Origin of the sequence: Enterococcus sp. DA9 (assembly GCF_008000875.1) — a bacterium.
GTDB classification, from domain to species: domain Bacteria; phylum Bacillota; class Bacilli; order Lactobacillales; family Enterococcaceae; genus Enterococcus_B; species Enterococcus_B lactis.
The window spans coordinates 802672-860342 of the sequence record NZ_CP042839.1 but is presented as its reverse complement, the minus strand read 5'-3'; the positions used below and the strand labels follow the sequence as shown (position 1 = coordinate 860342).

Sequence of the window (57671 nt, the reverse complement as noted above, 5' to 3'; positions counted from 1 at the left end):
TACCTTCGACTTCAATCATATCTTCTTTTGCCACGCACAGTACCTCCTTGTACTTGTTTCGCATTTTCACACGATAAAATGGCGGAAACTGCAGTTCCCACCTCAAAATTCTCAAAATGGATCATCTAGAGGATTCTCTAGAAGTCGGACTGACATATTCTATCATAATTTATTGAACTTGACAAGAGTAACTGCATAATGCAAGTCGGCTACGGGCAATCGTGCTATTTTTCAATGATTTTTTGTACATCTGCAAATACAGCATCGATTTCACGAGCACCATCAATAGTGTTTAGCAAACCTTGTTCTTTATAATAAGCCAAGATTGGTTCACTATTTTTGATGTTGATAGCCAGACGATTTTTAACCGTCTCAGGTTTATCATCTTCTCTTTGATAGAATTCATGCCCACCGCAACGATCACATGTGTCTTCAACTTTTGTAGGGTTGAAAATTTTATGGTAAGTTGCTCCACAATTGCTGCAGATAAATCGGCCGGCTAGACGTTCGACCAAGATTTCTTCACCAACATGGATATCGATGACAGCATCAATTTTTTTATTCAAATCTTTTAGCATTGCGTCCAGAGCTTTTGCTTGATCTAGTGTACGTGGAAAGCCGTCTAATAAGAAGCCTTTCTCTGTATCTGATTCAGCTAGTCGCTCTTTCACGATTCCATTTGTTACTTCATCAGGAACTAATGCACCTTTATCCATATAAGACTTTGCTTCCAGGCCAAGAGCTGTTTCGTTTTGCATCGCTGCGCGGAACATATCTCCTGTTGAGATGTGCGGAATACCATAAGCGTCAATGATTTTTTCAGCTTGTGTTCCTTTACCTGCGCCTGGCAGCCCCATTAAAATGAGGTTCATTGTTTTCCCTCCTAATAAATGTGTGAGAACGTGTGTTGAGGAAGAACCTCAACACGCTTTCTTACTCAATGAATCCAACATATTTACGTTTCAGCATTAAGCCTTCTAACTGTTTCGCAGTTTCTAAAGCTACACCGATAACGATCAGTAAGCTTGTACCGCCTAATCCGATTGATTGTGGAAGATCCCAAACCATTTGAGCAATGATTGGAAGCAATGCCACTAAACCAAGGAAGACTGCACCAACTGTACTTAAGCGCATCAGTAATCTTGAGACATACTCTTCAGTCCCCTTACCAGGGCGTACGCTTGGTATATAACTTCCTTGCTTTTGCAAGTTTTCCGCTAATTTCTCAGGGTTTACTTGTACAAAGGCGTAGAAGAAAGTGAAGGCAACGATCAGAATCGTATAAATCGTAGCACCAGGTGCTGTATTATAGTTAAAGATCTCCATCATCACTTTATACCAGTTTTCAGAACCGAATCTACCACTCAATGCTTGTAAAACAGCATTTGGCGTAGCAATAAACGAACTAGCAAAGATAACTGGAATAACTCCAGCTGCATTTACTTTCAACGGCAGATAGCTGCTTGTAGGCGCGCCAGCGACGCGTTTCGTATATTGAATCGGGATCTTGCGTTCAGCTTGTTGGAAAAATGTTACGAATGTCACGATCAATAAGACCGCTACTAATAAAATGGCCACAAAAATAGCAGATTTCCATATGTCTGAAGGATCGATATTTATAAAGTAATCTTCATAAATTTCTCTGATACTTTCAGGCAATCTAGAAATGATCCCTGCAAAAATGATCATTGATACGCCATTTCCGATACCTTTTTCTGTGATCTGTTCTCCTAGCCAAGTAACAAACATCGTACCGGCTGTTAGAATCAAACCGATCGTTACGTAAGTTGCTACGTTAGGATTATTCACGAAACCTAATTGAGCGTATTGATTGAATCCAGCAGTGATACCGACAGATTGGATAAATGCCAATACTAATGTCAGATATCGAGTGGCTTGATTCAATTTTTTACGACCAACTTCCCCTTGTTTCGACCATTCAACAAATCGAGGCACGATGTCCATTTGAAGAAGCTGAATGACGATAGAAGCAGTAATGTATGGTGAAACCCCCATTGAGAAAATGGAGAAGTTTTGCATCGCACTACCACTTACCAAGTTCAACATGTTGAAAAATGGCAAAGAAGAAAGGTTTTGCAATGAAGCAGCATTTACGCCTGGTACAGTGATATGTGCACCTAGGCGAAATACAAACAACACAAATACAGTAAATAGGATTTTCGATCTAATGTCTTTTACTTTAAAAGCATCTTTTAATAGTCTAAACATTAGATCACCTCGATTGATCCACCAGCCGCTTCAATTGCTTCTTGAGCTGCTTTAGAGAATTTTGCTGCTTTCACAGTTAATTTCTTGTTTAGTTCCCCGTTAGCTAATACTTTGATTCCAGCTTTTTCGTTTTTCACGATTCCAGCTTCAACTAAAGCAACAGGAGTTACTTCAGCTCCGTCTTCAAAGCGGTTCAATACATCAAGATTGATGACTGCATAGTCTTTACGGTTCACGTTTGTGAATCCTCGTTTTGGTAAACGACGGAACAATGGTGTTTGTCCCCCTTCAAATCCTAAACGCACACCACCGCCTGAACGGGCTTTTTGTCCTTTTTGTCCGCGTCCGGCAGTTTTTCCGTTACCAGATGAAGTACCACGACCAACACGGTTACGTACTTGGCGTGAACCTTCAGCAGGTTTTAATTCATGAAGTTTCATAGGTTTGGCACCTCCTTAATATTCTAGTTCTGATTTTTTTAATTAAACTTCTTCAACGTCCACTAGGTGAGAAACAGTATTGATCATGCCTTTAATTGCTTCATTAGAAGGCTTAACCACTGAACTGTTAATCTTTGTAAGACCTAACGCTTTAACTGTATCGCGTTGGTTTTGAGGACGTCCGATAATACTGCGTTTTAAAGTAACTTTTAATTCAGCCATTATTGTTGTCCTCCTTATCCGATTAATTCTTCAACTGATTTGCCGCGAAGTTCTGCAACTTCTTCTGCACGTTTCAATTGTTTCAAACCTTCAACTGTTGCGCGAACAACGTTGATTGGTGTATTTGAGCCTAAAGATTTAGAAGTGATATCTGCTACCCCAGCTAATTCTAATACGGCACGAACTGGTCCGCCAGCAGCAACCCCAGAACCTTCTACAGCAGGTTTCATTAGGATTCTACCACCACTAAAAGCACCGATTACTTCGTGTGGGATTGTTGAACCAACCATAGGTACTTCAACTAAGTTTTTCTTCGCATCTTCAATTGCTTTACGGATTGCTTCAGGAACTTCTTGAGCTTTACCTGTACCAAATCCTACGTGTCCGTTTTTGTCACCGACAACAACTAAAGCAGCAAAACGTAGACGACGTCCACCTTTAACAACTTTTGTCACACGGTTAATTGCAACAACGCGGTCTTCTAATTCCAAATGTTTTGGATCGATATAAACCATGAATGGTATTCCTCCTTCTTCTAAAATTCTAGTCCATTTTCGCGAGCAGCTTCAGCTAAAGCTTGCACACGGCCATGGTAAAGGTATCCACCACGGTCAAAGACTACTACTTTAATGCCTTTTTCAGCTGCACGTTCAGCAACTAGTTTACCGACAGCTTGTGCTGCTTCTGTTTTTGTTCCACCTGAAATTTCTTTATCCAAGGTAGAGGCACTTGCTAGCGTTACACCCGCTACGTCATCAATAATTTGAGCGTAGATGTTTTTGTTAGAACGAAAAACGTTCAAGCGTGGGCGCTCAGCAGTACCAGAGATATTGTTACGTACACGACGATGTCTCTTTTGACGTGTTTTGTTCTTATCTGGTTTTGTAATCACAATTGTCACCTCTTTATTTTTATTGTACTACTATTTCAAGCAGTAAATACGTTTCGAAAAATAGAAGCTGCGGCACAAGTAAAAATTTATTTTTTTGAAGGTAAACTTCAGCCAAATGCCTTTTTCCTGCTGCTGGCTTCTATGCAATTTTTCTAAACGATTATTTACCAGTTTTACCTTCTTTACGGCGTACATATTCGCCAACATAACGAATACCTTTACCTTTATAAGGTTCTGGAGGACGAGTTCCACGAATATTTGCAGCTAATTCGCCAACTTCTTCTTTGTTCGCACCTTTAACAATTACTTGTGTGTTAGCTGGTACTTCAACAGTTACTCCAGCTGGTGGTGTGATTTCTACTGGATGTGAGTAACCAACGTTCAATACAAGTTTTGATCCTTGTAATTGTGCACGGTACCCAACCCCGATTAGTTCTAACGCTTTTTGGAAACCTTCGCTGACACCTACAACCATGTTGTTGAAGTTCGCACGAGTTGTTCCATGAATTGTTTTCATTTCTTTACTGTCGTTTGGACGAGTGAAAGTCACTTCGTTTCCTTCGATATTCATTTTGATATCTGCTGAGAAAGTACGAGTCAATTCACCTTTTGGTCCTTTAACTGTAACGTTGTTTCCTTCTTGAGTAACTGTTACTCCTTCAGGGATAACAACGACTTTATTTCCGATACGGCTCACTTAAAGACACCTCCTTGTAGATTCTACTTGATTACCATACGTAAGCGATAACTTCGCCGCCGATATTTTTTTCACGAGCTTCTTTATCAGTGACAACACCTTCAGAAGTCGAAATGATTGCGATACCTAAACCGTTCAATACTTTTGGTACTTCGTCAGCTTTGACATAAGCACGCAAACCTGGTTTAGAGATACGTTTTAAGTTTGTGATAACACGTTCGCCGTTTTTACCAAATTTTAGGAAAACACGGATCACGCCTTGTTTGTCATCTTCGATGTATTCAACATCACGAACGAAACCTTCACGTTTCAAGATTTCAGCGATGTCACGTTTAATTTTTGATGCAGGTACTTCTAAAGACTCATGTTTAACCATGTTTGCGTTACGGATACGAGTTAGAAAATCTGCAATTGGATCTGTCATGACCATTGATCTTTTACCTCCTTCTTATGCGAATTTACTTTTTACCAGCTAGCTTTCTTCACGCCGGGAATTTGACCTTTATAGGCAAGTTCGCGGAAGCAAATACGGCAAAGATGGAACTTACGATAAACTGAATGTGGACGTCCGCAACGTTCGCAACGAGTATAAGCTTGTGTTGAAAATTTTGCAGGACGTTTGTTTTTAGCAATCATTGATTTTTTAGCCACGTAGTTCGCCTCCTTTAATTATTTTTGGAATGGCATGCCTAATTGTGTCAACAACTCACGAGATTCTTCATCAGAGTTTGCTGTTGTTACAATAACGATGTCCATACCACGTACTTTATCTACTAAATCATAATCTACTTCTGGGAAGATCAATTGTTCTTTAATACCTAAAGTATAGTTTCCACGACCGTCAAAGGCTTTTTTACTTACACCATGGAAGTCACGTACACGTGGTAGTGAAACTGAAACCAATTTGTCTAAGAATTCGTACATTCTTTCTCCGCGCAATGTAACTTTTGCACCAATTGGCATTCCTTCACGTAAACGGAATCCAGCGATTGATTTTTTAGCTTTTGTAATCATTGGTTTTTGACCAGTGATCAAAGTTAATTCTTCAACTGCTTTATCTAAGTTTTTAGCGTTTGATACCGCATCACCAACACCCATGTTGATGACGATTTTTTCAACTTTAGGTGTTTGCATAACAGAGCTATAGTTAAATTTTTCCATCAATGATGGAGTTACTTCTTTAAGATATTTTTCTTTTAGGCGGTTCATTCAGTAAGACCCTCCTTCCTTAAACTTTTATTTATCTAAAACTTCACCGGTTTTTTTAGAAACACGGACTTTTTTGCCGTCTACTTCTTTGTAGCCAACTCGGCCAGCTACACCAGTAGAGTCAACCACCATCACGTTAGAAACATGAATTGGCGCTTCCATCTCAACAATTCCACCTTGAGGAGCAGCTTGAGAAGGTTTTTGGTGTTTTTTAACGACATTTACACCTTCGACAATAACTTTATCTTTTTTCGGGAACGCTGCTAGTACAACGCCTTCTTTGTTTTTGTCTTTTCCAGTGATAACTTTAACTTTATCGCCTTTTTTAACAAACATAACTGTTTCGCACCTCCTTTGATAAGTGTCTCAAGATTATAAAACTTCTGGTGCTAGTGAAACGATCTTCATGAAGTTGTTTTCACGTAGTTCACGTGCAACTGGCCCAAAGATACGTGTTCCACGAGGGCTTTTATCATCACGAATAATCACTGCAGCATTTTCATCAAATTTAATATATGAACCGTCTGTACGACGAGCTCCTGATTTTGTTCGAACGATAACGGCTTTAACGACGTCACCTTTTTTGACAACCCCACCTGGCGTTGCTTGTTTAACCGTAGCAACGATCACATCACCGATGTTAGCAGTTTTACGACCAGATCCACCAAGGACTTTGATCGTCAAAATTTCACGTGCGCCTGAGTTATCAGCGACTTTTAAACGACTTTCTGCTTGGATCACGTTGTGTATCCTCCTTTCAGATTTTGCATTCAATCTATATAGGAAAATCTCGTGTTATTAGATAATAACTGCTTCTTCGACTACTTCCAACAAACGGAAACGTTTTGTAGCTGATAATGGACGAGTTTCCATAATTCTCACGATGTCGCCAACTTTTGCTGTGTTGTTTTCATCATGCACTTTGTATTTCTTAGAATAGTTCATGCGTTTGCCATAGATAGGGTGGTTTTTCTTTGTTTCGACAGCAACGGTAATTGTTTTATCCATTTTGTCTGAAACCACGCGACCTTGATAAACTTTGCGTTGATTTCTTCCTTCAGTCATACGCTTAATGGCCTCCTTCCATAATTACTTAGCTTGTTCACGCAACACAGTTTTGATGCGTGCAATCGATTTACGTACTTCTTTAATACGTGCAGTGTTTTCTAATTGACCTGTTGCTAATTGGAATCTAAGATTAAACAATTCTTCTTTTAATTGTTTTTCTTGATCAAGCATTTCGGCAGTGGTTAATTCTCTGATTTCTTTAACCTTCATTCGATTCACCACCCATTTCCTCACGTTTTACGATCTTAGTTTTCATTGGTAATTTGTGAGAAGCTAGACGTAACGCTTCACGAGCTACTTCTTCAGGAACGCCTGCGATTTCAAACATGATTTTACCACGTTTTACTGGTGCAACCCATCCTTCAGGTGCCCCTTTACCAGAACCCATACGTACCCCAATTGCTTTGGCAGTATAAGATTTGTGAGGGAAAATTTTAATCCATACTTTCCCACCACGTTTCATGTAACGAGTCATTGCGATACGAGCAGCTTCGATTTGGCGGTTTGTGATCCAATGTGAATCAACAGCTTGCAAACCGTATTCACCGAATGCTACTTCTTTTCCGCCTTTAGCTTCCCCGCGCATTTTTCCGCGGAATTCACGACGGTGTTTTACACGTTTAGGTACTAACATGATTATTTCCCTCCTTTCTCAGTGTTTTTTTTAGTTGGAAGAATTTCTCCACGATAGATCCACACTTTAACTCCTAGTTTTCCGTATGTTGTATCTGCTTCTTCCCATGCGTAATCAATGTCCGCACGTAAAGTATGAAGAGGAACAGTTCCCTCTGAGTATCCTTCTGAACGAGCGATATCTGCTCCGTTTAGACGACCAGATACTTGAGTTTTGATACCTTGAGCGCCAGCACGCATTGAGCGTTGGATCGCTTGTTTTTGAGCGCGACGGAAAGCAACACGGTTTTCTAATTGACGTGCGATTCCTTCACCTACTAATTTTGCATCTAGATCTGGTTTTTTGATTTCCACGATGTTGATGTGGATTCTTTTACCAGTTAATTTGTTTAATTCTTTTCTTAGGCTTTCGACTTCAGAACCGCCTTTACCAATAACCATACCTGGTTTAGCTGTGTGAATTGAAATGTTTACGCGACCTGTTGCACGTTCGATTTCAACTGTTGATACAGCAGCATCAGCAAGTTTAGTTGAAATAAATTTACGGATTCTTAAATCTTCGTGTAAGAACTCAGCATACTCTTTTTCAGCATACCATTTAGCATCCCAGTCGCGGATGATGCCTACACGCATTCCAATTGGATGTACTTTTTGACCCACTGATTATCCCTCCTTATTTTTCTGATACGACTACCGTGATATGACTTGTACGTTTGTTGATTGGAGAAGCTGATCCTTTTGCACGAGGACGGAAACGTTTCATTGTAGGTCCTTCGTTAACAAAAGCTTCGGTTACTACCAAGTTTTCAACATCTAAGTCAAAGTTATTTTCTGCATTCGCAACTGCTGACATCAATACTTTTTCAATGATTCCAGCAGATTTGTTTGGTGTGAATTTCAAGATTGAAATTGCATCTGCGACACTTTTACCTCTGATAAGGTCAATTACTAAACGGGCTTTTCGAGGTGAAGTGCGAACTGTTTTTGCAGTTGCTTTAGCTGATGTGATTTGTTCTGCCATTTGGATTTATCCTCCCCTCAAATTAGCGTTTCGTTTTCTTATCGTCAGCAGCATGTCCACGATAAGTTCTTGTAGGTGCAAATTCACCTAATTTGTGTCCTACCATGTCTTCTTGGATGTAAACTGGTACATGTTTACGTCCATCATAAACTGCGATGGTATATCCAACAAAACTTGGGAAAACTGTTGAACGGCGTGACCAAGTTTTGATAACTTTTTTCTTTTCAACCCCTGCTTGAGCTTCAACTTTTTTCATTAAATGCTCATCGACAAAAGGTCCTTTCTTTAAACTACGACCCATGGTGAACCTCCTCTCAAAATGTGCGACACATGGTCAAAGTAATTATTTATTTTTGCGACGACGAACAATAAGTTTGTCTGATTTAGCTTTTTTGTTACGAGTTTTGTAACCAAGAGCTGGTTGACCCCAAGGAGAAACTGGTGCTTTACGTCCAATAGGAGCTTTACCTTCACCACCACCGTGTGGGTGATCATTAGGGTTCATTACGCTACCACGTACAGTTGGGCGTTTACGCATCCAACGAGAGCGTCCAGCTTTACCGATGTTGATTAATTCGTGTTGTTCGTTACCTACAGAACCGATTGTTGCGCGGCATGCAGCTAAGATCATACGAACTTCACCAGAGTTCAAGCGGATCAATACGTATTTGCCTTCTTTACCAAGTACTTGAGCACTTGTACCAGCAGAACGGATCAATTGTCCACCTTTACCAGGTTTCATTTCAATGTTGTGGATAACAGTACCAACTGGAATGTTTTCTAATGGAAGAGCATTTCCGACTTTGATATCTGCTTCTGGACCTGAAACAAGTTTCATACCCACTTCTAGTCCTTTAGGTGCTAAGATGTAAGCTTTCACTCCATCTTCATAGTGTACTAACGCGATGTTAGCTGAACGGTTTGGATCATATTCGATCGTTTGAACAGTTGCAACAACGTTGTCTTTGTTACGTTTGAAGTCGATCACGCGATATTGGCGTTTGTGTCCGCCACCTTGATGACGTACAGTGATGCGGCCGTTGTTGTTACGTCCAGCATGGTTTTTCAATGGTTGTAACAATGATTTTTCAGGTGTTGATGTTGTGATTTCAGCAAAATCAGAACCTGTCATGTTACGACGACCATTTGAGGTAGGTTTGTACTTTTTAATCGCCACGTTTTTCCCTCCTAATTTAATGAGTTATCTATTAGCGCTTATTCAGCAGCTTCGAATAATTGGATTTCTTTTGAATCTTCAGTCAATGTAACGATCGCTTTGCGACGTTTTTTTGTATATCCTGCATATTTGCCCATACGTTTGAATTTCGCACGTACGTTCACGATGTTCACGTTTTTGACTTTAACGTCAAAAGCAGCTTCTACCGCTTGTTTTACTAAAGTTTTGTTTGCGCGAGTGTCCACTTCAAAAGTGTATTTCTTGTCGTCCATGGCAAGCATTGATTTTTCAGTGATCACTGGGCGTTTGATTACGTCTAGTAAGTTCATTATGCAAGCACCTCCTCAATTTGAGTAAGAGCAGTTTGTGTTGCTAACACTTTTGTATTTGATACAACGTCTAGCACACTCACATTATCAGAAGTTACTACAGAAACGTTTGGTAAGTTACGTGCTGATAAAGCAGCAAAGTCGTTACCTTTTTCTAGAACAACCAATACTTTAGAGTCGATAGATAAGTTAGCAAGAACTTGTTTGAATTCTTTTGTTTTTGGTGCGTCGAAGTTCAAGCCTTCGATTGCTACCAAGTTGTTTTCAGCAACTTTTTCTGACAATACAGATTTCATTGCTAAACGACGAACTTTTTTAGGAAGTTTGTAGCTGTAAGAACGTGGTGTTGGTCCAAAGACTACGCCACCTCCACGCCATTGTGGTGAGCGGATAGATCCTTGACGTGCACGACCTGTTCCTTTTTGACGCCATGGTTTACGTCCACCGCCACGAACAGCGCTACGGTTTTTAACCGCGTGTGTTCCTTGTCTTAATGACGCACGTTGCATTACGATTGCATCGTAAACAACACTTTCATTAGGTTCAATTCCGAAGATTTCTTCGTTAAGTGTGATTTCATCGTTTTGGCTTCCATCTTGTTTGAATAATGCTACATTCGGCATTCCTTAGTTCCTCCTTTCTTCCTACAATTATTTAGCTTTCACAGCTGATTTGATAGTGATTAAAGATTTTTTCGCTCCAGGAACATTACCTTTGATCAAGATAACATTTCTTTCTGCATCTACACGTACAACTTCCAAGTTTTGGATAGTTACGCGGTTGCCACCCATACGGCCAGCAAGACGTTTGTTTTTGAATACACGGTTAGGTGCAACTGGACCCATTGACCCAGGACGACGATGGTAACGAGAACCGTGAGCCATTGGTCCGCGGCTTTGTCCATGGCGTTTGATAACCCCTTGGAATCCTTTACCTTTCGTAGTACCTGTTACATCAATAATGTCTCCTGCTTGGAAAACATCTACTGTAATTTCTTTTCCTACTTCATATTCTCCTAGCTCAACATTTTTGAATTCACGAATGAAGCGCTTAGGAGCCGTGTTTGCTTTTGCAACATGACCTTTCGCAGGTTTGTTTGATAAAACTTCACGCATATCTTGGTAACCAACTTGAATAGCTTCGTAGCCATCCGTTTCCATTGTTTTCACTTGTAGTACTACGTTTGGCGTAGCTTCTACAACAGTAACTGGAATTAATTCACCAGATTCAGTGAAGATTTGTGTCATTCCCACTTTTTTCCCTAAGATTCCTTTGGTCATGAGTACACCTCCATTATTTTTGTTTTAGTTTTATAATTTGATTTCGATGTTTACACCAGATGGTAAGTCTAGCTTCATCAAAGCATCAACAGTTTTTGGTGTTGGGTTCACAATGTCGATAAGACGTTTGTGTGTACGCATTTCGAATTGTTCGCGTGAATCTTTGTATTTATGAGTCGCACGAATGATTGTGTAAAGACTGCGTTCAGTTGGTAATGGAATTGGACCAGACACGCTAGCTCCAGTTCTTTTTGCAGTTTCCACGATTTTATCCGCTGATTGATCTAAAATACGGTGTTCATACGCTTTTAAACGGATACGAATTTTTTGTTTTGCCATCTTGTTCCCTCCTTCGCCTATTTTGAAAAGTAGACATAGCTCCACGAAAATTTCCGTCACGCTCGTTCGTGGCAAAGCGTCCGGGCGTGTCGCAACCTCTCGTTTCTTAGCCGACGAAATCAATCTGATTACGTCTGTGCAATTCACTAAAGTAAACGCACCTTTGTCATTATAATATATATAAACTCACAACGCAAGGCTTTTTCTTGTAAAAAACATTTTGTTTTCATAAAGTTTCATTTAGAAAATACTGACTCTTTTATTTCGTGTTTCTTCTATTATAATGCTCCTGTCTTTTTCCCTGATCCTACAATAAATAAAAAAGCTCGGAACAAAGATCCTGAGATCTTCATTCCAAGCGATTACGTCCGAATAAATGTTGCTTAGTTTTGCTTAAATCAATTAAGCTTTGATTTCTGTAACGACACCGGCACCAACTGTACGTCCGCCTTCACGGATTGAGAATTTAGTACCGTTTTCGATAGCGATTGGGTGGATTAATTCAACTTCCATTGTTACGTTGTCGCCAGGCATAACCATTTCAGTTCCTTCTGGTAATTCAACAACACCTGTTACGTCAGTTGTACGGAAGTAGAATTGTGGACGGTAGTTAGTGAAGAATGGAGTGTGACGTCCACCTTCTTCTTTTGTCAACACGTATACTTCTGCAGAGAATTTTGTATGAGGTGTGATTGTACCTGGTTTAGCTAAAACTTGTCCACGTTGGATGTCTTCACGTGCAACACCACGTAGTAAAGCACCAATGTTGTCTCCAGCTTCAGCGTAGTCTAACAATTTACGGAACATTTCAACACCAGTAACTGTTGTTTTTGAAGTTTCTTCAGCAATACCGACAACTTCAACTTCGTCACCAACGCGAACTTGTCCACGTTCCACACGACCTGTAGCAACAGTACCACGTCCAGTGATTGAGAACACGTCTTCAACTGGCATCATGAATGGTTTGTCGTTGTCACGTTCTGGAGTTGGGATGTATTCGTCAACTGCAGCCATCAATTCAAGAATTTTTTCTTCGTATGAAGCGTCGCCTTCTAGAGCTTTCAAAGCTGAACCAGCAACTACAGGAACATCGTCACCAGGGAATTCGTATTCTGTTAATAGGTCACGAACTTCCATTTCAACTAATTCTAGTAATTCTTCGTCATCAACCATGTCTACTTTGTTCAAGAATACAACGATGTAAGGAACACCAACTTGACGAGACAATAGGATGTGTTCACGAGTTTGAGGCATTGGGCCGTCAGCAGCAGAAACTACCAAGATAGCTCCGTCCATTTGAGCAGCACCAGTGATCATGTTTTTAACGTAGTCCGCGTGTCCTGGGCAGTCAACGTGAGCGTAGTGGCGTGTATCTGTTTCATACTCAACGTGAGCTGTTGAGATTGTGATTCCGCGTTCGCGTTCTTCTGGAGCACCATCGATTTGATCGTAAGCCATAGCTTGGCCGCCGTTTTTCTTAGATAGTACAGTTGTGATTGCAGCTGTTAATGTAGTTTTACCATGGTCAACGTGTCCGATAGTACCAATGTTAACGTGTGGTTTAGAACGGTCAAATTTTTCTTTTGCCATTTTAAAATGTCCTCCTAAAAATACAATATATTTTTTATTTGTCTGATAGGTATATGATGTACACTAGGTACATCACATGCCCATATCATCGATAATTATTTTACACGAAACTATATTAAAAATATAGTCTCTTTGGATAATCTCTTTGCAGGACTATCCGGTTTTAAGAAATTATTCAGCTTTTCCGCCGTTTTTCTTAATGATTTCTTCTTGTACTGATTTTGGTACATCTTCGTAGTGGTCAAATGTCATTGTAAATGTACCACGACCTTGAGTAGCAGAACGAAGAGTTGTAGCATAACCAAACATTTCAGCAAGTGGAACCATCGCACGAACAACTTGTTGGCCGCCAGCGCGAGCTTCCATACCTTCAACACGTCCACGACGAGCAGTTACGTGACCCATAACATCACCTAAGTAATCTTCAGGGATAACAACTTCTACAGCCATGATTGGTTCAAGGATTACTGGATTAGCTTTCTTAGCTGCTGCACGTAATGCCATAGAAGCAGCAACACGGAAGGCAGTTTCATTTGAATCGACATCATGGTATGAACCATCGTAAAGTTTAGCTTTGATATCTACTAATGGATAGCCAGCTAAGACACCATTTTCCATAGCATCTTTCAAACCAGTTTCAACAGCTGGAATGTATTCACGAGGAACAACCCCACCGACGATCGCATTTTCAAATTCGAAACCAGCACCTTCTTCGTTTGGTGTAAATTCGATCCATACGTGACCGTATTGACCTTTACCACCAGACTGACGTACAAACTTACCTTCGGCTTGAGTGCCGGCACGGAAAGTTTCACGGTAAGATACTTGAGGCGCACCTACGTTAGCTTCAACTTTGAATTCACGACGCATACGGTCAACGATGATATCTAAGTGAAGTTCACCCATACCAGCGATGATTGTTTCGCCTGTTTCCACGTTTGTTTCAGCACGGAAAGTAGGATCTTCTTCAGATAGTTTTTGTAAAGCCACACCCATTTTATCTTGGTCAGCTTTTGATTTAGGTTCAATAGCGACTTGGATAACTGGTTCTGGGAATTCCATTGATTCAAGAATAACTAGATTCTTTTCATCACACAGTGTGTCCCCAGTAGTTGTGTCTTTCAAACCAACAGCAGCAGCGATATCTCCAGCGTAAACTTCAGAGATTTCTGAACGAGAGTTGGCATGCATCTGTAGGATACGACCAACACGTTCGCGTTTGCCTTTTGTTGCGTTTTGTACGTATGAACCTGATTTTAAAACACCAGAGTACACACGGAAGAAAGTTAAACGACCTACGAATGGGTCAGTCATAACTTTAAATGCTAAAGCTGAGAAAGGAGCGCTGTCGTCTGCAGGACGTTCTACTTCTTCATCAGTTTTAGGGTCAATCCCTTTGATTGCTGGGATATCTAACGGTGATGGCAAGTAATCAAGAACAGCGTCCAATAGTAATTGAACCCCTTTGTTCTTAAATGCTGAGCCACATAGTACTGGGTAGAATTCTACGTTAACTGTTGCGCGGCGGATACCTTCTTTTAACTCAGCTTCAGTGATTTCTTCACCTTCTAAGTATTTCAAAGTAAGTTCTTCATCAGTTTCAGCTACAGCTTCAACCAATTTTTCGCGCCATTCTTCAGCTAATTCGCGGTATTCTTCAGGAATTTCTGTTTCTTCAATCTCTGTTCCAAGATCGTTTGTATACATTTCAGCCTTCATTGTTACAAGGTCGATAATTCCTGTGAAGTCGTCTTCCGCACCAATTGGTAATTGGATTGGGTGAGCGTTTGCTTGCAAACGGTCATGTAAAGTTGATACTGAATATAAGAAGTCAGCACCAATCTTGTCCATTTTGTTTGCAAATACGATACGAGGTACACCGTAAGTTGTTGCTTGACGCCAAACTGTTTCAGTTTGAGGTTCAACACCTGATTGTGCATCAAGAACAGTTACAGCACCATCAAGTACACGCAATGAACGTTCAACTTCAACTGTGAAGTCTACGTGTCCTGGTGTGTCGATGATGTTGATTCGATGACCCTTCCATTGTGCTGTAGTAGCAGCAGAAGTGATCGTAATACCACGTTCTTGTTCTTGTTCCATCCAGTCCATTTGTGAAGCTCCTTCATGAGTTTCACCAATTTTATGGATTTTACCAGTATAGTACAAGATACGTTCAGTAGCAGTCGTTTTACCAGCATCAATGTGGGCCATGATACCGATATTACGAGTGTTTTGTAAAGAAAATTCTCTGGTCATTCTCCTTGTTTCTCCTCTCTTTACTATCTAGTTGCTAAAAATAAGGACACTATCTGAGGTCGACTTATAAAAGCCGACCAAACAGAGAGAATCTTACCAGCGATAGTGAGCAAACGCGCGGTTGGCATCAGCCATTTTATGAGTGTCTTCACGTTTTTTAACAGAAGCACCTGTGTTGTTTGCAGCATCCATGATTTCTTTTGCTAAGCGTTCTTCCATTGTGTGTTCACCGCGCAAGCGAGCGTAGTTTACTACCCAACGAAGACCTAGAGTAACGCGGCGTTCAGGGCGAACTTCAACTGGTACTTGGTAGTTTGAACCCCCAACACGACGTGCTTTAACTTCAAGAACAGGTTGAACGTTTTTCATTGCTTGTTCAAACACTTCTAATGGATCGTTACCTGTAGATTCTTTGATCAAATCAAAGGCATTATAGATAATGTTAGCTGCAATCCCGCGTTTTCCGTCAACCATTACACGGTTGATCAAGCGAGTTACTAATTTTGAGTTATAAATAGGATCTGGTAAAACATCACGTTTTGCAACAGGACCTTTACGTGGCATCCGTAACTCCTCCTTCCGAAATATTGTTCATAGTAATTACTTCTATATAATAGAAGCAAGTTTCATTTGTTTAATAATTAAAATTAAGCTTTAGGTTTTTTAGTTCCGTATTTAGAACGGCTTTGTTTACGGTCGTTAACACCAGCAGTATCTAAAGCACCGCGAACGATATGGTAACGTACCCCTGGTAAGTCTTTTACCCGACCACCGCGTAATAATACAACACTGTGTTCTTGTAAGTTATGACCAATCCCTGGGATATAAGCAGTAACTTCAATTAAGTTTGACAAACGAACACGTGCATATTTACGTAAAGCTGAGTTCGGTTTTTTAGGTGTCATTGTACCCACACGAGTTGCTACCCCACGTTTTTGAGGTGAGTTTACGTTAGTTTGAGTTTTCTTAAAGCTGTTATATCCTTTGTTCAAAGCAGGTGAATTAGATTTTTCCACCTTTGATTTACGAGGTTTACGTACTAATTGGTTAATTGTAGGCATTCCTTGTTTCCTCCTTCCCACGATTTGCGTCTAGTTCCACACATCCAGGTGGTTCTTTTTTTGCGATAAAAAATAAATGCAATGTCTGCATCCTTATCAAATATGCTTTGATAAACAGTCAGCACGTTTCTTCACAGAAACCTGTAGATAAAGCACCTTTGTTAGAATATCATGAATGAAAAAGCATGTCAACAAGAGACGGAAATTTTTTTGAAAAAGCTTTATTGGAATAAAAAAGAATGGTATCTTTTTGCCGTAAATCACGCTAAAATAGTGAGGAAAGCACGAAGCTCAAACTAAAAAAAGGTGGATGCAAAGATGAATTTAAAACAATTAGCTGGCATTGAAGCCGCGAAATTCGTAAAGGACGGGATGATCGTTGGTCTCGGGACCGGTTCAACTGCCTATTATATGGTAGAAGAGATTGGTCGCCGCATGCGTGAAGAAGGATTACGTATCACAGGAGTCACTACTTCAAATGCGACAAAAGAACAAGCGGAAAAATTAGGAATACCGCTAAAGAGTATCGACGAAGTTCCAGTAGTCGATCTGACGATAGATGGTGCTGATGAAATCAGTGCTGATTTTCAAGGAATAAAAGGCGGCGGTGCTGCTTTGCTTTTCGAGAAAATAGTCGCTACGTACTCAAAAGAAACGATTTGGATCGTTGATTCTTCTAAATTAGTCCATAAACTCGGGAAGTTCCCACTCCCAGTTGAAGTCATCCCTTATGGCTCCCAACAGCTACTTCATATTTTTGACGAAAAAGGATTCCAACCTGTTTTGCGTACAGACGAAAACGGCGAAGTCCTAACCACAGATGGTGGTCATCATATCATTGATCTGCATCTAGAAGTTATTGAACAACCAGAAAGCTTAGCTACCTATTTAGATGAACTTGTTGGGGTAGTCGAACATGGACTTTTCCTAAATATGGTTTCAAAAGTTGTTGTTGGCTCAGAAAAAGGTGTTGAGATTCTTGATGCCATCCGCCATAAATAAAGAAAAACTGCTTGATCATCCAATAAAAAAAGACAGCGGAAAATTTGCGAAAAAACTATCTTTTTGACGTACTTTATGCTACATTTTTACTGTTATATCCAGTTAGAAAATCACTGCTAGAAAGGAATCACCATGAAAATTATTGGTTATGCACGCACAACCATAAATGATGTTGATTTAACAACTCAGGTTGAACAATTATCTGACTTTGGTTGTCAAGAAATTTTCCATGAGACATATGAAGTGGAACAAAACGATGCTACTGCTATTCATTTGGAGTCAGTGATTGCTGACATGCAGCAAGGCGATGCACTAGTCGTCTGCCAACTTCATCGATTGGGCAAATCTACACGGCAATTAACAGAACTTACGCAATTATTCAAAGACCGCGGGCTGCACTTGATTAGCATTGATGAAGGAATCGATACGCGCGAAATGGGAAAAATCTATTTCCAATTGATGGAAAACCTAGCAAACATGGAGTGCGCATTGATCAAAGAACGTACATTAGTTGGATTAGATGAAGCTCGTAAAAAAGGAAAAATCGGCGGAAGACCAAAAATTGATGCAAAAACGATCAAAAAAATCCGGCGTCTCTATTATGAAAAAAAAGAAACAATCCAATTTATTTCTTCAAAATGCGGTGTTTCAGTTGGAACATGTTATAAATATATCAATTTGCCTGAAAAAGAAATCGAGCAATTATGCATCTAATGCCTAAAAACGAACAGTGCTTTCGCAGCTGTTCGTTTTTTTATCTTCTCTACTCGTTTTCTCATAGAATCTTATCCAATTTTTCGATGGAAATCTCTTCCAAAAAATTGTACAATAAAACAGAACTGAAATTTTCAGAAATATAAACCTATCTTAAAGGAGAGCTAAACATGCCAAAATTAGTTTTTTCTCGTCACGGTCTTAGTGAATGGAATGCATTGAACCAATTTACTGGTTGGGCTGATGTAAATCTAGCACCAGAAGGAATCGAAGAAGCAAAAGAAGGCGGACGCAAAATCAAAGAAGCTGGAATCGAATTTGATGTTGCCTATACTTCTGTTTTAACTCGTGCAATCAAAACATGTAACTTGATTTTAGAATATTCAGATCAACTTTGGGTACCACAAATCAAATCATGGCGCTTGAACGAACGTCACTATGGTAAATTACAAGGTTTGAACAAAAAAGAAACAGCTGAAAAATACGGCGACGAACAAGTACACATCTGGCGTCGTTCTTACGATACTCTTCCTCCATTAATGGAAGAAACTGACGAAGGTTCTGCAGCAAACGACCGTCGTTACGCAATGTTAGACAAACGCGATATTCCTGGTGGCGAAAACTTGAAAGTAACATTAGAACGTGCTTTGCCATTCTGGCAAGATGAAATTGCTCCAGCATTACTAGACAACAAAACTGTTTTAGTAGCTGCACACGGTAACTCATTACGCGCTCTAGCTAAACATATCGAAGGTATCTCTGACGAAGACATCATGGATCTTGAAATCCCAACAGGTCAACCACTTGTTTATGAATTAAATGATGACTTAACAGTAGCTAAAAAATACTACCTATAATAGATACTCTATTGTAAGTAAGACAGCCCTCTCACCTCCTATTATTGTAAGAGATGAAGGGGCTGTTTTTTTAGATATTGGAAGACGGTAGTCTTGGCTATCTAATACGAATGACATCAATTTACATAATAACTATATGATTATAATAGTAAGTACTGTTTGAATAAATAAAAAATTAAGAGAGAAGGCGTAGCATTGAGAGAAAAAAGAATGTCTGACAAACATTCAGATGTGGAGCGAACATTTTTTGTAGAAACTTATTTAAATTTCATTCTTTTATCCTGTTTCTAAGAGGAAGTTTCATTTGTATGAGCTATCACCACAACTCTCCATCTTTTTTTATGTTGCTAATAAATGAAATTTAGATAGAAGTCAACCTCATAAAACTATTTTTTTATCATTTTTTTCTAATAATAAATGTTACATAGAAAAAAGCGTTTACACGACCGTTATTTTCTCGGTTATGATTAATTTGTGAGATACAGACAGATTACACGGCTGCATCTTACAAACAAAATCAAAAAATAAAAATAGAGAGCGAGGAGATACAAGATGATCAAAAATAATTTAAAAACAGTGATGGCAGCAGGTATGGTATTTTTAAGTTTAGGAGGATCCGTTTCGACATTCGCAACAAGTCTATCAACAACTGACTTCGTTAGTACAAGTAAGCAGGCCATTGAGCAACAATTGTATATCCATAATGGTGACTTTAATGACGGGTTTGATCATTGGATCACTAGTGGCCAAGAGCCAAATAATCCCACACTGCAAACCGTTAATGGAAATAACTTTGCTTTAGCAAGAGATGGTGAAAATGTTCATCAATACGTGACATTAAAACCAAGTACCACGTATACATTTAGTTATGATGTTGCAGCAAGCGAATCAGCACCAGGACGTGTTGAATTAGGGATCATGAATCATGATGTCGGTTTTGATGTATTAGAGCGCAGTGAACATAATAATGAGAACTGGGAACGTGGTAAACTTACTTTTACGACTCCAGACGATGAAAATACATACCTTATACGATTTGCTTCTACATGGAATGGTTGGGCGAAATATGACAATATCCAAGTGGAAACAGGCGTAACAGAAACAAACTTGTTGTCTGCAGGGCGAGAAGGCTCTCGAGCATTTGCTTATTTAACATTGACACCTGAACGTTTTTACAGTCAAGAAAGATTGGTCGTTTACATTGATGGAAGATATCATTTTGAAACATTTGACGGCAGAACATTCTATAGCTTTACAAGAATAGTTGATGGTAACATTCAAATACGTCGAGCATTTCCTGGAAAAGCAGGACAGCGAGTAGAAGTATATCGCCTACCAGGACGTCCTGGATCAATCACCTCACTTGAGCACGCTGTATTATTCGAAACACTTATTATTGATGCAGACTTGATTTAAGTTGAATTTTTCATTCTTCAAGCATCATCACATGAGCAATTGAATGATTAAGGTATTCATTTAGACGAAGCCACCAACAGGAGATGACCCATTTGTCATCTCCTGTTGGTGGCCTAGTTCGGAACAGAAAGAGCGTAACTCGCTTCTTTCTGTTCTTTTTTATTTGATTAAGATTGTGCCATTCGTCTGCAATTTAAAAGGAATGTCGATTCACATTTTAGACATTCAAATGGTTGACTTTAGGAGGACTCTCGAAGTAACTGAAGCAACGGTTGTCATTGTTTTCAGGTTATGTGAGACAGTTTCTGCAAAAAATGTGACTGCCTAATTTCTATTAATAGAAGTTTAGGCAGTCACACTTTCTTGCTATTTAGCTATTACTTTACCCTTGAATCGCCGTTTCCAATCCTACTTCGATCATTTCATTGAACGTCGATTGACGTTCTGCAGCTGTTGTTTCTTCCCCAGTAATCAAATGGTCGCTAACGGTCATCAAACTTAATGTCTGCACATGGTATTTCGCGCCTAAGTAATAAAGAGCCGCTGCTTCCATTTCCACTCCTAAGACGCCAAGTTCAGCTAATTGGAATGTCTCTGTCAGATCATCTTTGTAGAAAGAATCTTCCGAAAGGACATTTCCTACATGAACCGTATAGCCCTTTTCTTTCGCTATCTCATATGCTTTCAGTAATAGATTGAAATCACTGATTGGTGGAAAGTGAAAGGCTTGGAAATTTTTTTCGATCATCGAAGAGCTGGTTGCTGCGCCTTGCGCTAGTACCAAATCACGAACATGGACATCTTTTGACAATGCCCCGCATGTACCTACTCGGATCAATTTCTTTACGCCATATGACTGGATCAATTCATGGGCATAGATGGTGGCTGATGGCATCCCCATCCCTGTTCCTTGAACAGAAATACGTTCTCCTTTATATTTGCCGGTAAAGCCTAGCATACCACGGACCTGATTGTAGCAAACTGGTTCTTCAAAAAAAGTCTCCGCAATATATTTAGCTCGTAAAGGATCGCCTGGAAGTAAAATCTTATCGGCAATCTCGCCTTCTTTCGCTTCGATATGCACACTCATTTTGTTGCTCCTCCTATTACAATAATGTCAATGTTTCTTTAACCAATGCTTTAAAAGATTGTTTGACTCTCTGAGTTGTTTCTACAACTTCTTCATGGCTCAGATTCGCTTGCATACCTGCTGCTAAGTTGGTAATGCAAGAAATTCCTAACACTTTTAATCCGCTGTGAGCTGCTACGATGACTTCTGGAACAGTCGACATCCCTACTGCATCGGCCCCTATTGTTCGAGACATCCGAATCTCAGCAGGCGTTTCATAAGTTGGTCCAGAGTAGCCCATATATACGCCTTCTTTAAGATCCAAACCTAGTTTTTCTGCTGCTGCTTTTGCTGTGGCTTGATATTCAGGCGTATATGCTTGACTCATATCTGGAAATCTAGGGCCCATTTCATCTTCATTCGGACCGATCAAAGGATTTTCACCAGTAAAATTGATGTGATCGGTAATCAGCATCAAATCTCCTGGTACAAAGGATTCGTTGACACCGCCACATGCGTTGGTCACAATGACTGAATGGGCACCTAGTCCGGCCATCACACGTACTGGATAGGTCACTGTTTGCATGGAATGACCTTCATAGTAGTGGAATCTTCCTTGCATGGCTAACACTTTCTTACCTGCTAGAGATCCGTAAACCAGCTGTCCTGCATGTCCAACTACTGTCGAAACAGGAAAGAACGGGATCTCATCATAAGAAATCATTACAGCATCTTCGATTTCATCTGCTAATTCACCTAATCCTGAACCTAGGATCAAACCAAAATCAATTTCTTTTACTCCTTTGTCAAGGATAAACTGGGTCGTTTCTTGTAACATCTCGCTTAACTTGGTCATTTGCTTTCTCCTATTTTAAAAAGATTATTTTAATAATTTTAAGAAGCTTTCGCCATTTTCAGTCGAAGAAACACTAAAGTTCTCAGCAATCGTTGCGGAGATATCGGAATAATATCCTTGAGGCAACGCCCCTTGTTCTTTCATTTTTTTACTGTAAGCCAATAACGGTACATATTCTCGTGTATGATCGGTACCAGTAAATGTCGGATCGTTTCCGTGATCGGCTGTAATCATTAGCAAGTCGTCTTCTTCCATCGCTTCAAGCAATTCTGGGATCCGCAAGTCAAATTCTTCAATCGCATGCGCATAACCGACTACATCCCGGCGATGACCGTATAATGCATCAAAATCTACTAAATTGGTAAAGCTGATACCTGTAAACTCTTTTTTCATAACGTTCAGCAACTGGTCGACGCCATCCATATTACTTTTCGTGCGGACAGATTCAGTGATTCCTTGTCCATTGAAAATATCGTTGATCTTTCCTACAGCAATCACATCTTTTCCTGCTTCTTTCAAAGAATCAAGGACGGTGTGTCCGAATGGATTCAACGCATAATCATGACGATTGCTTGTTCGTGTGAAGTCTCCTGGTTCTCCCACATATGGACGTGCAATGATTCGACCAATCATGTACGGGTCATCTTTTGTTATATCACGAACGAATTGGCAAATCCGGTATAGTTCTTCTAAAGGAATGATTTCTTCATGTGCCGCGATCTGAAGGACAGGATCGGCAGAAGTATATACGATTAAATCACCTGTCTTCATTTGGTGTTCACCGTAATCGTCAATAACAGCCGTTCCGCTATATGGTTTGTTGCATACGACTTTACGGCCAGAAAACTCTTCGATTTGTTTGATCAGATCATCAGGGAATCCGTTCGGAAACACACGAAACGGCGTCTTGATATTCAATCCCATGATTTCCCAATGGCCTGTCATCGTATCTTTCCCTACAGAAACTTCTTCTAATTTCGTCGCATAGCCTTGATGATCTTTCACTGATTCCACACCTTCAAGAGGCCGAATCGTTCCCAAACCAAGCTGCTCTAAATGCGGAATATTCAATCCTGCTTCTTTTGCAATGTGTCCTAATGTATCAGAACCAACGTCACCGAACTTCTCGGCATCTGGTGCTTCTCCAATTCCTACTGAATCCATGACGATCAGATGTACGCGTTTAAACATGATTATTCCTTCTTTCTTTTTCTTTTTATTACCTTTAAAACAAAAAGGGCGAGACGAAAAACACTTCCCGTAACCCACCCTTTTTATTCGCTAAAAGATTATTTTGATTTGATATAGTTCTTCCCGTTTGCTTTTGGTCCAGAAGCTTTCCCTAAGAAAACAACCAACACAATGATTGTCAGCAGATATGGAGCAATTTGCAGCAATACTGGTGGAATCGAAGAAATAACTGGTAATTGTGCACCGATGATACTCAAGCTTTGTGCAAAACCAAAGAACAGTGAGGCACCCATTGCGCCTAAAGGATTCCATTTACCAAAGATCATAGCAGCCATGGAGATGAACCCTTGTCCAACGATCGTACCAGCTGAAAAGTTACCGGAAATCGACTGAGCAAAAACAGCACCGCCCATACCGCCTAACAAGCCTGAAATCAGCACGCCTGAATAACGCATAGCATATACATTGATACCTAATGTATCGGCAGCTTGAGGGTTTTCACCAACTGAACGGAGGCGTAAGCCGAATTTCGTCTTAAAGATGATCACCCAAGCAATGACAGCAATCAAAATTGCACAATAAGCAGGCAAGAATGTATTTTTGAAGAAAATTGGTCCAATGACCGGAATATCTGCTAAACCTGGGAAAGAGAAATATCCCAGATTCTGCGTGATGTTATCTGTTTGACCTTTCCCATACCATGCTTTGATCAAGAAAACACCTAAAGCTGGTGCCATCAGATTGATCACTGTACCGCTGATAATATGGTCAGCACGCAAGCTGACTGTTGCTACTGCGTGGATCAAAGAAAATAGGATACCTACGACGCCACCCACTAAAATAGCGATCCATGGCGTCATGGAACCAAGTGAGGGGCTCATCGTCAAGTTGAAAACGATGGAACTAAAAGCACCCATGACCATGATTCCTTCTAACCCTACATTTACAATCCCGCTGCGTTCAGAAAACGTTCCGCCTAGTGATGTTAGAATTAACGGTGTTGAATAAACCAGTGTTGAAGTAAGAATCAAGGCAATTAATTCGATAGTCGACATTATAGTTCGCCTCCTTCATGGTTTTGATTCGTTGGCTTCGCTTCGATTGTCGCAACGATTTCTTCTTGTTTTTTTCCTTGGAAGAACTTAGCCATGACGAAACGAATCAAGAAATTGATCCCAACAAAGAAGATAATCAGAGCAATCGATACATTGACGATCTCAAACGGAACACCAGCTCCTGTCTGCATGCCAAGTCCGCCGATCTTCAAAATACTGAACAAAATCGCTGATAAAAGAATACCGATTGCTGATCCAGATCCAAGTAAGGAAACAGCCATCCCATCAAATCCAATAGATAGTGAAGTCGTTTGAACGAAGAAGTTTTGATACGTTCCTAATCCTTCAACCACACCGCCAAGCCCTGCCAAAGCGCCAGAAATGACCATCGACAAAACGATCGTACGTTTACTACTCATCCCTGCATACTCAGAAGCAAAAGGATTCAAACCAACGGAACGGATCTCAAATCCTAAAGTCGTTTTCTTCATCAATAGCCAAACAAAAATAAGCGCGATGATGGCTAAAAACAAACCTGAGTTTACGCGAGAGCCGCCAAAAGCTTGTGTTAACCAAGGTAACCGCAACGATGCATTTTGACTGATCATATTGGAAGAGTCCAAACTTGATCGGTAGCTTTCAGGCATCACTTCATGTAAAGCAAATGTGCTTACGTATAACAAGATATAGTTCATCATGATCGTTACGATCACTTCACTTGTTCCAAAAAATGCTCGTAGCAACCCAGGAACAGCCGCTGCCATCGCACCTGCTAAGGCACCTAGGATCACACACAATGGAAGCAAAACGACTTTTGGAAGATCTGGAAAAGCAAGTGCCACCCAGACACTGACGATCCATCCGCAAAGTGCTTGTCCAGAAAGCCCGATATTGAAGAACCCAGCTGAGTTAGCTACAGAAAACCCTAATGCTGTAAAAATCAACGGCGTTGCTTGCCTTAATGTTTCACCGATTCCTCTTTGCGAACCAAGAGCTGCATCTAACATAGAAGAATAACCTTGGATGGGCTGAAAACCAAAAGCAGCCATCAATATCGCGCCTAAGATTAATCCTAAAACAACTGAAAGTACAGGCACTAATAAATTACGGAATTTCTCGCTGCGATCATTCATGTGCGCCAGCCCCCTTTTCTAACTCTTTTCGTGCTTCTTCTAAGGTATAGCCCGCCATCAATAGACCTAATTCATTTTCAGATGTTTCTTTCGGATCAACGATCCCGACGATTTCTCCTTCATGGATAACAGCAATACGATCCGAAACATTTAAAATTTCTTCTAATTCGAAACTAATCAATAACACTGCTTTGTATTTGTCCCTTTGTTCGATCAGACGTTTATGAATAAATTCGATCGCACCTACATCCAGTCCACGAGTTGGATTTGCAACGATCAACAGATCAGGATCTCGGTCGACTTCCCGAGCGATGATTGCTTTTTGCTGATTTCCGCCTGATAAAGCTTTTGCAGGAACAAGTTCATTCGTTGTTCGAACATCATATTCTTCGATCAATTCTCTGGCATGTTCATTTATCACTGAATAATTCAGCATACCGTTTTTACTGTAAGGTTTTTGATGGTACGTTTGTAGGGCAATGTTTTCAGACAATGTCATATCTAAGACTAACCCATATTTATGACGGTCTTCTGGCACATGTCCTACACCATGTTCAGTGATCTTTCGAGGTTTTTTATTGGTGATGTCTTCCCCTTTTAGCTTGATATGTCCGCTTTCTGCCTTTCGCAAACCAGTTAAAGCTTGGATCAACTCCGACTGCCCGTTTCCATCGATTCCAGCGATACCAAGTACTTCGCCAGCACGAACTTCTAAGTTCAAGTTTTTCACGGCTTCTAATCCACGATTTTCTTTCACCACTAGATTTTCAATAGACAAAACGACTTCTTGAGGCTTCGCTTCTTTTTTCATCGTTTTGAATGAAACCGTTCTTCCGACCATCATATCAGCTAATTGCTGTGAGGTAACGTCTTTAACGTTGACTGTACCGATTCCTTTTCCACGGCGGATAACTGTACAACGGTCAGCTACTGCTTTGATTTCATCTAACTTATGCGTAATCAAAATGATTGACTTGCCTTCTTTGACTAATTCCTTCATGATCACGATTAATTCATCAATTTCCTGAGGGGTCAATACAGCTGTCGGCTCATCAAAAATCAGTACATCTGCTCCTCGGTAAAGTGTTTTTAAAATTTCTACCCGTTGTTCCATCCCAACTGAAATATCACGAACATAAGCATCTGGGTTGACTGATAATCCATATTGTTCAGAAACTTTTTGAATCTCTTTTCGCGCTTTTTTATGGTCAAGCATCCCTGCACGACTAGGTTCGCTTCCCAACACGATGTTTTCTGTTACAGTAAAGGCATCAACAAGCATAAAGTGCTGATGGACCATCCCAATCCCTAATTGATTGGCTTTTGTCGGGCTTGTGATTTGTACTTCTTTCCCACGCATCAAAATTTTTCCTGATGTCGGCTCTAATAATCCGGAAAGCACGTTCATCAATGTAGATTTGCCAGCACCGTTTTCTCCAAGCAACGCATGAATCTCTCCTGCCTTTACTTGTAAATTGATGTTGTCATTTGCCTTGAATGTTCCAAATTCTTTGGTAATATTCTGCATTTCTATGACAATATTTTCTTGAACCACCTTTTTTTCACATCCTAACGATTTCTATCTAGGGCAACGATTGACTAAGATTCACGCTTAGCGAGCGTTCTTCTTTTGAAACAAACATTACTTCAGGGAATTGTTCCCTTATCCAAACTGTCTCAAGGCAGCTTGGATAAATGAACAATTCTTGTTCTAATCAAACCATAGCCTTGTCAAACATGTGTCTAACAAGGCTATAGAAATGGTTTTAATTTTCTTCAGGAGTTTCTGGAACTTTTACGTCACCTGAAATGATTTTTTCTTTTGCTTCATCCACTGCTTTTTTCGCTTCGTCAGAAAGTTGTCCTTCTGTTAGACCAACACCGGCTTCTTTCAATCCATAAACAGTGTGTTCACCACCAGGGAATTTACCGTCAGCTGATTTTTGTGCCAAATCTTCTACTACTGTTCCTACTGCTTTCAGTGTAGATGTCAATGTGAAGTTTTTCTTTTCGCCGTTCAATGTGTATTCGCCTTCGTCTGATTGGTCGCGGTCAACACCGATAACCCAAACTTTTTTGTCGCCTGATTCGTTCAATGATTTTGCTTCTTGGAATACACCATTACCTGTACCACCTGAAGCATGGAAGATGATATCTGCATTTTGTGCATACATGCCTTGAGCAATTGAACGTCCTTTATCTGGAGCAGAGAAGTCACCAGCATATTGGTTCAATACTTTGATTTCTTTTCCTAGTTCTTTCGCACCTGCATCAACACCGGCTTTGAATCCAGCATCAAAACGATCGATTACTTCACCTTTTACGCCGCCGATAAAGCCGACTACGTTCGTTTCAGTCGTGTAAGCTGCTGCAATCCCTGCAAGATAAGAAGCTTCGTTGTCTTTGAATGTAGCAGATACAACGTTATCTAATCCGTCAATCACATCATCGATGATAACAAAGTTCGTACCTGTATTGTTTGTTGCTTGTTCTTGGATCGCTGGTTTTAGTTTATAACCAATACCAAAAATCGTTTTGAATCCAGCATTCAATGCTTGGTCGATATTTGGGATATAATCTGATTCGTTTGAAGATTGGAAGTATTGGAAGCCATCATTGCCTCGTGAAAGACCTTGATCTTTCCCCCATTTTTGTAATCCTTCCCAAGCTGACTGGTTGAATGAACGGTCGTCTACACCACCTGTATCTGTGATCAATGCTGCAGTTGTTGTGTCTGATGAGCTTTTGCCACCGGATGAATCAGTAGAGCCGTTGTTGCCGCATGCACCTAAAAATAACCCTGCTGCTAGTGCGACAGCACCTAAACCAAATAATTTTGCTTTTTTCATTTCTGTAAAGCCTCCTAAAATAATTGTTTTATTTTTCAACAGTCAGCTGACTGAATGAACATGAGTTATAGATCTTTTTCAGTAAATGCATAAGGCAGTAGTTCTCGAACGGTCGTTGCCTTCGTCACACCATTGTCTCCCACTAGCGTAACCGGCATATCAGGAGCACAGAACTCTGCCATTACTTGCCGACATGCACCACATGGAGAAATAGGATCCGGGGTGTGCCCTGCTACGACTAAATGGGTAAACGATCTTTCTCCTTCTGATACGGCTTTGAAGAAAGCTGTGCGCTCGGCACAATTCGTTAATCCAAATGATGCATTCTCGATGTTGATACCTTGATAAATCTTGCCTGATTCTGTTACGAGACAAGCACCTACCGGAAAATGGGAATAAGGAACGTATGCTTTATCTAACGCTTCAATAGCTATGTTGATCCATTCTTGTTTGAGTTCTGCCATGAGTTTCTCCTTTGAAAATTAATAGCCTTCGCCAGTTGAACCAGATACGATTGCTACTCCTGCGCTTGTTCCGATTCTTGTAGCACCCGCTTCGATCATTGCCATTGCTTCTTCTTCGTTATGGATACCGCCAGAAGCTTTAACGCCCATTTCAGGTCCTACCGTTTCACGCATCAAGCGGACATCCTCTACCTTTGCACCACCCGTTGAGAAACCAGTTGATGTTTTGACAAAATCAGCGCCTGCAGCTTTTGCTAATTCGCATGCTCGGATGATTTCTTCTCTATCTAATAAAGATGTTTCGATGATCACTTTGACAAGTGCACGATCTTTTGCTGCTTCAACAACTGCTTCGATATCTTTTTGAACTTTTTGATCATCTTTTGATTTCAACGCACCGATATTGATGACCATATCGACTTCATCAGCACCGTTATTGATGGCATCTGTCGTTTCAAATGCTTTTGTCTCGGATGTGTTTGCTCCTAAAGGAAACCCGATCACTGTACATACGGCTACTGGTTCGCCTTGTAATTGTTCTTTTGCTAGCGCAACCCATGCTGGATTGATGCAGACAGAGTAAAAATGATATTTTTTCGCTTCTTCGATAATTTGCATCACAGCTTCTTTAGATGCGTCTGCTTTCAAAATAGTATGGTCGATCATTCGGTTTAGTTCCATTTCTTTTCCCCTTTTCTTTCAAACGGTAAATCCGCTTTTTTCCTTTTATTCTGTGATAATGTCATGAATCAATGTTGGCTTCATTGCTGATTCGCCAATTTCAATATTTTTATATAATAATTCAATAACCGAAGAGATTTCTTCATCATTACTATAGATTGTCAATAATGACTCGCCCTTTGTCACAGTGTCCCCGATTTTTTTATGCAGTTTCAATCCAACGGCGTGATCAATATCGTCTTCTTTGGTTTTACGCCCAGCACCTAGCATCATTGCAGCAATTCCTAATTCGTTTGCCACGATTTTTGACACGACTCCGCTTTGTTTAGCAGGAAGTTCCATTGTGTAACGTGCAGTCAAAATTCGTTCTGGTTTTTCCACGATGGTTGGGTCTCCCACTTGATTTTGAATCATTTCTTTGAATTTTGCTAACGCTTTACCTGATTCCAGAGCTTCTTGAAGCAACGTTCTTGCTTCATCGATTGTTTTAGCTTTGCCAGCAAGGACAACCATTTGGCTTCCTAAGGCGTAGCACATTTCTACTAGATCTTCTGGACCATTTCCTTGTAATGTTTCGATTGCCTCGACAACTTCTAGACTATTTCCGATTGCTTCGCCAAGAGGTTCTGACATATCCGAGATTACCGCCACTGTTTCTCGGTTCGCTAGTTTGCCAATGCTTGTCATGGTCTTTGCCAGACGTCTTGCATCTTCGATATTCTTCATGAAAGCACCGTCTCCAGTGGTCACATCCAAAACGATTGCATCTGCTCCTGCCGCGATCTTTTTACTCATGATCGAACTGGCAATCAGCGGAAGAGAATCAACGGTCGCTGTGACGTCACGCAAAGCGTACAATTTTTTGTCCGCCGGTGCCAAGTTTCCTGATTGACCGATTACTGCTACTTTGCTTTCATTGACAATGCGCACGAATGCTTCATCCGAAAGCTCGATCTGAAATCCGGGAATTGCTTCTAGCTTATCTAATGTGCCACCTGTGTAACCTAGACCGCGTCCAGACATTTTAGCCACTGTCACTCCGACACTAGCTACTAGGGGGGCTAAAATCAATGTGGTCGTGTCACCAACGCCACCTGTCGAATGCTTATCTACCTTTATTCCTTCAAGAGAACTCAAATCGATGACATCACCAGAATTAGCAATCGCCAATGTTAAGTTCGTGATTTCTTCATTTGTCATGTCTTGATAAAAAATTGCCATCAATAATGCACTGACTTGATAATCTGGAATCTTTCCATTCGTATAGTTCGTGACGATGTACTCGATTTCCTCTTTCGACAGCTCGTTTCCATCCCTCTTTTTTTCAATCAGATCCACCATTCGCATTGCCTGATCCTCCTTGTCTTCATTCGGTATTATACATTATTTTTAGAAAAGGTAAACCACTTTAGTAAACTGGTTTACTAAAAATAAAAAAAGCACTAACTCGCCTTTGTAAATGCTTACATAAGCAATATACCGCCGAGTTAGCCCTTTGTCAATACTTTTACGCTCTCACGAATAATTAATTTTGTTTCGAACACTTTGTTCGGAACTTTTCTTTGAGGAAATTCGATCGTATCGATCAGGAAACGCGCAGCATAAAATCCAATATCAAAACTTGGTTGCTGCACTGTCGTCAATTGCGGAATCATGTATTCTGACAGCTTTAATCCATCGAATCCTATGACTGAGATATCTTCTGGGATTTTTTTGCCCAATTCATCTATCGCCTGATAACAGCCAATCGCCATGGCATCATTCCCGCAAAAAATAGCCGTGATATCTTTATGTTTGAGTAATTTTTTTGATGCAGTATATCCACCTTGGACAGTCAACTCTCCATGTTCAACAAATTTCCCATTAAAAGGCAGGCCATGATCTTTCAGCGCATGACGATATCCGTTGAAACGTTCTTCTAATTGATAGTATCCAGTGGTTTCCTTCAGCATGCCGATCTTCGTATGGCCACTTTCAATAAATAGTGAAACAGCTTGATAGGCTCCCTCATATTCCTTTACGATAAGCCGTCCGTTATCCCGACGATTCAATCCGCGATCGATTAAAATAATCGGCATTTTTTGATAAAATCCGCTGTCTAATGCGTATTTCTCAGGTAAAATATTTGGTGTTGCCAGCAAGATCCCGTCCACTGAGCGGTGGGAAAGCTCTTGTAAATACTTGATCTCATTTTCTTGGCTATGACGAGAATTGCATAACATGATCACATAGCCCAAAGGATTCAAATAGCTCTCTACACCTTCGATCAGTTTGGAGAAGAAGAAATCGGTGACATCAGGAACGATCATTCCGATGGTCTTTGAATGTCGATTGATCACATTTGAAGCGAAATAATCGGGTTTATAATGATGTTCATTCACGATCGACAACACTTTTTTTCTTGTCTTATCACTAAATCGGCTTCCTTTGTTATTCAAAATCTGTGAGACAGTTGTTACTGATACCCCTGCCATTTCTGCAATATCTCTGATGGTCAGCTTCACCCTAGTGGCTCCCTTCTATCTAAATTCCCTATCAGTGTACCAAAACCCCCAAGAAAAGAATAGAGAAAAAAAGAAAGTATGTTTTTTGATAAAAATCTCCTTTATCTACCAACTTGGCAGCCTTCTATACAAGTTCTGTATCTTGTTTATTTTATCGTAAAAAACAACGACTCTGTTCCTACTATTTATTTTTGAAGAAAAAATAGTTCTTTGTTTTTTAAAAATTTCTCAGCAAAAAAAGAACTGATACGTACCCTTACATGCACGCCCAGTTCCACTTTTTCGTCGCTCTATTATTTTTCAGCTAGTTATTCTTTCACACTTTTGATGATATAATATCCTTTATCTTTTGTAACGATTTCTGCATTGCCAAATGTTTCTTCCATCTTCTTTTGCGCACTCGGCGCTCCTTGTTTCTTCTGGATCACAATTGTCAGTGTACCGCCCTGCTTCAATCGAGGATATGCGCCTGTCAAGATTTCATGTACGACTTTTTTTCCAGCACGGATTGGCGGATTGCTGACGATAGCTGCATAGGTTTCTTCATGAAGTACTTCATAGATATTTGATTGGTGGATGTCCACTTGTTCGATTTGGTTACGCTTTGCGTTTCCTTGCGCTAGACTCACTGCTCGCTCATTAATGTCGACCATTTCAACAAACCGTTGTGTCGCAAATGCCAAAGCTAGCCCAATCGGTCCATACCCGCATCCCACATCTAAGATCTTTCCTTCGTCAGGTAACTCTTCCCAATCAAAAGCATCAATCAGGACACGTGAACCATAATCCACTGTTTCACGTGAAAATACACCAGAATCAGTTACAAATTGAAAGGTTCTGCCTTTTAACTCAAAAGCCCATTGTTCAAAATCGTGCGCCGTATCTGGGCGTTCAGAATAGTAATGATTTGTCATGTCTTCCATCCTTCTCATTTCTTTCATGTCAACAGTCTATCCTTTTATGTATCCGTGCGCAAGTCAAGAATAAAACTCCTTTTCTTTCTATTATAAAGATTGTACAAAAAGATTGGCAATCTCTCTTAAGTGGTGGGGTTTGTGTTTATTTTGTGTTAAAATAGTTCCATTGATGGGAGAACGCAGGAGGCTAATATGAATGATCCAATGAACTACTACCGTGTGGCAAGAGAAGAATGGCGAGAATTTTATCGTAATGGGCAAGCACCTTTGACACAAGATGAACTAGATAATATCAAAAGTTTGAATGACCGCATTTCCATGCAGGATGTTCGAGATATCTACGTACCTCTTGCTCATCTGATATATCTATATATGAAAGAATTCGAATCTTTGTTCTTGAGTAAAGGTTTATTTCTTCATAAATACGTAGAAGTACCGCCTTTTATTATCGGGATCGCCGGAAGCGTAGCCGTTGGAAAAAGTACCACAGCCAGACTGCTGCAGACGATTTTGTCTCGTACCTTCAAACGAAGAAATGTTCAGCTGATCACGACTGATGGATTTCTTTATCCAAATCGTATATTAAAAGAGCGTGGAATTATGGATCGCAAAGGATTTCCTGAAAGTTATGATATGGAGATGCTGATCGACTTCTTGAATCGTGTAAAATCTGGTCAGGAAGAGATAAAAGTACCTGTTTACTCACATGATGTGTATGATATCATTCCAGATAAGTACGAGCTGATCCAGCAACCTGATATCTTGATCGTTGAGGGGATCAATACGCTTCAATTACCTGCGAATCAGCAAATCTACGTCAGCGACTTTTTTGATTTTTCTGTCTATGTCGATGCCGATCCCGTGCTGATCGAAAAATGGTATTTGGATCGTTTTGGCGCGTTACTGGATACGGCTTTCCAAAATCCAGAGAATTATTATTATCGTTTTGCTATCGGAGATCGTGAAGAAGCCTTTAAAATGGCAAAAGATGTATGGAAAAATGTGAATTTGAAAAATTTACAGGAATATATCTTGCCTACACGAGGAAGAGCCGATATAATTCTCCATAAAACTGAAAATCATATCATCGATTCGATTTTCATGCGAAAATATTAGCATTTTAAAATAGTTTGACTATTTTGAGATAAAATTTAAAGGGATAGGGGTAATAAATTTGACAAACGTTGCCGATATGACGAACGTTGAAAAGATTATCGTATTAGACTACGGTAGTCAGTATAACCAATTGATCACAAGACGTATTCGTGATCTTGGAGTCTTTTCCGAATTATTGAGCCACCGCATTACTGCAGAAGAAGTAAAAGCGATGAATCCAAAGGGAATTATTCTTTCTGGCGGACCAAACAGTGTATATGATGAGAATGCATTTGGGATCGATCCTGAGATCTTCAATTTAGGTATTCCTGTATTAGGGATTTGCTATGGTATGCAATTGATCACATACAAACTTGGCGGTTCCGTAGAGCCTGCTAAAAACCGCGAATATGGGAAAGCCTTGTTAGAAGTAACAAGCGATCAAGCTGTCTTGTTTAAAGAAACACCAAAACAACAAACAGTATGGATGAGCCATGGCGACTTGGTAACCAAAGTTCCTGAAGGCTTTGAAACAGTCGGAACAAGCAAAGATTGTCCGATTGCTTCTATCCAAGACACCACACGTAATTTTTACGGTATCCAATTCCATGCAGAAGTACGTCATTCCGAATACGGAATCGAATTGCTGCGCCACTTTGCCTTTGATGTTTGTCACTGTGAAGGTAACTGGACAATGGATAACTTTATCGATATGCAAGTAGAAAAAATCCGTGAACAAGTTGGTGACAAAAAAGTCTTGCTTGGGCTTTCAGGCGGCGTTGATTCTAGTGTCGTTGGGGTTCTTTTACAAAAAGCGATTGGTGACCAATTGACATCTATCTTCGTTGACCATGGTCTGCTACGCAAAGGCGAAGCGGAACAAGTAATGGAAAGTCTAGGCGGAAAATTCGGCTTGAACATCATCAAAGTCGATGCAAGAGATCGCTTCTTAGACAAGTTGAAAGGTGTATCTGACCCAGAACAAAAACGTAAAATCATTGGGAATGAATTCGTATATGTTTTTGATGACGAAGCAACAAAACTTGCTGGTGAAGAAGGCGTCTCTTTCTTAGCACAAGGAACGTTGTATACTGACGTTATCGAATCTGGTACAGAAACAGCACAAACGATCAAATCTCACCATAATGTAGGTGGACTGCCAGAAGATATGCAATTTGAATTGATCGAACCATTAAACACACTATTCAAAGACGAAGTCCGTGAATTAGGTACTCAATTAGGCATGCCTGATTCAATCGTTTGGCGTCAGCCATTCCCTGGCCCTGGTCTTGGTATTCGTGTTCTTGGCGAAATCACTGAAGACAAGCTAGAAATCGTACGCGAATCTGATGCTATCTTGCGTGAAGAAATCGCAGCTGCTGGACTTGACCGTGATATCTGGCAATATTTCACTGTTCTTCCAGGAATCCGCTCTGTCGGTGTTATGGGTGACGGACGTACTTACGACTACACAGTCGGTATCCGTGCGGTGACTTCAATCGACGGAATGACAGCTGACTTTGCCCGTATCCCATGGGAAGTCTTGCAAAGAATCTCTGTACGTATCGTAAACGAAGTAGCCCATGTCAACCGTATCGTGTATGACATCACTTCTAAACCACCAGCAACAGTGGAGTGGGAATGATCAAAAATAGCCAACAAATTTTGATATGTCAATGTTTGTTGGCTGTTTGTTTTTTCATTATCACACTTTTATCACAGTTACAAAGTTTTTAAAAGATTTCATCAATTACTTTATACGTAATTTTAATTGATTTACTTTTGACAAAACATGAAAATTCCTTCAATAGTACTTCATAAGCGTTTTTTATATGTCCGCTCCTTTAGTCTTCTTTGTTCCTTACCAAATATTTCTTGCTAATTATTTAACAGTTCTGGACATGATTCAATATGTGTTCTCAAATAATAAAAAATGAAACTTTTATAGTTAATACTAAATAACAATAATAATTTTAAATAAGGTAAACCATAATAAAAATATATTCGATAACTCTAGTATTACCTTAATCAATACAAACATTTTCCGATAGAAAAAATATTCTGAGCTAATTGCTTGACATTTTATTTTCAACTATTGACAACCATCGTTGTAAGCGCTATCTTTAATTGAGATAGCTTTATACTAAAAGGAGATATAAATGAAAAAAATAATTATTAGTACTTTGTTAATTTCCGGAACAGCCATTGGAATAGTAGTACCTATTGCTAATGCTACACAGGACTCTTTATACTCTGGTGGGCAAGAAAATGTAGATGCATATACTACTGTAATTGAAACAAAAGATAATAAAAACGATAGTTCATCAAGATATGCTTCAAGTGCCGTTGGTGGTGGCTGGTGGCGTAGAGGCCAGAATGGCAACCGTAATATTTCTGAATACCAACACTATACAAAAGAGGGCCATGCCTCATGCGAGAACGGAAACGGAACGTTTAATAGTGGTGGTTGGAAAGCGCCATATCAATGGAGTAACGCAAGTGTTGGCTGGACTCTTTTTGGTGGAAATAAAGCATATTATAACTTTCGTTAATTAAAACACAAAAAATCACAGTATGAAGCTATCTGTTTAAGTAATTATTAAAGGAGATATTATGAAAAAATATGTTTACATAGGAATAATTGCCCAATTAATATTAACTGTTTTTATTTTCCTTTCAGTTATTGACCAATTAGAGTTAAATAAATTACTTTATAAAGATAAAGAAAAGATTACTATTCTAGTCGAATCTAATTCAATGTTAAGAGAACCTCAGCAACAAGCTGATTTTATTATTGAAACAGCAAACAACAATCAAATTGAAATCTTTAAATATATATTTTCTAGTGACTCCGATTTAAAAATATATACAAATCAAACAATGAAGAATGAATTTACTACTCTAGGGAATCCAAATGAAAGCAGTACAGATACTTTAAAATCTAGAAAAGATTTCGTTTGGACAAATTCAAAAATTGACCTAGAGCTAAAAAAGTTCGCCGACATTCCTGAAACAGGGATTTCAGGCGTCTATTATATTCAGGGAAACACTCAAAAACAGATCCACGCGTTTCTCAGAGATATCAATAAACTAGGAACTATACAAACCGATAACAATGATAGTTACAACCTAAATGTCCGCAAAGAGTTTTTCGACAAATATTTATTGATTTTAGTATGGTTTCTATTATTGGTAGTTAATTTAGCAATATTGATCCAACTTCTTATTAAACAAACTAAAAAAATCACTCTATTTAAACTATTTGGCTGGAGTATCCAAGATACTTTAAGTTCTTTTACAATTCCTATCATACGTGTACTTTTATTGAGTTTATCTACCGTCAGCCTTATTATTGTCCCATACTTTTTTATCCGTTATAAAGGAATGCCGTTTATAATTTCCTTTTTCTCTTTGTCATTATTGACCACTCTTTTACTCATTACGCTGTATTCTATCTGTATTTATCTATCTATTAAACTCATTTATCGCTCGAATCATCCCAATAATTTAAAAGGCAACAATTACAGCAGCTTTGGGATAGCCTTTAATCTATTCTGTAAATTAGCAGTTGCAACAACCATTATTATTTTAGGTACTTCATTATTAAAAGATCAACAGGTATTGGTTCAGCACCAAAATCAAAATGTCTATTGGGAGAAAACAAAGAATATCTATGCCACACAATTAAGATTTATCACGAATGATCCAGATGAATATCGTCCTTACGAGAAAAATTTGAAAAATTTTTTTAACGAGGCAACAAATAAAAAAGGATTATTCCTAATAAACTCATCCAATTATGAAAAACTATCAAATGGAAAACCGCTCTATGAAATGAATACTCATAGTGATATTGAACAATTGACTTCTCCTGCTGGAAAATCGATCATTATCAATAAAAACTATTTCGCGCACAACCCGATCATAGATACTCAAGGAAAATCTCCTATAGATAAAATAATCTATTCACCTAACCATTTGAATCTATTAGTGCCTGACTTCTTGAATAAATTTGAAAAAGAAATTGAATCGCAATATCTGGAATATTTTTCTTTTTTGAGGCGAGCTACGAGCGCGTCTTCAGAACCGATAAATGCAAAAATAAACATCATATATGTGAAAAGTCATCAAAAATATTTTACGTATAATCCTCACATTGATAAAAAAGACTTTACTATAGTTGATCCAATCTCTATAGTAGATACAGGAAATCTAGATGCTAGTTTTTATGCAGCCTGGTTGACGACATCTTCTTTTGTTCAAACAGAAAAAAAGGATGGATTTAATTATTTATTACCGACCATTATCAAAACAAATACTTTACCAAGCATCCAGAATACTATTTCAATTTACAATTTCCGAGCTGAAGAATTGAATACAAAGAAAACATTGATTTACACTATAAGAATTCTATTGATTTGTTTAACTGTAATCCAAATTTTTAATGTTTTTTCATCCTACCAATTAATCGTAGAAAAATATAGATATAGCTTGCATATTAAGAGACTTTTTGGATACTCTTTTATAAAACTCTTTACTCCAATAGTCATGCCAATTATCTTATTAGATATCATTCTTGTATCAGTATTATTCATCCTTTATAGAAACCAATATATTATTTTTATAATTACTTGCTGGAGCATTTTAGAATTACTTATCACTTTATTAACCATGTATTACTTAAGCACTTCTATTAACAAGCCAAGCATAGAAAAAAAAGGAGTTTAGAGATGATAGAGATAAAAAACGTTGGTATTTCATATGGAAAAAATAAAATTTTTGAACAATTCTCCTTAACGATTAAAGATGGTGACTTTTTATGTATTTATGGAAAAAGCGGGAGTGGCAAAACAACTTTATTAAACTTGTTAGGCTTGCTGGAAAAACCTGATAGTGGAAAAATCATATTTGAAGGTATAGAAAATCCTAGTGCTAAAGAAGTTCATTTACTACAAAAAGATAAGATTGGCTATATCTTTCAAAATTTCGGTTTAATAAACGATGAAAGTGTCGAAAGTAATCTACTTATAGCATTAAAAAACCAAAAAATGAATAAAAAAGTGAAAAAAGAAATGATGTTACACAGTTTATTCGAAGTAGGTCTATCCAATGTTTTAGAGAAAAAGATTTATGAATTAAGCGGCGGAGAACAGCAGCGTATTGCGTTAGCTAGATTAATTTTAAAACAACCTTCTTATATTTTTGCAGATGAACCTACAGGTAATCTTGATGAAAAAAATGCTGAATTAGTCTTTCGCATCATAAAAAAATTTAATGTCGAACATCATGCTACCGTTGTTTTTGTGACTCATGACAAAAAGTTTATAAACTTTACTAAAAATACGTTAGATTTAACTGTCCTAGATAAGCAAGAAAAAATTTTAACACATTAATACGTAGAAATAAGTAAATAAAATGATAATACTCTATAAAATCCATCGTATTCTAAACATATTATAATATGTTGCAAACCTTTAGATTAGCGAAATAATTCTATACGCTATCTTTTTATTTTCGAGTGGGAATAAACAAAAATAATTGAAAATAGAACTGTGACAAAAATCGTGTCGCAGTTCCTTTTTTCGAATAACCGGTGTTCCAGAAGTAGCTTCTTCGGAAATAAGCCGAAATTACACAAAAATGTGAGAAGTAAATTTCGTCAATTCCTTCTTATTTCTTGAAGCTGACCACTTCTGTCACAACCTCATTTTTTTATTAAGTTTCCTTCTTCTTACCTTTTTCCACTATTTCGTTTCACATCTTTGATGATTTTCAACGCACGTTTTCGTGTTTTGATATTTGGGCTTTTCAAACGGCGATACGCACTTGAGATATCTGTTTTTTCCATATAGACGACCCACTTTCTTCTTTGATTGTAGTCATGTTAAAGAATGCAAATCGAAATAATTACGATTTGTATTCTGAATGGTATCAAATGTCAAAAAGAAAGTCAACCTGCTAAAACGAGGCTATGGCAAAAGTCGTGTCACAATCACTTTTTCCGAATGAATAGTGTTCCAAAAGGTGCTTCTTCGGAAATAAGTTTTATTATTACATATGATCTACCAATTATTCTTCCCACATTCACATCTTACCGTTTCCGATTGTCTTAAACAATTCAGCTACTTCTTTTTGCGAACAGTCGTAAAAACGAAAAATTTTTTGTAACATCTCGTAACTGGGACGCGATAGACCTGTTTCCCATTTGGAAAGTGTTTGTCTTGTGATACCTAATTGTCGTGCAACGAAATCTTGTGTATAACTTCGGTCTTTTCTTTTTTTTGTCAGCCATCGAGCAAATACCATCCAAGCATCCTCCTCGTTGTTAAACCGCATCCATTTCCCTCAATATCAACTATATTAGAAACATTTGTAATTGAAAAGAGTCTATAACGATTGGGATCTTAAAAAAGAAATGGTGTATCCTAGTTCTTTGTTTCTCTTTCTCTTGTAAACAGTTCTGAAATCTCTTTAGCTGAGCATCCATACAAACAAATCAATTTATAGAGCATCTCATAACTTGGATATGACCGGCCATTTTCCCAATTGGACAAACCTTGTCTTGTAATATGTAACTGAAGTGACACCCATTTTTGAGTATACCCTTTTTTCCTTCTCTTCTCACGCAACCACTGATGGATCTCCATCCCTCGCTCCTTTCATTTAAGTATTCTCTCCCATATTAACTATAACGGAAAATTTAGGAATTGAATATATGGCGCAATGATTTGTGTCTTACATTTGATTGCTAGTTAGAATACACTGTAATTGTTGAAATATAAAAAAATAAAAGGAGTGTTAGAGAATGAAAAAATCGGTAATAGGTGGAATAATATGGGAATGTTTTTTAGAATATGACCGTTAACAAGGAGATGTCATGAAATATAAATACCTATTTCTTAGCTTGGGGTTCCTTTTATTGTTAGGGATATCGGGATGTACTGGTGTAGGAAAAGAAACTGACAGGTGATTATGATTATTATCTCTATTTTTCGAATACAATGGACAAGTTTGTAACATCTGGCAGATTCGTTGGTATCGGAAAGAAGGATCAAGTGATTTTAAAAACAGAAGGACTGGAACTAGGCACTTTCGTACAACATGATCAAAAAGTCTTTTTATCTGATCGAACGCATGACTTCGTTTATACACCTCATTCAGGAAAAATCGAAAAGGAAAAGCGCCAAACAAAAGAACATACAGGAATAGACAGCGTCATATTGGACGGGAAGCTGGTTACTTTGTTCAATCATGGCTATCCAGATACCAATGACATCCTTTATCAAAACAATCTTTATTTTAATAATGACTATACGATTATCAACGGGCATATTTTTTCGACTGGAAACGATGAGCAGTCTCTCTATATTTTACGTGACGAAGAAATAGGAAAATTATTTGTTGATAGACTCTATCTTTCTGAAGATACGCTTATCAGTGAGAACCTTGGTTCGTTCCCCAATATAGAAGGGAGTGAATATCTGATAGGTTATCGGCTAAATGTTCATGAAAACCACTTATACGGAGTGGCTTTTGATTTTGCTAATAATCGGCGAGCTGGATTATTTAGCTATTCGCTGAAAGATTCATCGTATACATTTAAAGAAACAGACCGAGAAATAATACTGGAAGATATAGGATTCAGTTTTTCAAAAGGAAGTTTTATTTATAAAGATCAGCTTGTTTACTTTTCAAGTAACGGCACGATCTACTTTATTGATCTTGAGACTGCAGAAACTACTAAAAAACTCCCGACAAACATGGATCTTAGTGGGGTATTTATTGTCTCCGTGATTGATGATGAACACGTAGCGATTGCTACCCATGATCATGATAATAATCTAATCATTTGGGAACTCGACCTAATTAGCTTGTCTCTTACGGAAAAGCGACGTGTAGAACCTTCACTATGGAGAAAGCAAGAATATCTGTACGACTTTCAAGTAAAACGTTGATTATCTCAAAAAAGTTTATCCATCCGCCAACATAAATAAAAATTTTTTGCGAAAAAGATTGGTGGGCGTTGGAATGGAAACAAATGATTTGCGTATGGTAGAAGAGAATTTTCAATTTGATATACGGGCATCTGGAATTTTATGGAATGAGGAAACAGATGATATTCTTTTGAGCAGGGAAAACGATAAACAGGTCATCCAAGTGTTGCTTGGCGGAGCGGTCAAACGTTTGGAGACAAGTCGACAAGCCGTTGTTCGCGAAATGCTGGAGGAAACTGGTTATGAAACAGAAATCGTCCGTTTGCTTGCCCTTATTGAAACTACCTTTTTTCAATTGAAGGAAACACAGATAAAGCCTATCAGCAAATCAATTTCGTCTATCTTTTGAAACGTGTAGCTCACTCGGATAGACATAAAATCGTTGCATCAGAAGAAAAAGTGCGACCAGTTTGGAAACACAGAAAAGAGGTAAAAAACATGAAACCAACTATGTTAAACGAAAACATTGCGGAATTCCCCTCTTCTGTCCGCTTTGAGGTATCATTCGATTAGATGAGGTTGTGAAAAAGCCGCTCAGTTTTGAGTATTAAGAAAAAGGTTGTGAAAATGACTTTTTCACAACCTTTTTTAGCACATATACTTCTATTTGTCCTTCTATTCTAATTTCTTTCGAACGACATTTAAATAATGTTGCAGTCCGACATTCATTACCCACGCAACACCTAAACCGATGAAACTTCCTATGATGATTCCTAAAAAACGATATTCGATCAAAGACATCAGATAGGCCCCGCGAATAAGTGTAGATAGCATCAACGCCATGGGATTAAGAAAAATATTAGCAACCGCGTAATTTCTAGCAACTAGAAATTGTGCGATTCCATAAAGAAACGTAATCAGAAAAATCGTCTGCAGTTGCGTGAACGGCACAAATGACAAGACTGCTGACACACATAACCCACCCATCGATCCAATCAGATATTGGACTTGTCGATGCTTCATCGCATCCAAATTTTCCGCCAGCAAAATCGATGCACATGACAAGGTCAACCAATAAGGATTATGCAGATTCAAGCCATGACTGACATAAACGGACAGAAACAAGGCGGCACTGTAGAAAACAGAATCAATGATCACCAAAGGCTCTTCATAAAACCTTTCTTTTAGAGTCGCTTTTTCAATTGTCTGCTCAGGCCGTGAATCCAGTAATTTTGTAATCACTGCCGCAATCAGGGCAAAAACGACACCCATAAAAAAATAAAGCGAGACGATCGGTAATTGAGCGATTGGCAGCTGCATGCTCGTTCCCATGGCAGAAAGCATCGCAAAAAACAAGCCACCTGGTTTAGAGATATGGAATAATCGCAACACAAATCTGCTGGAAAAAGCAACCAAAGCTACAGCAAATGGTTCAAGCCATAAAACATAAGTTGACAAAATCCCTAGAACGAAAGCAAACAAAAGACCACAACCAATCAAAAACATACGTTTCAACAAAGATTTCATCGGTATGTTTTGATAATAGAAAAAAGTAAAGATCCCTAAGGATGAAAAACTTGAAATCAAAAAGTCATGATTTATGTAACCTAACCACAATACGATAAAGATAAGTAGCATCAGGTTCATGATACGAAAAGGATTATCTTGTATTTTATTGAAACGAAAATAAGTCTTGAACAATCTATCCCTCCTTCCTAGTGATTTGAAAAGAAGCTGAATCAAAATGAAATGCCAATCCCGTTTGTCAGCATTACCTAGTATAACAATTGTTTCTTGATTTTTCATAAAATTAGTATCAAGAAGAAAAAGGCTTGGAAAAGTCAGAACAAAGAACAAACATTCCGAGTCGTTTTAACAAAAAAAGATAGCAAGTTTTCTAAGCAACTCGCTACCTTATCTTTTTTTATTAAAAACCGAATGAATCGTATCTAAGAGCGTACATTCTTCTCTTTTATGCACTGGATTTTTCTCCTGTCCTTTGTCTCATATCAAGAAGCTGGTGCATAGTCTCTAAATCATTCATCGCGCCGGTAAATAAGGGCCAAGCATCCACCCCATCTTGTTTTTTTCTAGGAATAATATGGAAATGAAGATGAGAGACATGTTCTTCTACTGTCTCATCTTCTGCTTTGATCAAATTGACGCCATCAAAACCGCAATTTTCGACACAATGAAGAGAAACCGCTCGAATGACGTTCATCAATTCGATAAATAGTTCTTGCTCGCAATCAATTAAATTGACCCGATGTTTTTTGACTAGAGCGATTATATGACCATCGACATCTCTTGCGTTATCTAAAAATACAAGAATATTTTCACTCTCAACTATTTTTCTTCGGTGCAATCTTCCATTCACTATTTTACAAAATAAACAATCCTCCAATTCATCCACCCCTTTGTGGACTAAGAAGGGGTAAGACTCCTCTGTCTTCCCCTTGCTTTTACCAAAATATCGATTAACTATTATGTTTGATCACCTGATTTTCGGTGCTCAGTCAAACTGCAGATCTCACAATTTTCGATACGCTTCTAATTCCTTTTGATTCCCGTATACAAAATGTCCGGGGCGTACTTCCTCGAAAACCGGACCGTGTTTTGTATAATCGTGTATGCTAGGATCATACACATGTAATTTTCTTTTCCTTGCTAAAATAGGATCTGGTATAGGCACAGCTGAAAGCAATGCCTTTGTATATGGATGAATCGGATGGTTGAATAACTCTTCCGTTTCAGCTAGTTCTAAAATATGTCCTTGTCTGATCACAGCGATTCTATCTGAAATAAAACGTACGACTGATAGATCATGAGCGACAAAAAGATATGTCACTTCTCGTTTTTTTTGTGCATCTTTCAGTAAGTTCAACACTTGCGCACGGATCGAAACATCTAAAGCAGAGATTGGTTCGTCTGCTACGACTAATTCAGGTTCCATCACTAATGCACGAGCGATTCCGATCCGTTGTCTTTGACCGCCGGAAAATTCGTGAGGATAGCGGTACATATGCTCTGGAAGTAGTCCGACTTCTTTGATGATTTTTGCCACCTTTTCCAAACGTTCTTCTTCCGAGTGGAACAGGTTAAAATTATAGAGGCCTTCTGAGATAATATATTCTACTGTTGCCCGTTCGTTCAACGATGCGGATGGGTCTTGGAATATCATTTGGATCTTACGGATTTTTTCTGCTTGTTCTTTTTTCGACAAGGGACCATTGATCTTTTTCCCTTCAAAGAGAATATCCCCTTTGCTTGTCGGATTTAACCCAATGATTGCTCTGCCAATCGTCGTTTTGCCTGAACCAGATTCTCCTACGAGAGAGAACGTTTCTCCTTTATAAATATCAAAGTTGGCGTCTTGGACAGCTACGAACTTTCTTTTTCCTTCTCCAAAAGTGATTTCTAAATCTTTTACAGTTAACAAAGTTTTTTTATCAGCTGACAACTTGCTTCCCCCCGTCTTGTTCTTCACTATCCAATTCTGCAGCCAAAGCAATCATTTTTTCATGAAGATTTTCGATTTGTTTTGGTTTAAGTACTTTCGGTGCACGAGGATCCAACAGCCAAGTCTTCGCAAAATGGGTTTCGGATACTTGGAACATAGGCGGTTCACTAGTAAAATCGACCTTCATCGCATAGGCGCTGCGAGGCGCAAAAGCATCTCCTTGGATATCTTTATATAAAGAAGGTGGTGTTCCTGGTACAGAGTAAAGCACATCTCCTTTTTGTGCTAATTGTGGTAAAGAAGAAAGCAAGCTCCATGTATAGGGATGTTTTGGATCATAAAAAATTTCTTCAACTGTTCCGCTTTCGATGATCTGTCCAGCATACATAACAGCTACTTTGTCTGCTATAGCCGCGACAACGCCCAAATCATGGGTGATAAAAATCGTTGTGAATTGATATTCTTCCTGAAGCTCTTTGATTAGTTCCAAGATTTGTGCCTGGATCGTTACATCCAAAGCGGTTGTCGGTTCATCACAAATCAAGATTTTAGGTCGGCAAGCCAATGCAATAGCAATGACGATCCGTTGTCTCATCCCACCAGAGTATTGGAAAGGATATTCATCATATCTTTTTGCCGCATTAGGAATTCCTGTTTTTTCCATCAATTCGACAGCTAAGCGTTTCGCTTCTTTCGCTGATTTCTTCTGGTGTTTGATGATGACTTCTGAGATTTGTGAGCCAATTGTTTTGATAGGATTCAGTGAAGTCATAGGATCTTGGAAGATCGTCGCGATTTCTTTTCCCCGAATATCTTCCCATTCTTCATCCTTTTTCAATTCGCTTAATATCTTGTCTTTATAACGGATCGTTCCTGAAGTGATATTGCCGTTTTGTTCCAGCATCCCGGTGAATGTTTTTGTCAGAACTGATTTTCCTGATCCTGATTCACCAACGATGGCTAATGTTTCTTTTTCTTTTAGCTCTAATGAGACATTTCTGATCGCTTTTAATTCACGGTGACGAACATGGAAGCTGACCGAGATGTTTTCTACTGATAAAATTGTTTGATTCTCCATTGTTTGCCTCCTAAATATGTGTTCTTGGATCTGCCGCATCTGCAAGAGTTTGTCCTACGATGTATAAAGAAACAGAAACTAACGCCAGTACAGTCACAGGAATCCAGAAAAGATAAGGGTAATTGCTCATGTTATTCGTATATTTTGCGATCAATCGTCCGAGGGAAGGAACATCACTGCTTAACCCAACGCCTAAGAATGAAAGAAATGTTTCATATGAAATAAACGAAGGTAGCGCTCTAGATATATCTGTCACGATGATAGAAATCAGATAAGGCAGGATATTACGAAAAATCATCCGCAAGGTCGGTGTTCCTAGTGTTTTTGAGGCTAGATTATACTCGCGGTCGCGGATGATCATGACTTGTACCCGAATAAAGTAAGCTACGCTCAGCCAGCTCGTCACACACATCGCAAAAATCAAATTCCAAAATCCGGAACCAAACGTATAAGAGAGAACGATAACGATCAGTAAAGTTGGCACATTCGAGATGATGTTGTAAATTTCCAACATGAAACGGTCAATTGCTTTAGATGTTCCCCAAATCGCCCCTACTACTACACCAATAACTGTAGTGATCAATGTAGCAATGACACTGATGGAAATTGATGTTTTTGCCCCTGCCCAAACTGCATCGAATAAGGACATGCCGTTAGCATCTGTACCAAACCAAAATTTTGCACTTGGTGGATTATAGCGTTTCGTAAAGTCATTGATATCTTTTACATCCATAAATTTATATCCGCTGAATAATGGCTGGATAAAGCTCATCAATAAGACAGCCAGCATCAGTATCAGCATAAAAATCGCAACTTTATTTGAAAAGAATTTACGCATGACCGAACGCCAATACGAATACTTCGGCGTATCAATCTTTTCTGAAGCTAACGAATTCGTTTCTACAAAAATGAATTCATTCATTTGTTCTGTTTTCACATTTTCCAAGCTATTTTCCTCCTGACGATAGTTTGATTCGCGGATCGACTAATGCCATTGCAATATCCCCGGCTAAGATTGAAAATACGGATACTGTGGTAAAGACAAAAACGATTGCGATAACTAATGGATTGTTATGGGTAATGATCGCATCAGGTAGCATTTTCCCCATACCTGGTGCAGCAAACACTGTTTCTGTGATCGTCGCCCCAGCAATCGCTCCGATGATACTTCCTGGAATCCCATTGACGATTGGGATAGCTGCATTTTTGAAAATGTGTTTTCTAGCAATTTCTTTCGCATTCAAACCTTTTGCTTTCGCAAATTTAACATAATCGGAAGACTGTTGGTCGATCATGTAACGTCTCAGCCAAATAACGATTCCAGAAACAGACAATAGTCCTAGAATCACTGTCGGTAATATATAGGAGCGAATATCTTGTGCGCCCAATGCTGGGAAGGAATCTGGCAAAGAAAACCAGCTGCTTCCAATAAATCGGAAGAAATAGATAAAGGCTAGACTTGGCACGGAAATCAGCACCGTTACGATAGCGATCCCTGCTTTATCTGGTATCTTTCCTTTGTAACGAGCCATCAACATCGCAGCAGGTATGCCGATCGCATAAGCAATAACAACAGCGATGGCTCCCATACGAAATGATGTGCCGATCATCGATGGGTCTTGGTAATTCGTATCTGTGATGACATAATTATCAGAAAAATATTTTTTGTCTCGTGAAGAGATGTTTTTTGTTTTCTGATATTGACGGAGATAGATGTTAGCAGAAGAGCGCGCTGTAAAATCATCATTAAATGTTGTCTCTGTACTTTCTGTTTTCCCTTGTCCTCCTGAAAGGATGCTTGTTACCGCTTGTCCAGCAAATGTCGGATATGAAGTGCCTAGATTCAAATGAACGATATTTTGATGGATATAAGGAAATTGTCCATTGAAATAGATCTGGTATTTATATTGTGTTCCTGAACCGACAAGTGCCCAACCGACCAACTCATCGTTTTCGATACGCAGAGAATGTTTTAAGTTAGGATTGCTGGCATCTTTTACTTTCCAAGGGTGATCGATTTGGATCATATTCGCATAGAAATTCACTACGCGTTTTACTAATGGGATATCTTTTGTCGCATAATATTCTTTGCTGATTGGAAATTGTTTGAGCGTCCAACCATTTTTCTTCGCCCAATCTTGGTATTTTTCTTCTAACTGCTCAGAAGAGGCTTTTTCTGATGAACTACTTCCTACTTCTTTTTTCAGTTCTTTCGTCGTGTGGTATTCGATATAACCCATCTTGCTGAAAGCTGTGTTTTCATAATCTGCCAGTTCATCTGGTTTTGCCTTTAATTTTCCGTAATTCACATCATTTTGAAATATCGTTTTTCTCGGAACAAGTGAATAGATCACCGCATAGGTTAAGGTAGTTACAAGAAAAATACTAAGTATAGAGCGCAGGACTCTAAATAAAAGGTATCTTTTCACAATTTTCCCTCTCTTTCATCATATAAGTAAAAAAGGCTACAATAGAAATTGAAAGCCTTTTTTACTATTCATTCAGCTAAATTACTTAGAACTTGTTGTTTCTGCTTCTTTCGCAGTTTCTTCTTTTTTCGTTTCCCAAGCTTTCTTCGCTTTGTCGTATTGATCTGTTGTGACGATATCGCTTTGTACTTCTACATATTTCAGTTTGTTTGCAGCAATTCCTGCCCAACCATATGGTCCACTAAATGGCACTACATTTGTGACACGCGGCGTCCCACCATCCGCATAAATTGGTACTTGCAAAGCATTATCTAACAACCAAGCTTCTGCATCTGCATAAGCAGTGTAACGAGCATCTAAATCATCAGTGATAGCAGCGGCTTTATCCAATAATGCGTCGTATTCAGGTAAGTTGATTGCTTTTTTCGCAGCAGTTGATGGATCCGTTCCTTGTACTACGGCAGAAGCTTCCAGTCCAAGTGTATGGATCATATCCCCTTTGCGTGAATCATAGATATTCAAGTAAGAAGATGGATCAGTGTAGTCTGGACCCCAACCAGAGGCATTTGTAATGTCAAAGTCGCCAGCTTGTCCGGTCGTTGCTTGATAAGTAGCAGCTAAATATTTATCTTCATTCAATAGTTGAACATCAACCACTACGTTATCTGATCCTAAAGAAGTTTCCACTGATTTTTTCAAAGATTTGACCATGTTGACACTAATCTCAGAAGTTTCCTCAACTGGCATATCTAAATGAATAGGGAATTGCACACCTTTTGCTTCTAGTTCTGTTTTTGCTTTTTCCATATATTCTTTGGCTTTGTCTGCGTTATAATACCCATCTTGTCCATCAGATAAATTTACATCGCCAAAAGCATCGGAATCCAGTGCTTTTAATTTACTTGCCACTGTATCACCGTAAGGTTTTCCGCCAATTTCTACAAAATCGGTAGGAACAAGTGTATTACGTAATGCTTTATTGGCTCCTTCTTCTCCTACACTTTGTGCGTTATAGCTTTTCTTATCAAATCCGAATAGAATAGCTAAACGGAAATTGCGATCTAAAATAGCTTTCTGTGTATCTTCTTTTTCTTTATCTGTTGTTTTTGAAGTTGCATCAAATGTACCTCGGTTAAAGTTAAATGTTAAATTGTATGTGGATCCACCTGTTTGAGACCAAGTCACACCATCTGGATAAGCTTTTGTTACGTCTTTATATCCTGGTGAGTTTGGATAAACACGAGCAAGAGATAATTCTCCATTTTCGTAAGATTTAAATAACCCATCGGGATCACTTCCATCATTGTAGGTCCATTTTACTGTGTCTAAATGGACATTTTTAGGATCCCAATAAGATTCATTCTTCGTATATTCGATAACTGATTTAGCTGTATTGTTTGCAAGGATGAAGGGTCCATTATAAAGGATGGAGTCTGGTGTTGGTTTACCGAAATCTTTCCCTTTTGATTTTAGGAACTCTTCATTGATTGGATATAAGATACCGTAAGTCGTTTTTGAGTTCCAGAATGGTTCAGGTTTATTCAATGTGTATTGCAACGTATAGTCATCTACTGCTTTTACCCCAACAGTAGAAAAATCATTCGTTTTACCATCTATATAATCAGATAAGCCTTTGATACTATCTGCCACGATATATAACGTTTGTGATTGTACATCTACCGCGTGTTTCAACCCAGTAACAAAGTCATTTGCTGTCACATCAGCCCCATACTCATTTCCTTCACTATCCACCCAAGGAACACCTTTGCGAAGATGATACGTATAAGTCAACCCGTCATCACTAACTTCCCATGACTTAGCCATATCGCCTTTCAGGTTCCCGTATTGGTCATTTTCCAAAAGACCTTCCACAAAGTTAGTATAGTGGTCACTATTCGTTTTACGGGATGAGAATGTGTAATCTAGCGTTTCAAGATCTGTTACATATACAGAACTATATTCTGATACAAGGTCACTTTTCTTTGAAGAGCTAGACCCTTTTGCATTACTCCCGCATGCTCCCAGCATAACGGCACTTACTAGAAGCAAAGCTAAAACTTTTTTCATATAATGTATATCCCCCTCTTATTTATACTGCTTTCACCCTTTTCAACCCCTATTAACCAGATAATTGCGCAACATGTTTAATTAATAAATCACCTGAAATAATTAAAAGATAATGAAAGTTATTGAAATAATACAATTGGTATTAGGCAATGTCAAGGTGATTCAGCAAAATAATTCGAATTATCTGAAATTTATATATATAACTATATATGCAATTATCTAACTTTTTCTTTTTATCATCAAGAAAATAAAAAAGTAAATATCATTAACGAAATGAGCGTAAAACGAATGAATCCGAAGAAAAAAGTGTTGAAAGACTTATCTTTCCATAATTTTTTCATGTATAGCATATTCCATTTTTATACAAAAAATAATATATATATGCATTTAGTTTATATAATTATTAAAAATAATCTTTGAGAGGAAAATGTGGATGAATAAAAATTACTTAAGTTATACATTTGAATATTTTCTCATTTTAAACTCATTTAAAAGAAACCGGATTCCCAACAAAAAAAGCTTCTAATTTTCGTACGATAACTACATTGGCCCTTAAACTTCATACTTTTTTATGATTTTTCAGCGGTTTTCGATGGTATACTTTTTAAATGGAGGAGATGTCTATGCGGTATGTATCAAAATTTTTATTAGGGATTTATTTATTCTTTCTATTATGGTTGATTTTATTCAAGCTGTCATTTAATCTTCCACAATTTCTCACTTATTCTTATAGCAATGTCAATCTCGTCCCTTTTTCTACTTTTTCTTTTGAAAATACGACGGTTTTGCGCGAGACCACTTATAACTTGATTGTCTTTTTTCCTTTTGGGGTGCTTTTGGATGTCAATTTCAAAGGGCTTTCCTTTTCTAAAAAATTAGGGATCATTTTCCTTGTAAGCTTCTTCGCAGAGTTTATTCAATTCCTATTCGTTATTGGCGTAGCGGATATCACTGATGTAATTACTAATACAACAGGAGGTCTGATTGGATTATGGTTCTATCAGCTTTTAAACAAACACATATCGACAAATAAGTTGGATCGCCTAGCCGTTATTTTGGGGTACATTTTATTGTTATTTCTAATCGTAGCTTTTTTATTTTTGACACGTACTATCCGTCTTCGATAAAATCGTTCATAAAAGAGGACCGTCACAGATACATTCCAGTGTGTACCTATGACAGTCCTTTTTTATTCAATTATTGATTTTCAAAAAAATCGATTTTCACCTCTACCATTTGGAGTGGGACATCGTAAAATCGATCTTCTCTTCTTCCTAGAAAATCTTTTGCCTGTATTGGAAACAAAGCATACATCAAGACATCTTCCTCAGATTTTGCATAATTTGAAATTTCTTGACGAAAAGCTGGAAGTTGGGGCTCAATGAAATCTGCTGGACGAACGGTGATTACATTCTCCTCACCAATGATCAATTTTTTTATTTCTTTCTGTATAGGAACTGGTGGATGCCCATATAAGCCTCGTACATAATCTTTGATTTCACTTGGGACAAGCTTGTAGCGTTCGCCGGTAATCACATTCATTAATGCTTGAGTTCCTACCATCTGGGAAAGAGGCGTAACAAGCGGCGGGAATCCTAGATCTGCCCGTACTCTCGGTACCTCTTTCAATACATCTTCATATTTGTCCTGCAGTCCTTGTTCAGTCAATTGACTTAACAGATTGGAAAGCATTCCTCCAGGAACTTGGTAAATTAATGCTTTAGGTTCTGTATCTTTTACTTTTGGATTCAATTGTCCTTCTTCTCTAAATCGATCTCGGATAGGATTGAAATATTCTGCGATTTCTTCTGTTTTTTGTAGATCCAATCCTGTATCGAAGCCCATATCCTCCAAAGCCATCGCTATAGACTCCGTTGCCGGTTGGCTCGTTCCGCCAGCAAATGAAGAAATTGCTGTATCGATAATATCTGCTCCTGCTTCAGCTGTTTTCAAATAAGTCATCTCTGAAATTCCACTAGTTGCATGCGTGTGGATCTCCAAAGGAACATCTACAGCATCTTTGATACGCCTAACTAATTCGTATCCGGTATTGGGGGTCAATACGCCCGCCATGTCTTTGATACAAATAGAATCTGCACCGATTTGAACCATTTCTTTTGCTAATTCAGTAAAATATTCCACCGTATGAACATCACTTGTGGTATATGAGATTGCTGTTTGGCAATGACCACCAGCTTCTTTTGTAGCACTAATCGCCGTTTGCAGGTTTCTCGTATCATTTAATGCATCAAACACTCTTATGATATCAATCCCGTTTTGGATTGACTTTTCGACAAAAGATCGTACCACGTCATCTGCATAATTTTTATAGCCTAATAAATTTTGTCCGCGCAAAAGCATCTGCAATTTTGTGTTTTTTACTTCTTTTCGGATACTTCTCAATCTTTCCCAAGGATCTTCATTCAAAAACCGTATACAAGAATCAAATGTTGCTCCTCCCCATACTTCCAAGGCAGAATAACCGGCTTGATCCATTGTATGCAAGATTGGTAGCATATCTTTTGTTGGCATACGTGTAGCAATCAAACTTTGCTGTCCATCACGTAAGACTGTTTCCATCAATCGGATTTTTTTTGCCATTATTTTTTCCCCTCCCCTTTGCTGTAATTAGCAGAATCGCTTCCTGCATTTCTTTCATACTATGTTTTCGTGAACGTCCACATACTTTTGCTTGCTCCTGACAGAGATAACAAGTTCTTGGGGGATGACCTAAACTGCTTCTGCTGATTGGGTTCGGCTGCCCGTCAACTAAACACAAAATATCTAGATCAACCAGACGCCCAAACGGATGTCTTTCTTCGATTTCTAACATGGTCTCCTTCGCTTCCTTTTCAGGCATTGAAAGTAGCAAATAATATTCTGGTCCAGTGACTTCTTTTCGATATAAACGAAGGATGGCATGTAAAGCTATCGCATCTTCTACAACTTCAATGATCTGTTCAAATAGTTCTGCTAATCCTACAGAGTATTTGACAGGCCCAGGTATATTCAACGTTGCACAAAGCAAAACAGTATTTTCTTTCATCGATAACATTTCTTTTTGGATTTCTGCTCGTTTCGTACGTGCTGTAAGCATTTGCTCCAAACCAACAGTTGTTCCTTGGAATAATTGATTACACATTTTTTACCACATCGATAATCGTCCCATCTCTATATTCGACCAAAGCAACAATCTTTTCGCCATAATTGATCGGTTCTGGTGTCCCTACGATCCCATATGCTTTTTCTTTCAGTTCAGTAATCGTAAATTGTGGGATATCTATTTGTTTAAAGTGTTGGATCAGATCTTTCCGCTTAGGATTGATAGCAATCCCAAATTCCGTAACAACCACATCAATACTCGAACCAGGTGTTACTACAGTATTGACTTTATCTACAATTGTCGGAATCCGTCCTCGTACAAGTGGCGCAATTACTAAACTCATTTGGCAAGCCATACTAGTATCAGGATGTCCTCCTGCTGCGCCTCGAATCACCCCATCTGATCCAGTAATGACATTGACATGATAATCCGTATCAATTTCTAAAGCAGAAAGGATAGCTGTGTCTAGCTGATTGATAAATGATCCTTTGCTCAAAGGAGACGCGTACATATTGGCATCAATCTCATAATGATGTCTGTTTTCTCCCAGTGAACAAGCAGAAGGATGATCAAAATCTTGGACATCAATGATTTTTTCTACTAATCCTTCTTGCAATAGATCGACCATCGCTTTCGTGATACCGCCAAGAGCAAAGCTTGCTTTAATCCCGTCTTGAAGCATCGATTCACGTAAAAAGCGTGTCACCGATAATGCTGCTCCACCTGTACCTGTCTGAAAAGAAAAACCTTCATGATAATAAGGAGACTGAGTGATTACTTTAGCCGCATATTCTGCGATTAGTAACTCTTTTGGATTTTTAGTGAATCGTGTAGCCCCTTTAGCAATACCTTCTGGGTCTCCAATCGAATCTATTTCAACAACGAAATCAACATCTGTTTGTGGGATGCTAATAGGTGTATTAGGAAAAGGTACAAGCGTGTCCGTCACAATTACTACTTGATCTGCGTATTTTGCGTCAACCATTGCATAGCCTAAAGAACCACATGTTGCTTTACCAACTGTTCCATTTGCATTTCCATAAACATCTGAACTAGGCGCACCTAAAAACGCAACATCGATAGATAGGTCTCCTGCCGTTATCGCCCTTGCCCTTCCACCATGAGACCGTATAATCACAGGAGCATCCATTATTCCAGAAGAAATTGCTGCCCCAACCTCGTCTCGTAATCCACTAGTTGTAATATGGGTGACGACTCCATTTTTGATATAATCGATCAAAGGTTCATGAATATTGGCAATCGAGCTAGGCGCAATCGTTAAATCTTTGATACCCATCGCTGAAATTTCTGCCAAAACCTTGTTCATGACTTGATCTCCTTCGCGAAAATGATGGTGGAATGAAATCGTCATACCGTCTTTCAAGCCTGTTCGCTCAATTGCTTCGCGTAAATTGCTTAACAATTTTGTTTCACGTGGTGTTTTTGGTTTAATGTTGCGACTGGCTTCTTTATACGAATTGATGTGCGCAAGTTCACCTTCGAAAATACCGTAATGTTCAGCATATTCTTTTGGTATCTCTCTACCTGCTTGATTCAAAACCATTTTCATCACTCCTCTTCACTTAGTAGATTGGTAGCTTTTGCAAGTGCAATCACCCGCTCAGCACGCTCCACGATTGGTTTATCGATCATTTTTCCATTCAAAGAAATAACGCCAGAACCTCTGGAATCTGCCTCTTCAATTGCCCAAATAACTTCTTTTGCATGTTGGATATCTGCTTTAGTTGGTGCATAGATTTCGTGTACGACAGGGATTTGGCGAGGATTGATCACTGATTTACCATCAAAGCCTAGTTGTTTGATAAGCGCCGTCTCCGCTTGAAATCCAGCCATGTTTTCTACATCTGAATAAACCGTATCGATAGCGGCTATACCAGCAGTACGTGCAGCGTGCAAAATCATGCTCCGAGCAAAGAACAATTCTTGTCCATCAGGGTAACGTTTTGTTTTCATATTCGTCACATAGTCTTCGGCTCCTAAAGCAATACCAACTATTCGTGGAGATGCTTGTGCGATTTCCCGTGAATTCAGCACACCTTCTGCTGATTCAATAGCAGCCATCATTTTAGTCGTGCCGACTGTACAGCCGAATATTTCCTCTGCTTTGGTAATCACTTTATCCACTGCAATGATCTCTTGAGCTGTTTCTGTTTTAGGCAACCTAATAACATCCACACCGGCTGAGACAACAGCTTTGATATCTTCTTCACCACTTTGTTCCGAAGCATTGATTCTGACAACTGTTTCTACATTACCGTAATCTATAGTTTTTAAAGCAAAATGCACAAGGGTACGAGCAGCATCTTTTTCTTTCAGCGATACAGCATCTTCCAAATCAAACATGATGGAATCAGCACCATATAATGGGGCATCCCTCAACATAGCAGCATTTGCACCAGGAACAAACATCATCGTTCTTCTCAATTTTTCCATTTGTCGATTTCACCCCAATCATAAGCGTCTTTCTCGGCAGCCCGATAAACGGCAGTAATCAGTCGAGCAATAATCGTACAATCTAATGCTCCTTTGTCGATTGCTGTTACTTTTGCTGAAGTTACCTTTAAATGAGTCAGTGTTTCTGTTATTACTTGTCGAATCTGCTTGCCAAACTGTTTCTCTACACTACTGTCTAAAGAAATGCTAAGTGTCTCTTTTTCATTTGGTTCGATCGTTATCAAAATATCGCTGGATTCAACGGTACCAGCAGCTGCAACTTGTTTTATTTCCACATGTCATCACTCCTTTTTGATGTAAGTATTCAAGCGTAGTCTCAGGTAGGAATTTCATTAGTTTTTGTTCATTTCGTTCTTTTATTGCTTGCCGTGCTTTAGTCGCACTGATGGTTTCGCCGTTACAGCTCAAACGAGGAAGAATAATAAGAGAAATGTCCGAATCAAAAACTTCTTTCATGGTTTGATTATAAAGATTCGTGACCTCTGAAAAAGGTTCTTCCCCTACAAAGCGTTTATTGATGTGTAAAATTGGTGCTATTTTTTCTTTGAAAAGCTGTGAATCAAAAGTTGCTTGTATACGAGCTTGTTCGATTGGTGCTTTTTCCTTTAAAAAATATGCAGGAAACACCGCAGCAGATATAAGATAATCATTTGTTGGCAGTACACTGACGTTTTTAAGATGGGCTACACCTCTTTTGACCATTTCAAAACGATCAGCCGCTGAAAACATTGATTCTTCTGCGGATAAAACAAAGAGATACACATATTCACTTTCTTTTGCAGCAGATTCGACTAAATATTGGTGTCCTTTCGTAAATGGGTTTGCATTTATGACGATCCCGCTAGCACTTTCTGCCTTCTTAGACTGTTTCAGTAG

Annotated in this window: 68 protein-coding genes (2 of these 68 only partly in view); 12 read left to right on the top strand and 56 right to left on the bottom strand. The window is 38.9% G+C overall.

Annotated elements, in window-relative coordinates; all coding sequences use genetic code 11:
* The 28 genes from infA to rpsL all read right to left on the bottom strand — a co-directional run.
* A protein-coding gene (gene infA, locus FTX43_RS05010) for a translation initiation factor IF-1 (protein WP_002288695.1) crosses the window boundary here: on the bottom strand, positions 1–34 show its 5' end (the start). The gene continues 185 nt to the left of window position 1, outside the view; the window shows 34 of its 219 coding nt (coding positions 1–34); the start codon lies at positions 32–34; the stop codon falls past the left edge of the window.
* A gap of 190 nt (positions 35–224) precedes the next feature.
* Positions 225–872, bottom strand: coding sequence for an adenylate kinase (locus FTX43_RS05005; RefSeq protein ID WP_147606816.1), 648 nt, complete (start codon positions 870–872; stop codon positions 225–227).
* 61 nt (positions 873–933) lie between these two features.
* On the bottom strand, positions 934–2229 hold the full coding sequence (gene secY / locus FTX43_RS05000; RefSeq protein WP_002288688.1) for a preprotein translocase subunit SecY: 1296 nt from the start codon (positions 2227–2229) through the stop codon (positions 934–936).
* Positions 2229–2669: a 50S ribosomal protein L15 gene (rplO, locus tag FTX43_RS04995; protein WP_002288687.1), complete on the bottom strand. Its 441-nt coding sequence runs from the start codon at positions 2667–2669 to the stop codon at positions 2229–2231. The genes secY and rplO overlap by 1 nt, the downstream gene beginning before the upstream one ends.
* Before the next feature lie 42 nt (positions 2670–2711).
* The gene (rpmD, locus tag FTX43_RS04990) at positions 2712–2891 is read right to left on the bottom strand and encodes a 50S ribosomal protein L30 (RefSeq protein WP_002290455.1); all 180 of its coding nucleotides are present in this window, start codon (positions 2889–2891) and stop codon (positions 2712–2714) included.
* A gap of 14 nt (positions 2892–2905) precedes the next feature.
* Entirely contained in the window at positions 2906–3406 is a 501-nt protein-coding gene (gene rpsE, locus FTX43_RS04985; protein WP_002288681.1) for a 30S ribosomal protein S5, read from the bottom strand.
* A 20-nt stretch (positions 3407–3426) separates the two neighbouring features.
* Positions 3427–3783, bottom strand: coding sequence for a 50S ribosomal protein L18 (gene rplR / locus FTX43_RS04980; protein WP_002288679.1), 357 nt, complete (start codon positions 3781–3783; stop codon positions 3427–3429).
* A gap of 160 nt (positions 3784–3943) precedes the next feature.
* On the bottom strand, positions 3944–4480 hold the full coding sequence (gene rplF / locus FTX43_RS04975) for a 50S ribosomal protein L6 (RefSeq protein WP_002309839.1): 537 nt from the start codon (positions 4478–4480) through the stop codon (positions 3944–3946).
* Positions 4481–4511: 31 nt separating this feature from the next.
* Positions 4512–4910 carry a 30S ribosomal protein S8 gene (gene rpsH, locus FTX43_RS04970; protein ID WP_002288675.1) on the bottom strand — a complete coding sequence of 133 codons (399 nt, stop codon included), beginning with the start codon at positions 4908–4910 and terminating at the stop codon, positions 4512–4514.
* 35 nt (positions 4911–4945) lie between these two features.
* Positions 4946–5131, bottom strand: a complete 186-nt coding sequence (locus FTX43_RS04965) for a type Z 30S ribosomal protein S14 (RefSeq protein ID WP_002288673.1) — start codon at positions 5129–5131, stop codon at positions 4946–4948.
* A gap of 18 nt (positions 5132–5149) precedes the next feature.
* Complete coding sequence (gene rplE / locus FTX43_RS04960; protein WP_002288671.1) at positions 5150–5689, bottom strand: 50S ribosomal protein L5; 540 nt, start codon at positions 5687–5689, stop codon at positions 5150–5152.
* Positions 5690–5716: 27 nt separating this feature from the next.
* Positions 5717–6025 carry a 50S ribosomal protein L24 gene (gene rplX, locus FTX43_RS04955; protein WP_002288670.1) on the bottom strand — a complete coding sequence of 103 codons (309 nt, stop codon included), beginning with the start codon at positions 6023–6025 and terminating at the stop codon, positions 5717–5719.
* 36 nt (positions 6026–6061) lie between these two features.
* On the bottom strand, positions 6062–6430 hold the full coding sequence (gene rplN / locus FTX43_RS04950; protein WP_002288669.1) for a 50S ribosomal protein L14: 369 nt from the start codon (positions 6428–6430) through the stop codon (positions 6062–6064).
* Between the two features lie 57 nt (positions 6431–6487).
* Complete coding sequence (gene rpsQ / locus FTX43_RS04945; RefSeq protein WP_002288668.1) at positions 6488–6754, bottom strand: 30S ribosomal protein S17; 267 nt, start codon at positions 6752–6754, stop codon at positions 6488–6490.
* 24 nt (positions 6755–6778) lie between these two features.
* Positions 6779–6967, bottom strand: coding sequence for a 50S ribosomal protein L29 (gene rpmC / locus FTX43_RS04940; protein ID WP_002288664.1), 189 nt, complete (start codon positions 6965–6967; stop codon positions 6779–6781).
* Complete coding sequence (rplP, locus tag FTX43_RS04935; protein WP_002288661.1) at positions 6957–7391, bottom strand: 50S ribosomal protein L16; 435 nt, start codon at positions 7389–7391, stop codon at positions 6957–6959. The genes rpmC and rplP overlap by 11 nt, the downstream gene beginning before the upstream one ends.
* A gap of 2 nt (positions 7392–7393) precedes the next feature.
* Complete coding sequence (gene rpsC, locus FTX43_RS04930; protein ID WP_002288659.1) at positions 7394–8050, bottom strand: 30S ribosomal protein S3; 657 nt, start codon at positions 8048–8050, stop codon at positions 7394–7396.
* 13 nt (positions 8051–8063) lie between these two features.
* Positions 8064–8411 carry a 50S ribosomal protein L22 gene (gene rplV, locus FTX43_RS04925; RefSeq protein ID WP_002290452.1) on the bottom strand — a complete coding sequence of 116 codons (348 nt, stop codon included), beginning with the start codon at positions 8409–8411 and terminating at the stop codon, positions 8064–8066.
* 22 nt (positions 8412–8433) lie between these two features.
* Positions 8434–8712: a 30S ribosomal protein S19 gene (rpsS, locus tag FTX43_RS04920; protein WP_002288655.1), complete on the bottom strand. Its 279-nt coding sequence runs from the start codon at positions 8710–8712 to the stop codon at positions 8434–8436.
* A 42-nt stretch (positions 8713–8754) separates the two neighbouring features.
* Complete coding sequence (gene rplB / locus FTX43_RS04915) at positions 8755–9588, bottom strand: 50S ribosomal protein L2 (protein WP_002290451.1); 834 nt, start codon at positions 9586–9588, stop codon at positions 8755–8757.
* Positions 9589–9626: 38 nt separating this feature from the next.
* The gene (gene rplW, locus FTX43_RS04910) at positions 9627–9917 is read right to left on the bottom strand and encodes a 50S ribosomal protein L23 (RefSeq protein WP_002290449.1); all 291 of its coding nucleotides are present in this window, start codon (positions 9915–9917) and stop codon (positions 9627–9629) included.
* Positions 9917–10540 carry a 50S ribosomal protein L4 gene (gene rplD / locus FTX43_RS04905; RefSeq protein ID WP_147606814.1) on the bottom strand — a complete coding sequence of 208 codons (624 nt, stop codon included), beginning with the start codon at positions 10538–10540 and terminating at the stop codon, positions 9917–9919. Before rplD ends, rplW begins: the two co-directional genes overlap by 1 nt.
* 27 nt (positions 10541–10567) lie before the next feature.
* On the bottom strand, positions 10568–11197 hold the full coding sequence (gene rplC, locus FTX43_RS04900) for a 50S ribosomal protein L3 (RefSeq protein ID WP_002290445.1): 630 nt from the start codon (positions 11195–11197) through the stop codon (positions 10568–10570).
* Between the two features lie 30 nt (positions 11198–11227).
* Positions 11228–11536 (bottom strand): 30S ribosomal protein S10, encoded by a 309-nt coding sequence (gene rpsJ / locus FTX43_RS04895; protein WP_002290443.1) that lies wholly within the window; start codon positions 11534–11536, stop codon positions 11228–11230.
* 402 nt (positions 11537–11938) lie between these two features.
* Positions 11939–13126, bottom strand: a complete 1188-nt coding sequence (tuf, locus tag FTX43_RS04890; RefSeq protein WP_002290442.1) for an elongation factor Tu — start codon at positions 13124–13126, stop codon at positions 11939–11941.
* Positions 13127–13297: 171 nt separating this feature from the next.
* Positions 13298–15385: an elongation factor G gene (gene fusA, locus FTX43_RS04885; RefSeq protein WP_002309841.1), complete on the bottom strand. Its 2088-nt coding sequence runs from the start codon at positions 15383–15385 to the stop codon at positions 13298–13300.
* 93 nt (positions 15386–15478) lie between these two features.
* Positions 15479–15949: a 30S ribosomal protein S7 gene (gene rpsG / locus FTX43_RS04880; RefSeq protein ID WP_002290440.1), complete on the bottom strand. Its 471-nt coding sequence runs from the start codon at positions 15947–15949 to the stop codon at positions 15479–15481.
* A gap of 83 nt (positions 15950–16032) precedes the next feature.
* Positions 16033–16446 carry a 30S ribosomal protein S12 gene (gene rpsL, locus FTX43_RS04875; protein WP_002294318.1) on the bottom strand — a complete coding sequence of 138 codons (414 nt, stop codon included), beginning with the start codon at positions 16444–16446 and terminating at the stop codon, positions 16033–16035.
* Positions 16447–16764: 318 nt separating this feature from the next.
* Between rpsL and rpiA the strand changes: the two genes are divergently transcribed.
* The 4 genes from rpiA (at position 16765) to FTX43_RS04855 (ending at position 20435) form a co-directional block, all read left to right on the top strand.
* Positions 16765–17448, top strand: coding sequence for a ribose-5-phosphate isomerase RpiA (gene rpiA, locus FTX43_RS04870; RefSeq protein WP_047929619.1), 684 nt, complete (start codon positions 16765–16767; stop codon positions 17446–17448).
* A gap of 132 nt (positions 17449–17580) precedes the next feature.
* The gene (locus FTX43_RS04865; protein ID WP_047929618.1) at positions 17581–18162 is read left to right on the top strand and encodes a recombinase family protein; all 582 of its coding nucleotides are present in this window, start codon (positions 17581–17583) and stop codon (positions 18160–18162) included.
* 170 nt (positions 18163–18332) lie between these two features.
* Complete coding sequence (gpmA, locus tag FTX43_RS04860) at positions 18333–19019, top strand: 2,3-diphosphoglycerate-dependent phosphoglycerate mutase (RefSeq protein ID WP_002294321.1); 687 nt, start codon at positions 18333–18335, stop codon at positions 19017–19019.
* A gap of 552 nt (positions 19020–19571) precedes the next feature.
* A complete protein-coding gene (locus FTX43_RS04855; RefSeq protein WP_147606812.1) occupies positions 19572–20435 on the top strand; it encodes a carbohydrate binding domain-containing protein in 864 nt (287 codons plus the stop codon).
* A 382-nt stretch (positions 20436–20817) separates the two neighbouring features.
* Here the strand turns inward: FTX43_RS04855 and deoD are convergent, their stop codons facing one another.
* The 12 genes from deoD to FTX43_RS04795 form a co-directional block, all read right to left on the bottom strand.
* Positions 20818–21525: a purine-nucleoside phosphorylase gene (gene deoD / locus FTX43_RS04850; RefSeq protein ID WP_002309845.1), complete on the bottom strand. Its 708-nt coding sequence runs from the start codon at positions 21523–21525 to the stop codon at positions 20818–20820.
* Positions 21526–21541: 16 nt separating this feature from the next.
* Complete coding sequence (locus FTX43_RS04845; RefSeq protein WP_047929615.1) at positions 21542–22360, bottom strand: purine-nucleoside phosphorylase; 819 nt, start codon at positions 22358–22360, stop codon at positions 21542–21544.
* A gap of 24 nt (positions 22361–22384) precedes the next feature.
* Positions 22385–23551, bottom strand: a complete 1167-nt coding sequence (deoB, locus tag FTX43_RS04840) for a phosphopentomutase (protein WP_002309846.1) — start codon at positions 23549–23551, stop codon at positions 22385–22387.
* 98 nt (positions 23552–23649) lie between these two features.
* Positions 23650–24606 (bottom strand): ABC transporter permease, encoded by a 957-nt coding sequence (locus tag FTX43_RS04835; protein ID WP_002309847.1) that lies wholly within the window; start codon positions 24604–24606, stop codon positions 23650–23652.
* Positions 24606–25739: an ABC transporter permease gene (locus FTX43_RS04830; protein ID WP_002291115.1), complete on the bottom strand. Its 1134-nt coding sequence runs from the start codon at positions 25737–25739 to the stop codon at positions 24606–24608. Before FTX43_RS04830 ends, FTX43_RS04835 begins: the two co-directional genes overlap by 1 nt.
* On the bottom strand, positions 25732–27294 hold the full coding sequence (locus FTX43_RS04825) for an ABC transporter ATP-binding protein (RefSeq protein ID WP_002291113.1): 1563 nt from the start codon (positions 27292–27294) through the stop codon (positions 25732–25734). The genes FTX43_RS04830 and FTX43_RS04825 overlap by 8 nt, the downstream gene beginning before the upstream one ends.
* A 211-nt stretch (positions 27295–27505) precedes the next feature.
* Complete coding sequence (locus FTX43_RS04820) at positions 27506–28588, bottom strand: BMP family protein (protein WP_080491749.1); 1083 nt, start codon at positions 28586–28588, stop codon at positions 27506–27508.
* A 65-nt stretch (positions 28589–28653) separates the two neighbouring features.
* Positions 28654–29052 (bottom strand): cytidine deaminase, encoded by a 399-nt coding sequence (locus FTX43_RS04815; protein WP_002309848.1) that lies wholly within the window; start codon positions 29050–29052, stop codon positions 28654–28656.
* Positions 29053–29070: 18 nt separating this feature from the next.
* A complete protein-coding gene (deoC, locus tag FTX43_RS04810) occupies positions 29071–29733 on the bottom strand; it encodes a deoxyribose-phosphate aldolase (RefSeq protein WP_002291107.1) in 663 nt (220 codons plus the stop codon).
* Positions 29734–29778: 45 nt separating this feature from the next.
* Positions 29779–31080 carry a pyrimidine-nucleoside phosphorylase gene (locus tag FTX43_RS04805; RefSeq protein WP_073490528.1) on the bottom strand — a complete coding sequence of 434 codons (1302 nt, stop codon included), beginning with the start codon at positions 31078–31080 and terminating at the stop codon, positions 29779–29781.
* Positions 31081–31220: 140 nt separating this feature from the next.
* Positions 31221–32237 carry a LacI family DNA-binding transcriptional regulator gene (locus FTX43_RS04800; protein ID WP_002291103.1) on the bottom strand — a complete coding sequence of 339 codons (1017 nt, stop codon included), beginning with the start codon at positions 32235–32237 and terminating at the stop codon, positions 31221–31223.
* Between the two features lie 308 nt (positions 32238–32545).
* Entirely contained in the window at positions 32546–33151 is a 606-nt protein-coding gene (locus FTX43_RS04795) for a class I SAM-dependent methyltransferase (protein WP_002309852.1), read from the bottom strand.
* A gap of 195 nt (positions 33152–33346) precedes the next feature.
* On the opposite strand from FTX43_RS04795, the gene coaA reads away from it, so the two are divergent.
* From coaA to FTX43_RS04770, 5 genes are all read left to right on the top strand, one after another.
* Positions 33347–34270, top strand: a complete 924-nt coding sequence (coaA, locus tag FTX43_RS04790; protein WP_002288627.1) for a type I pantothenate kinase — start codon at positions 33347–33349, stop codon at positions 34268–34270.
* Positions 34271–34328: 58 nt separating this feature from the next.
* Positions 34329–35894: a glutamine-hydrolyzing GMP synthase gene (gene guaA, locus FTX43_RS04785; protein ID WP_123830519.1), complete on the top strand. Its 1566-nt coding sequence runs from the start codon at positions 34329–34331 to the stop codon at positions 35892–35894.
* Between the two features lie 514 nt (positions 35895–36408).
* Positions 36409–36801 (top strand): bacteriocin, encoded by a 393-nt coding sequence (locus tag FTX43_RS04780; protein ID WP_002309853.1) that lies wholly within the window; start codon positions 36409–36411, stop codon positions 36799–36801.
* Positions 36802–36862: 61 nt separating this feature from the next.
* The gene (locus tag FTX43_RS04775) at positions 36863–38977 is read left to right on the top strand and encodes an ABC transporter permease (protein ID WP_123861113.1); all 2115 of its coding nucleotides are present in this window, start codon (positions 36863–36865) and stop codon (positions 38975–38977) included.
* Between the two features lie 2 nt (positions 38978–38979).
* Positions 38980–39642, top strand: a complete 663-nt coding sequence (locus tag FTX43_RS04770; RefSeq protein ID WP_147606810.1) for an ATP-binding cassette domain-containing protein — start codon at positions 38980–38982, stop codon at positions 39640–39642.
* A gap of 338 nt (positions 39643–39980) precedes the next feature.
* Here FTX43_RS04770 and FTX43_RS04765 read toward each other — a convergent pair whose 3' ends face one another.
* From FTX43_RS04765 to FTX43_RS04755, 3 genes are all read right to left on the bottom strand, one after another.
* Positions 39981–40097, bottom strand: coding sequence for a putative metal homeostasis protein (locus FTX43_RS04765; RefSeq protein WP_002288644.1), 117 nt, complete (start codon positions 40095–40097; stop codon positions 39981–39983).
* Positions 40098–40333: 236 nt separating this feature from the next.
* Positions 40334–40555 carry a helix-turn-helix domain-containing protein gene (locus FTX43_RS04760; RefSeq protein ID WP_002335117.1) on the bottom strand — a complete coding sequence of 74 codons (222 nt, stop codon included), beginning with the start codon at positions 40553–40555 and terminating at the stop codon, positions 40334–40336.
* Positions 40556–40674: 119 nt separating this feature from the next.
* Positions 40675–40896, bottom strand: a complete 222-nt coding sequence (locus FTX43_RS04755; RefSeq protein WP_147606808.1) for a helix-turn-helix domain-containing protein — start codon at positions 40894–40896, stop codon at positions 40675–40677.
* 408 nt (positions 40897–41304) lie between these two features.
* On the opposite strand from FTX43_RS04755, the gene FTX43_RS04750 reads away from it, so the two are divergent.
* Both FTX43_RS04750 and FTX43_RS04745 read left to right on the top strand, forming a co-directional pair.
* Positions 41305–42204, top strand: a complete 900-nt coding sequence (locus FTX43_RS04750) for a hypothetical protein (RefSeq protein ID WP_002320656.1) — start codon at positions 41305–41307, stop codon at positions 42202–42204.
* A gap of 73 nt (positions 42205–42277) precedes the next feature.
* Positions 42278–42592 carry an NUDIX domain-containing protein gene (locus FTX43_RS04745; RefSeq protein WP_261801552.1) on the top strand — a complete coding sequence of 105 codons (315 nt, stop codon included), beginning with the start codon at positions 42278–42280 and terminating at the stop codon, positions 42590–42592.
* 266 nt (positions 42593–42858) lie between these two features.
* Here FTX43_RS04745 and FTX43_RS04740 read toward each other — a convergent pair whose 3' ends face one another.
* From FTX43_RS04740 to FTX43_RS04710, 7 genes are all read right to left on the bottom strand, one after another.
* Positions 42859–43884, bottom strand: a complete 1026-nt coding sequence (locus tag FTX43_RS04740; RefSeq protein ID WP_147606806.1) for an FUSC family protein — start codon at positions 43882–43884, stop codon at positions 42859–42861.
* Positions 43885–44155: 271 nt separating this feature from the next.
* Complete coding sequence (locus tag FTX43_RS04735; RefSeq protein ID WP_104869344.1) at positions 44156–44587, bottom strand: HIT domain-containing protein; 432 nt, start codon at positions 44585–44587, stop codon at positions 44156–44158.
* 126 nt (positions 44588–44713) lie between these two features.
* Complete coding sequence (locus FTX43_RS04730) at positions 44714–45643, bottom strand: ATP-binding cassette domain-containing protein (RefSeq protein WP_147606804.1); 930 nt, start codon at positions 45641–45643, stop codon at positions 44714–44716.
* Positions 45633–46721, bottom strand: coding sequence for an ABC transporter ATP-binding protein (locus FTX43_RS04725; RefSeq protein ID WP_002292656.1), 1089 nt, complete (start codon positions 46719–46721; stop codon positions 45633–45635). Before FTX43_RS04725 ends, FTX43_RS04730 begins: the two co-directional genes overlap by 11 nt.
* Positions 46722–46731: 10 nt before the next feature.
* Entirely contained in the window at positions 46732–47643 is a 912-nt protein-coding gene (gene oppC, locus FTX43_RS04720; protein WP_050396368.1) for an oligopeptide ABC transporter permease OppC, read from the bottom strand.
* Positions 47644–47668: 25 nt separating this feature from the next.
* The gene (locus tag FTX43_RS04715) at positions 47669–49150 is read right to left on the bottom strand and encodes an ABC transporter permease (protein ID WP_002313930.1); all 1482 of its coding nucleotides are present in this window, start codon (positions 49148–49150) and stop codon (positions 47669–47671) included.
* Positions 49151–49231: 81 nt separating this feature from the next.
* Entirely contained in the window at positions 49232–51217 is a 1986-nt protein-coding gene (locus FTX43_RS04710) for a peptide ABC transporter substrate-binding protein (RefSeq protein WP_002309867.1), read from the bottom strand.
* A gap of 623 nt (positions 51218–51840) precedes the next feature.
* Here FTX43_RS04710 and FTX43_RS04705 point away from each other — a divergent pair.
* Positions 51841–52344 carry a VanZ family protein gene (locus FTX43_RS04705; protein ID WP_002309868.1) on the top strand — a complete coding sequence of 168 codons (504 nt, stop codon included), beginning with the start codon at positions 51841–51843 and terminating at the stop codon, positions 52342–52344.
* Between the two features lie 70 nt (positions 52345–52414).
* Here the strand turns inward: FTX43_RS04705 and FTX43_RS04700 are convergent, their stop codons facing one another.
* The 6 genes in view from FTX43_RS04700 to citC are tightly spaced (at most 5 nt apart) and all read right to left on the bottom strand, a layout consistent with a single transcriptional unit that may run on beyond the window.
* Complete coding sequence (locus FTX43_RS04700; RefSeq protein WP_002309870.1) at positions 52415–53818, bottom strand: oxaloacetate decarboxylase subunit alpha; 1404 nt, start codon at positions 53816–53818, stop codon at positions 52415–52417.
* Positions 53778–54359, bottom strand: a complete 582-nt coding sequence (citX, locus tag FTX43_RS04695; protein ID WP_002309871.1) for a citrate lyase holo-[acyl-carrier protein] synthase — start codon at positions 54357–54359, stop codon at positions 53778–53780. The genes FTX43_RS04700 and citX overlap by 41 nt, the downstream gene beginning before the upstream one ends.
* The gene (citF, locus tag FTX43_RS04690) at positions 54352–55884 is read right to left on the bottom strand and encodes a citrate lyase subunit alpha (RefSeq protein ID WP_002320651.1); all 1533 of its coding nucleotides are present in this window, start codon (positions 55882–55884) and stop codon (positions 54352–54354) included. The genes citX and citF overlap by 8 nt, the downstream gene beginning before the upstream one ends.
* 5 nt (positions 55885–55889) lie before the next feature.
* The gene (gene citE, locus FTX43_RS04685) at positions 55890–56774 is read right to left on the bottom strand and encodes a citrate (pro-3S)-lyase subunit beta (protein WP_025479416.1); all 885 of its coding nucleotides are present in this window, start codon (positions 56772–56774) and stop codon (positions 55890–55892) included.
* Positions 56762–57070, bottom strand: coding sequence for a citrate lyase acyl carrier protein (gene citD, locus FTX43_RS04680; RefSeq protein WP_002309875.1), 309 nt, complete (start codon positions 57068–57070; stop codon positions 56762–56764). The genes citE and citD overlap by 13 nt, the downstream gene beginning before the upstream one ends.
* Positions 57033–57671, bottom strand: partial view of a [citrate (pro-3S)-lyase] ligase gene (gene citC / locus FTX43_RS04675; protein ID WP_002309876.1) — the 3' portion only. 396 nt of this gene lie beyond the right edge of the window; 639 of the gene's 1035 nt are visible here — the last part of the coding sequence; its start codon lies off the right edge, out of view; its stop codon occupies positions 57033–57035. The genes citD and citC overlap by 38 nt, the downstream gene beginning before the upstream one ends.

Coding starts and splice junctions, on each gene's coding strand:
- deoB (WP_002309846.1), bottom strand. CDS start 23,551: ATGTTTAAACGCGTACATCTGATCGTCATGGATTCAGTAGGAATTGGA.
- rpsJ (WP_002290443.1), bottom strand. CDS start 11,536: ATGGCAAAACAAAAAATTCGTATCCGTTTAAAAGCGTATGAACACCGT.
- FTX43_RS04855 (WP_147606812.1), top strand. CDS start 19,572: ATGATCAAAAATAATTTAAAAACAGTGATGGCAGCAGGTATGGTATTT.
- rplC (WP_002290445.1), bottom strand. CDS start 11,197: ATGACCAAAGGAATCTTAGGGAAAAAAGTGGGAATGACACAAATCTTC.
- FTX43_RS04700 (WP_002309870.1), bottom strand. CDS start 53,818: ATGGCAAAAAAAATCCGATTGATGGAAACAGTCTTACGTGATGGACAG.
- FTX43_RS04705 (WP_002309868.1), top strand. CDS start 51,841: ATGCGGTATGTATCAAAATTTTTATTAGGGATTTATTTATTCTTTCTA.
- rpsS (WP_002288655.1), bottom strand. CDS start 8,712: ATGGGTCGTAGTTTAAAGAAAGGACCTTTTGTCGATGAGCATTTAATG.
- rplO (WP_002288687.1), bottom strand. CDS start 2,669: ATGAAACTTCATGAATTAAAACCTGCTGAAGGTTCACGCCAAGTACGT.
- FTX43_RS04775 (WP_123861113.1), top strand. CDS start 36,863: ATGAAAAAATATGTTTACATAGGAATAATTGCCCAATTAATATTAACT.
- citF (WP_002320651.1), bottom strand. CDS start 55,884: ATGGTTTTGAATCAAGCAGGTAGAGAGATACCAAAAGAATATGCTGAA.
- gpmA (WP_002294321.1), top strand. CDS start 18,333: ATGCCAAAATTAGTTTTTTCTCGTCACGGTCTTAGTGAATGGAATGCA.
- FTX43_RS04815 (WP_002309848.1), bottom strand. CDS start 29,052: ATGGCAGAACTCAAACAAGAATGGATCAACATAGCTATTGAAGCGTTA.
- deoD (WP_002309845.1), bottom strand. CDS start 21,525: ATGAGTGTGCATATCGAAGCGAAAGAAGGCGAGATTGCCGATAAGATT.
- rplE (WP_002288671.1), bottom strand. CDS start 5,689: ATGAACCGCCTAAAAGAAAAATATCTTAAAGAAGTAACTCCATCATTG.
- secY (WP_002288688.1), bottom strand. CDS start 2,229: ATGTTTAGACTATTAAAAGATGCTTTTAAAGTAAAAGACATTAGATCG.
- rplX (WP_002288670.1), bottom strand. CDS start 6,025: ATGTTTGTTAAAAAAGGCGATAAAGTTAAAGTTATCACTGGAAAAGAC.
- FTX43_RS04835 (WP_002309847.1), bottom strand. CDS start 24,606: ATGTCGACTATCGAATTAATTGCCTTGATTCTTACTTCAACACTGGTT.
- citX (WP_002309871.1), bottom strand. CDS start 54,359: ATGTGTAATCAATTATTCCAAGGAACAACTGTTGGTTTGGAGCAAATG.
- FTX43_RS04760 (WP_002335117.1), bottom strand. CDS start 40,555: ATGGTATTTGCTCGATGGCTGACAAAAAAAAGAAAAGACCGAAGTTAT.
- FTX43_RS04710 (WP_002309867.1), bottom strand. CDS start 51,217: ATGAAAAAAGTTTTAGCTTTGCTTCTAGTAAGTGCCGTTATGCTGGGA.
- FTX43_RS04865 (WP_047929618.1), top strand. CDS start 17,581: ATGAAAATTATTGGTTATGCACGCACAACCATAAATGATGTTGATTTA.
- FTX43_RS04845 (WP_047929615.1), bottom strand. CDS start 22,360: ATGACCAAGTTAAGCGAGATGTTACAAGAAACGACCCAGTTTATCCTT.
- FTX43_RS04745 (WP_261801552.1), top strand. CDS start 42,278: ATGGAAACAAATGATTTGCGTATGGTAGAAGAGAATTTTCAATTTGAT.
- FTX43_RS04820 (WP_080491749.1), bottom strand. CDS start 28,588: ATGAAAAAAGCAAAATTATTTGGTTTAGGTGCTGTCGCACTAGCAGCA.
- rpiA (WP_047929619.1), top strand. CDS start 16,765: ATGAATTTAAAACAATTAGCTGGCATTGAAGCCGCGAAATTCGTAAAG.
- rpsG (WP_002290440.1), bottom strand. CDS start 15,949: ATGCCACGTAAAGGTCCTGTTGCAAAACGTGATGTTTTACCAGATCCT.
- FTX43_RS04770 (WP_147606810.1), top strand. CDS start 38,980: ATGATAGAGATAAAAAACGTTGGTATTTCATATGGAAAAAATAAAATT.
- rpsQ (WP_002288668.1), bottom strand. CDS start 6,754: ATGACTGAAGGAAGAAATCAACGCAAAGTTTATCAAGGTCGCGTGGTT.
- rpmC (WP_002288664.1), bottom strand. CDS start 6,967: ATGAAGGTTAAAGAAATCAGAGAATTAACCACTGCCGAAATGCTTGAT.
- deoC (WP_002291107.1), bottom strand. CDS start 29,733: ATGGAACTAAACCGAATGATCGACCATACTATTTTGAAAGCAGACGCA.
- rplD (WP_147606814.1), bottom strand. CDS start 10,540: ATGCCGAATGTAGCATTATTCAAACAAGATGGAAGCCAAAACGATGAA.
- FTX43_RS04755 (WP_147606808.1), bottom strand. CDS start 40,896: ATGGAGATCCATCAGTGGTTGCGTGAGAAGAGAAGGAAAAAAGGGTAT.
- FTX43_RS04805 (WP_073490528.1), bottom strand. CDS start 31,080: ATGCGAATGGTGGATCTGATTGAAAAAAAGAGGGATGGAAACGAGCTG.
- rpsL (WP_002294318.1), bottom strand. CDS start 16,446: ATGCCTACAATTAACCAATTAGTACGTAAACCTCGTAAATCAAAGGTG.
- rpsH (WP_002288675.1), bottom strand. CDS start 4,910: ATGGTCATGACAGATCCAATTGCAGATTTTCTAACTCGTATCCGTAAC.
- citE (WP_025479416.1), bottom strand. CDS start 56,774: ATGGAAAAATTGAGAAGAACGATGATGTTTGTTCCTGGTGCAAATGCT.
- oppC (WP_050396368.1), bottom strand. CDS start 47,643: ATGAATGAATTCATTTTTGTAGAAACGAATTCGTTAGCTTCAGAAAAG.
- fusA (WP_002309841.1), bottom strand. CDS start 15,385: ATGACCAGAGAATTTTCTTTACAAAACACTCGTAATATCGGTATCATG.
- rplP (WP_002288661.1), bottom strand. CDS start 7,391: ATGTTAGTACCTAAACGTGTAAAACACCGTCGTGAATTCCGCGGAAAA.
- FTX43_RS04765 (WP_002288644.1), bottom strand. CDS start 40,097: ATGGAAAAAACAGATATCTCAAGTGCGTATCGCCGTTTGAAAAGCCCA.
- FTX43_RS04780 (WP_002309853.1), top strand. CDS start 36,409: ATGAAAAAAATAATTATTAGTACTTTGTTAATTTCCGGAACAGCCATT.
- FTX43_RS04725 (WP_002292656.1), bottom strand. CDS start 46,721: ATGGAGAATCAAACAATTTTATCAGTAGAAAACATCTCGGTCAGCTTC.
- coaA (WP_002288627.1), top strand. CDS start 33,347: ATGAATGATCCAATGAACTACTACCGTGTGGCAAGAGAAGAATGGCGA.
- rplW (WP_002290449.1), bottom strand. CDS start 9,917: ATGAACTTACTAGACGTAATCAAACGCCCAGTGATCACTGAAAAATCA.
- FTX43_RS05005 (WP_147606816.1), bottom strand. CDS start 872: ATGAACCTCATTTTAATGGGGCTGCCAGGCGCAGGTAAAGGAACACAA.
- FTX43_RS04795 (WP_002309852.1), bottom strand. CDS start 33,151: ATGACAAATCATTACTATTCTGAACGCCCAGATACGGCGCACGATTTT.
- rpsE (WP_002288681.1), bottom strand. CDS start 3,406: ATGGTTTATATCGATCCAAAACATTTGGAATTAGAAGACCGCGTTGTT.
- rplV (WP_002290452.1), bottom strand. CDS start 8,411: ATGGCAGAACAAATCACATCAGCTAAAGCAACTGCAAAAACAGTTCGC.
- tuf (WP_002290442.1), bottom strand. CDS start 13,126: ATGGCAAAAGAAAAATTTGACCGTTCTAAACCACACGTTAACATTGGT.
- rpmD (WP_002290455.1), bottom strand. CDS start 2,891: ATGGCTGAATTAAAAGTTACTTTAAAACGCAGTATTATCGGACGTCCT.
- FTX43_RS04830 (WP_002291115.1), bottom strand. CDS start 25,739: ATGAATGATCGCAGCGAGAAATTCCGTAATTTATTAGTGCCTGTACTT.